The sequence below is a fragment of the Mycolicibacterium agri genome (assembly GCF_002553505.1).
Taxonomy (GTDB): Bacteria; Actinomycetota; Actinomycetes; order Mycobacteriales; family Mycobacteriaceae; genus Mycobacterium; species Mycobacterium agri.
Window position 1 is genome coordinate 1 of record NZ_PDCP01000039.1, and the last position, 54653, is coordinate 54653.

At 67.2% G+C, this 54653-nt stretch carries 59 protein-coding genes and 4 tRNA genes (1 of these 63 running past the window's edge); 32 read left to right on the forward strand and 31 right to left on the reverse strand.

Features of this window, described 5'->3' with window-relative positions:
• Positions 1 to 123: 123 nt before the first annotated feature.
• Entirely contained in the window at positions 124 to 774 is a 651-nt protein-coding gene (locus CQY20_RS20255) for an MBL fold metallo-hydrolase (RefSeq protein ID WP_163701199.1), read from the reverse strand.
• A gap of 31 nt (positions 775 to 805) precedes the next feature.
• Here CQY20_RS20255 and CQY20_RS20260 point away from each other — a divergent pair, with 31 nt between their 5' ends.
• Genes CQY20_RS20260 through purQ form a run of 3 tightly spaced genes read left to right on the forward strand, consistent with a single transcriptional unit; the run spans position 806 to position 2432 of the window.
• On the forward strand, positions 806 to 1483 hold the full coding sequence (locus tag CQY20_RS20260; protein WP_097941932.1) for an ATPase: 678 nt from the start codon (positions 806 to 808) through the stop codon (positions 1481 to 1483).
• Between the two features lie 35 nt (positions 1484 to 1518).
• The gene (purS, locus tag CQY20_RS20265) at positions 1519 to 1758 is read left to right on the forward strand and encodes a phosphoribosylformylglycinamidine synthase subunit PurS (protein WP_097941933.1); all 240 of its coding nucleotides are present in this window, start codon (positions 1519 to 1521) and stop codon (positions 1756 to 1758) included.
• On the forward strand, positions 1755 to 2432 hold the full coding sequence (gene purQ, locus CQY20_RS20270) for a phosphoribosylformylglycinamidine synthase subunit PurQ (protein ID WP_097941879.1): 678 nt from the start codon (positions 1755 to 1757) through the stop codon (positions 2430 to 2432). Before purS ends, purQ begins: the two co-directional genes overlap by 4 nt.
• A gap of 5 nt (positions 2433 to 2437) precedes the next feature.
• On the opposite strand, the gene CQY20_RS20275 is transcribed toward purQ, so the two are convergent.
• The 3 genes from CQY20_RS20275 to CQY20_RS20285 all read right to left on the reverse strand — a co-directional run bounded on the left by CQY20_RS20275 (position 2438) and on the right by CQY20_RS20285 (position 5250).
• Positions 2438 to 3184, reverse strand: a complete 747-nt coding sequence (locus CQY20_RS20275; protein ID WP_097941880.1) for an SDR family NAD(P)-dependent oxidoreductase — start codon at positions 3182 to 3184, stop codon at positions 2438 to 2440.
• Positions 3185 to 3400: 216 nt separating this feature from the next.
• Positions 3401 to 4198, reverse strand: a complete 798-nt coding sequence (locus CQY20_RS20280) for a family 1 encapsulin nanocompartment shell protein (RefSeq protein ID WP_097941881.1) — start codon at positions 4196 to 4198, stop codon at positions 3401 to 3403.
• Positions 4195 to 5250, reverse strand: coding sequence for a Dyp-type peroxidase (locus CQY20_RS20285; protein WP_097941882.1), 1056 nt, complete (start codon positions 5248 to 5250; stop codon positions 4195 to 4197). Before CQY20_RS20285 ends, CQY20_RS20280 begins: the two co-directional genes overlap by 4 nt.
• 43 nt (positions 5251 to 5293) lie before the next feature.
• On the opposite strand from CQY20_RS20285, the gene CQY20_RS20290 reads away from it, so the two are divergent.
• Entirely contained in the window at positions 5294 to 6553 is a 1260-nt protein-coding gene (locus tag CQY20_RS20290; RefSeq protein WP_097941883.1) for a M18 family aminopeptidase, read from the forward strand.
• Positions 6554 to 6557: 4 nt separating this feature from the next.
• Here the strand turns inward: CQY20_RS20290 and CQY20_RS20295 are convergent, their stop codons facing one another.
• A complete protein-coding gene (locus CQY20_RS20295) occupies positions 6558 to 6953 on the reverse strand; it encodes a nuclear transport factor 2 family protein (RefSeq protein WP_234816331.1) in 396 nt (131 codons plus the stop codon).
• 143 nt (positions 6954 to 7096) lie between these two features.
• On the opposite strand from CQY20_RS20295, the gene CQY20_RS20300 reads away from it, so the two are divergent.
• Entirely contained in the window at positions 7097 to 7447 is a 351-nt protein-coding gene (locus CQY20_RS20300) for a VOC family protein (RefSeq protein WP_097941884.1), read from the forward strand.
• A gap of 43 nt (positions 7448 to 7490) precedes the next feature.
• Here CQY20_RS20300 and CQY20_RS20305 read toward each other — a convergent pair whose 3' ends face one another.
• Together CQY20_RS20305 and CQY20_RS20310 are read right to left on the reverse strand one after the other, a co-directional pair.
• A complete protein-coding gene (locus CQY20_RS20305) occupies positions 7491 to 8642 on the reverse strand; it encodes an ABC transporter substrate-binding protein (RefSeq protein WP_165789279.1) in 1152 nt (383 codons plus the stop codon).
• 34 nt (positions 8643 to 8676) lie between these two features.
• Positions 8677 to 9102: a cupin domain-containing protein gene (locus CQY20_RS20310; protein ID WP_097941886.1), complete on the reverse strand. Its 426-nt coding sequence runs from the start codon at positions 9100 to 9102 to the stop codon at positions 8677 to 8679.
• A gap of 155 nt (positions 9103 to 9257) precedes the next feature.
• Here CQY20_RS20310 and CQY20_RS20315 point away from each other — a divergent pair, with 155 nt between their 5' ends.
• The 4 genes from CQY20_RS20315 to CQY20_RS20330 are packed head-to-tail and all read left to right on the forward strand — an operon-like array spanning position 9258 to position 15167.
• Positions 9258 to 10466, forward strand: a complete 1209-nt coding sequence (locus CQY20_RS20315) for a cation:proton antiporter (protein WP_097941887.1) — start codon at positions 9258 to 9260, stop codon at positions 10464 to 10466.
• Positions 10463 to 12781, forward strand: coding sequence for a phosphoribosylformylglycinamidine synthase subunit PurL (gene purL, locus CQY20_RS20320; RefSeq protein WP_097941888.1), 2319 nt, complete (start codon positions 10463 to 10465; stop codon positions 12779 to 12781). Before CQY20_RS20315 ends, purL begins: the two co-directional genes overlap by 4 nt.
• Positions 12782 to 12798: 17 nt before the next feature.
• Positions 12799 to 14544: an alpha/beta hydrolase gene (locus CQY20_RS20325; protein ID WP_443093928.1), complete on the forward strand. Its 1746-nt coding sequence runs from the start codon at positions 12799 to 12801 to the stop codon at positions 14542 to 14544.
• Positions 14544 to 15167, forward strand: coding sequence for an Rv0804 family intramembrane glutamic endopeptidase (locus tag CQY20_RS20330; RefSeq protein ID WP_097941889.1), 624 nt, complete (start codon positions 14544 to 14546; stop codon positions 15165 to 15167). The genes CQY20_RS20325 and CQY20_RS20330 overlap by 1 nt, the downstream gene beginning before the upstream one ends.
• Positions 15168 to 15258: 91 nt before the next feature.
• Here CQY20_RS20330 and CQY20_RS20335 read toward each other — a convergent pair whose 3' ends face one another.
• Entirely contained in the window at positions 15259 to 16464 is a 1206-nt protein-coding gene (locus CQY20_RS20335) for an MCE family protein (protein ID WP_097941890.1), read from the reverse strand.
• Positions 16465 to 16480: 16 nt separating this feature from the next.
• Here CQY20_RS20335 and CQY20_RS20340 point away from each other — a divergent pair, with 16 nt between their 5' ends.
• On the forward strand, positions 16481 to 16873 hold the full coding sequence (locus CQY20_RS20340; RefSeq protein WP_097941891.1) for a sterol carrier family protein: 393 nt from the start codon (positions 16481 to 16483) through the stop codon (positions 16871 to 16873).
• A gap of 137 nt (positions 16874 to 17010) precedes the next feature.
• Positions 17011 to 18534 (forward strand): amidophosphoribosyltransferase, encoded by a 1524-nt coding sequence (gene purF / locus CQY20_RS20345; protein ID WP_097941892.1) that lies wholly within the window; start codon positions 17011 to 17013, stop codon positions 18532 to 18534.
• A 12-nt stretch (positions 18535 to 18546) separates the two neighbouring features.
• Here the strand turns inward: purF and CQY20_RS20350 are convergent, their stop codons facing one another.
• Entirely contained in the window at positions 18547 to 19548 is a 1002-nt protein-coding gene (locus CQY20_RS20350) for an NAD(P)H-binding protein (protein ID WP_234816332.1), read from the reverse strand.
• 155 nt (positions 19549 to 19703) lie between these two features.
• On the opposite strand from CQY20_RS20350, the gene purM reads away from it, so the two are divergent.
• On the forward strand, positions 19704 to 20777 hold the full coding sequence (gene purM, locus CQY20_RS20355) for a phosphoribosylformylglycinamidine cyclo-ligase (protein ID WP_097941894.1): 1074 nt from the start codon (positions 19704 to 19706) through the stop codon (positions 20775 to 20777).
• A 37-nt stretch (positions 20778 to 20814) separates the two neighbouring features.
• Here purM and CQY20_RS20360 read toward each other — a convergent pair whose 3' ends face one another.
• On the reverse strand, positions 20815 to 20991 hold the full coding sequence (locus CQY20_RS20360) for a DUF3073 domain-containing protein (protein WP_097941895.1): 177 nt from the start codon (positions 20989 to 20991) through the stop codon (positions 20815 to 20817).
• A 136-nt stretch (positions 20992 to 21127) separates the two neighbouring features.
• Entirely contained in the window at positions 21128 to 22201 is a 1074-nt protein-coding gene (ygfZ, locus tag CQY20_RS20365) for a CAF17-like 4Fe-4S cluster assembly/insertion protein YgfZ (RefSeq protein WP_097941896.1), read from the reverse strand.
• A 33-nt stretch (positions 22202 to 22234) separates the two neighbouring features.
• Between ygfZ and CQY20_RS20370 the strand changes: the two genes are divergently transcribed.
• Together CQY20_RS20370 and CQY20_RS20375 are read left to right on the forward strand one after the other, a co-directional pair.
• Positions 22235 to 23113: an aminodeoxychorismate lyase gene (locus tag CQY20_RS20370; protein WP_097941897.1), complete on the forward strand. Its 879-nt coding sequence runs from the start codon at positions 22235 to 22237 to the stop codon at positions 23111 to 23113.
• Positions 23114 to 23413: 300 nt separating this feature from the next.
• Positions 23414 to 24259 (forward strand): ABC transporter substrate-binding protein, encoded by an 846-nt coding sequence (locus CQY20_RS20375; RefSeq protein ID WP_234816333.1) that lies wholly within the window; start codon positions 23414 to 23416, stop codon positions 24257 to 24259.
• Positions 24260 to 24286: 27 nt separating this feature from the next.
• On the opposite strand, the gene CQY20_RS20380 is transcribed toward CQY20_RS20375, so the two are convergent.
• From CQY20_RS20380 to lmeA, 8 genes are all read right to left on the reverse strand, one after another.
• The gene (locus tag CQY20_RS20380) at positions 24287 to 24547 is read right to left on the reverse strand and encodes a hypothetical protein (protein WP_097941899.1); all 261 of its coding nucleotides are present in this window, start codon (positions 24545 to 24547) and stop codon (positions 24287 to 24289) included.
• Entirely contained in the window at positions 24547 to 25203 is a 657-nt protein-coding gene (locus tag CQY20_RS20385; RefSeq protein ID WP_097941900.1) for a heme-binding beta-barrel domain-containing protein, read from the reverse strand. The genes CQY20_RS20380 and CQY20_RS20385 overlap by 1 nt, the downstream gene beginning before the upstream one ends.
• 149 nt (positions 25204 to 25352) lie before the next feature.
• Positions 25353 to 25655, reverse strand: coding sequence for a DUF1416 domain-containing protein (locus CQY20_RS20395; protein ID WP_097941901.1), 303 nt, complete (start codon positions 25653 to 25655; stop codon positions 25353 to 25355).
• Position 25656: 1 nt separating this feature from the next.
• A complete protein-coding gene (locus CQY20_RS20400) occupies positions 25657 to 26490 on the reverse strand; it encodes a sulfurtransferase (RefSeq protein ID WP_097941902.1) in 834 nt (277 codons plus the stop codon).
• 35 nt (positions 26491 to 26525) lie between these two features.
• The gene (locus tag CQY20_RS20405; RefSeq protein ID WP_097941903.1) at positions 26526 to 27011 is read right to left on the reverse strand and encodes a DUF4395 domain-containing protein; all 486 of its coding nucleotides are present in this window, start codon (positions 27009 to 27011) and stop codon (positions 26526 to 26528) included.
• Positions 27012 to 27108: 97 nt separating this feature from the next.
• The gene (locus tag CQY20_RS36215) at positions 27109 to 27231 is read right to left on the reverse strand and encodes an Ms5788A family Cys-rich leader peptide (RefSeq protein WP_371871062.1); all 123 of its coding nucleotides are present in this window, start codon (positions 27229 to 27231) and stop codon (positions 27109 to 27111) included.
• On the reverse strand, positions 27231 to 27659 hold the full coding sequence (locus CQY20_RS20410; RefSeq protein WP_097941904.1) for a thioredoxin family protein: 429 nt from the start codon (positions 27657 to 27659) through the stop codon (positions 27231 to 27233). Before CQY20_RS20410 ends, CQY20_RS36215 begins: the two co-directional genes overlap by 1 nt.
• Positions 27656 to 28471, reverse strand: a complete 816-nt coding sequence (lmeA, locus tag CQY20_RS20415; protein ID WP_097941905.1) for a mannan chain length control protein LmeA — start codon at positions 28469 to 28471, stop codon at positions 27656 to 27658. The genes CQY20_RS20410 and lmeA overlap by 4 nt, the downstream gene beginning before the upstream one ends.
• Before the next feature lie 156 nt (positions 28472 to 28627).
• On the opposite strand from lmeA, the gene CQY20_RS20420 reads away from it, so the two are divergent.
• From CQY20_RS20420 to pstB, 6 genes are all read left to right on the forward strand, one after another.
• Positions 28628 to 29410, forward strand: a complete 783-nt coding sequence (locus CQY20_RS20420; protein WP_097941936.1) for a winged helix-turn-helix transcriptional regulator — start codon at positions 28628 to 28630, stop codon at positions 29408 to 29410.
• 35 nt (positions 29411 to 29445) lie between these two features.
• Positions 29446 to 30336, forward strand: coding sequence for a mycothiol synthase (gene mshD, locus CQY20_RS20425; RefSeq protein ID WP_371871120.1), 891 nt, complete (start codon positions 29446 to 29448; stop codon positions 30334 to 30336).
• Positions 30337 to 30446: 110 nt separating this feature from the next.
• Positions 30447 to 31580, forward strand: a complete 1134-nt coding sequence (gene pstS, locus CQY20_RS20430; RefSeq protein WP_097941906.1) for a phosphate ABC transporter substrate-binding protein PstS — start codon at positions 30447 to 30449, stop codon at positions 31578 to 31580.
• A gap of 47 nt (positions 31581 to 31627) precedes the next feature.
• Positions 31628 to 32683, forward strand: a complete 1056-nt coding sequence (gene pstC / locus CQY20_RS20435; protein WP_097941938.1) for a phosphate ABC transporter permease subunit PstC — start codon at positions 31628 to 31630, stop codon at positions 32681 to 32683.
• Positions 32680 to 33594 (forward strand): phosphate ABC transporter permease PstA, encoded by a 915-nt coding sequence (gene pstA, locus CQY20_RS20440; protein WP_097941907.1) that lies wholly within the window; start codon positions 32680 to 32682, stop codon positions 33592 to 33594. Before pstC ends, pstA begins: the two co-directional genes overlap by 4 nt.
• 12 nt (positions 33595 to 33606) lie before the next feature.
• On the forward strand, positions 33607 to 34383 hold the full coding sequence (gene pstB, locus CQY20_RS20445) for a phosphate ABC transporter ATP-binding protein PstB (RefSeq protein WP_097941908.1): 777 nt from the start codon (positions 33607 to 33609) through the stop codon (positions 34381 to 34383).
• A gap of 12 nt (positions 34384 to 34395) precedes the next feature.
• Here pstB and CQY20_RS20450 read toward each other — a convergent pair whose 3' ends face one another.
• A complete protein-coding gene (locus CQY20_RS20450; protein WP_097941909.1) occupies positions 34396 to 35367 on the reverse strand; it encodes a quinone oxidoreductase family protein in 972 nt (323 codons plus the stop codon).
• Between the two features lie 78 nt (positions 35368 to 35445).
• On the opposite strand from CQY20_RS20450, the gene CQY20_RS20455 reads away from it, so the two are divergent.
• Positions 35446 to 35952 carry a MarR family transcriptional regulator gene (locus CQY20_RS20455; protein ID WP_163701193.1) on the forward strand — a complete coding sequence of 169 codons (507 nt, stop codon included), beginning with the start codon at positions 35446 to 35448 and terminating at the stop codon, positions 35950 to 35952.
• On the opposite strand, the gene phoU is transcribed toward CQY20_RS20455, so the two are convergent.
• From phoU to CQY20_RS20475, 4 genes are all read right to left on the reverse strand, one after another.
• The gene (gene phoU / locus CQY20_RS20460) at positions 35949 to 36614 is read right to left on the reverse strand and encodes a phosphate signaling complex protein PhoU (RefSeq protein WP_097941911.1); all 666 of its coding nucleotides are present in this window, start codon (positions 36612 to 36614) and stop codon (positions 35949 to 35951) included. The two genes, CQY20_RS20455 and phoU, sit on opposite strands and share 4 nt — an antisense overlap.
• Before the next feature lie 94 nt (positions 36615 to 36708).
• Positions 36709 to 38925, reverse strand: a complete 2217-nt coding sequence (locus CQY20_RS20465; protein ID WP_097941912.1) for an LCP family glycopolymer transferase — start codon at positions 38923 to 38925, stop codon at positions 36709 to 36711.
• Positions 38926 to 39104: 179 nt separating this feature from the next.
• Positions 39105 to 40238, reverse strand: a complete 1134-nt coding sequence (gene dusB, locus CQY20_RS20470; protein WP_097941913.1) for a tRNA dihydrouridine synthase DusB — start codon at positions 40236 to 40238, stop codon at positions 39105 to 39107.
• Between the two features lie 17 nt (positions 40239 to 40255).
• The gene (locus CQY20_RS20475; RefSeq protein ID WP_163701190.1) at positions 40256 to 41254 is read right to left on the reverse strand and encodes an acyl-ACP desaturase; all 999 of its coding nucleotides are present in this window, start codon (positions 41252 to 41254) and stop codon (positions 40256 to 40258) included.
• 276 nt (positions 41255 to 41530) lie between these two features.
• Here CQY20_RS20475 and CQY20_RS20480 point away from each other — a divergent pair, with 276 nt between their 5' ends.
• Positions 41531 to 41998: a hypothetical protein gene (locus tag CQY20_RS20480; RefSeq protein ID WP_097941939.1), complete on the forward strand. Its 468-nt coding sequence runs from the start codon at positions 41531 to 41533 to the stop codon at positions 41996 to 41998.
• A gap of 24 nt (positions 41999 to 42022) precedes the next feature.
• On the opposite strand, the gene CQY20_RS20485 is transcribed toward CQY20_RS20480, so the two are convergent.
• Complete coding sequence (locus CQY20_RS20485; RefSeq protein ID WP_097941915.1) at positions 42023 to 42616, reverse strand: TetR/AcrR family transcriptional regulator; 594 nt, start codon at positions 42614 to 42616, stop codon at positions 42023 to 42025.
• 67 nt (positions 42617 to 42683) lie between these two features.
• On the opposite strand from CQY20_RS20485, the gene CQY20_RS20490 reads away from it, so the two are divergent.
• Positions 42684 to 43697, forward strand: coding sequence for an oxygenase MpaB family protein (locus CQY20_RS20490; RefSeq protein ID WP_097941916.1), 1014 nt, complete (start codon positions 42684 to 42686; stop codon positions 43695 to 43697).
• On the opposite strand, the gene CQY20_RS20495 is transcribed toward CQY20_RS20490, so the two are convergent.
• Complete coding sequence (locus CQY20_RS20495; protein WP_097941940.1) at positions 43673 to 44035, reverse strand: DUF2510 domain-containing protein; 363 nt, start codon at positions 44033 to 44035, stop codon at positions 43673 to 43675. The genes CQY20_RS20490 and CQY20_RS20495 overlap by 25 nt on opposite strands.
• Positions 44036 to 44160: 125 nt before the next feature.
• On the opposite strand from CQY20_RS20495, the gene CQY20_RS20500 reads away from it, so the two are divergent.
• The 5 genes from CQY20_RS20500 (at position 44161) to CQY20_RS20525 (ending at position 49898) form a co-directional block, all read left to right on the forward strand.
• Positions 44161 to 45213, forward strand: a complete 1053-nt coding sequence (locus CQY20_RS20500) for an NAD-dependent epimerase/dehydratase family protein (protein ID WP_097941917.1) — start codon at positions 44161 to 44163, stop codon at positions 45211 to 45213.
• A gap of 52 nt (positions 45214 to 45265) precedes the next feature.
• Entirely contained in the window at positions 45266 to 46792 is a 1527-nt protein-coding gene (locus CQY20_RS20505; RefSeq protein WP_097941941.1) for a PucR family transcriptional regulator, read from the forward strand.
• Positions 46793 to 46937: 145 nt separating this feature from the next.
• The gene (locus CQY20_RS20510) at positions 46938 to 48200 is read left to right on the forward strand and encodes an NAD(P)/FAD-dependent oxidoreductase (RefSeq protein WP_174814768.1); all 1263 of its coding nucleotides are present in this window, start codon (positions 46938 to 46940) and stop codon (positions 48198 to 48200) included.
• Positions 48201 to 48324: 124 nt separating this feature from the next.
• Positions 48325 to 48810: a GreA/GreB family elongation factor gene (locus tag CQY20_RS20515; RefSeq protein WP_097941919.1), complete on the forward strand. Its 486-nt coding sequence runs from the start codon at positions 48325 to 48327 to the stop codon at positions 48808 to 48810.
• Positions 48811 to 49118: 308 nt separating this feature from the next.
• Positions 49119 to 49898 (forward strand): SPW repeat domain-containing protein, encoded by a 780-nt coding sequence (locus CQY20_RS20525; protein WP_109789737.1) that lies wholly within the window; start codon positions 49119 to 49121, stop codon positions 49896 to 49898.
• A gap of 15 nt (positions 49899 to 49913) precedes the next feature.
• Here the strand turns inward: CQY20_RS20525 and CQY20_RS20530 are convergent, their stop codons facing one another.
• Both CQY20_RS20530 and CQY20_RS20535 read right to left on the reverse strand, forming a co-directional pair.
• Positions 49914 to 50546: a trimeric intracellular cation channel family protein gene (locus tag CQY20_RS20530; RefSeq protein WP_097941922.1), complete on the reverse strand. Its 633-nt coding sequence runs from the start codon at positions 50544 to 50546 to the stop codon at positions 49914 to 49916.
• A gap of 16 nt (positions 50547 to 50562) precedes the next feature.
• Complete coding sequence (locus tag CQY20_RS20535; protein ID WP_097941923.1) at positions 50563 to 51570, reverse strand: NAD-dependent epimerase/dehydratase family protein; 1008 nt, start codon at positions 51568 to 51570, stop codon at positions 50563 to 50565.
• Positions 51571 to 51953: 383 nt separating this feature from the next.
• Between CQY20_RS20535 and CQY20_RS20540 the strand changes: the two genes are divergently transcribed.
• A complete protein-coding gene (locus tag CQY20_RS20540) occupies positions 51954 to 52757 on the forward strand; it encodes a hypothetical protein (RefSeq protein ID WP_097941924.1) in 804 nt (267 codons plus the stop codon).
• 122 nt (positions 52758 to 52879) lie between these two features.
• Here the strand turns inward: CQY20_RS20540 and CQY20_RS20545 are convergent.
• Positions 52880 to 52955 (reverse strand) — tRNA-Lys (locus CQY20_RS20545).
• Positions 52956 to 53078: 123 nt separating this feature from the next.
• Between CQY20_RS20545 and CQY20_RS20550 the strand changes: the two genes are divergently transcribed.
• The 3 genes from CQY20_RS20550 (at position 53079) to CQY20_RS20560 (ending at position 53394) form a co-directional block, all read left to right on the forward strand.
• A tRNA-Glu gene (locus tag CQY20_RS20550) sits at positions 53079 to 53151 on the forward strand.
• A gap of 37 nt (positions 53152 to 53188) precedes the next feature.
• Positions 53189 to 53265 (forward strand) — tRNA-Asp (locus tag CQY20_RS20555).
• 52 nt (positions 53266 to 53317) lie between these two features.
• Positions 53318 to 53394, forward strand: a tRNA-Phe gene (locus CQY20_RS20560).
• 38 nt (positions 53395 to 53432) lie between these two features.
• On the opposite strand, the gene CQY20_RS20565 is transcribed toward CQY20_RS20560, so the two are convergent.
• Both CQY20_RS20565 and CQY20_RS20570 read right to left on the reverse strand, forming a co-directional pair.
• Positions 53433 to 54587, reverse strand: coding sequence for a site-specific integrase (locus CQY20_RS20565; protein WP_097941925.1), 1155 nt, complete (start codon positions 54585 to 54587; stop codon positions 53433 to 53435).
• On the reverse strand, positions 54587 to 54653 hold the final stretch of the coding sequence (locus tag CQY20_RS20570) for a helix-turn-helix transcriptional regulator (protein ID WP_097941926.1). 170 nt of this gene lie beyond the right edge of the window; the window shows 67 of its 237 coding nt (coding positions 171-237); the start codon falls outside the window, past its right edge; the stop codon is at positions 54587 to 54589. The genes CQY20_RS20565 and CQY20_RS20570 overlap by 1 nt, the downstream gene beginning before the upstream one ends.

Below are 54653 nucleotides of genomic sequence, written 5' to 3' on the forward strand. Positions count from 1 at the left end.
CATAATCCAGGGATAAGCCTTCAGATACACAACAACCTCCAACAAGGTGGCTGTTGCAATCACCCCCAGAAATCGCCTGGGCTTTTGCGGGCATTAGTGTCTGCTCGCGAGAGAAAGGTCCCCTTAGAACTCGGTGCCCTTTTCCTCGTCGAGGACCTGGAAGTCGGTGCTCGTCATCTCCGAGAGCCTGCCGTAATAAATGCCGCGGGCCTTGGGCTCGATGATGGCCTGGTGGATGGGGATGGCGCGCGCGGGGGCGACGGCACGCAGGTAGTCGACGGCCTCGGACACCTTGAGCCACGGCGCGGCGGCGGGCGTGGCGAGGACGTCGACCGGCTCGCCCGGGGTGAACAGCGCGTCGCCGGGATGCATAAGGCGGGCGGGATGTTCACCGTCGCCGATGAGGTAGGAGATGTTGTCGATGATCGGGATTTCCGGATGGATGACGGCGTGTCGGCCGCCCGCGCCGCGCACCCGCAGGAAACCGATGCTGATCTCGTCGCCGACGTGCACGGGCTGCCATGGCGCGCCGAGTTGTTCGGCGGTTTGCGGATCGGCGTACAGCGCCGCCTGAGGATTGGCGTCTACCAGCGCGGGAAGGCGTTCGGTGTCGGCGTGATCGGGATGCTGATGGGTGATCAGGATCGCGTCCAGCCCGGTGATCCCTTCAAAGCCATGCGAGAAGGTTCCGGGATCGAACAGCACCGCGGTGGATTCGGAATCCTTCTTGAACTCGGCGAGTAGGCACGAATGTCCGAAATGCGTCAATTGCATGCCTATATTGTGCGCTCGGGGGTGGTGCCGTATGCGACTGTTGCTAGCGGCAGTTCTGGCCGCCTGGGGGCTGGCCGTTGCCCCGCTCGCGGTTGGCCCTGCCCACGCCGATCCGCTCGATTGCCCGCCGAACTGCGATCGCATTCCTGACTCGGCTTGGATCGATCCGACGGCGATCCCGCTGTACCCGACGTACCGCTGGCCGGGACTGGCCGGCATAGCGGTGACGGCCACCAATCCGCGCTTCCGCTTCGAGGAGGCCTGCAGCAGCCCTCCCGTCGCCGACGATCCCCGCAGCTTCGCCGTCGCCGCCAAGGCCGTCGTCTTCCAGCCGGAGGGGCAGTGGCAGCTGCAGGTCCAGGTGCTGCACTGGCGCGGCGAGGTGTGGCGCGGCGGCCAGCTGGCGTCGTCGGTGTTCGACAGGGCCGTGGCCGCGCTGCGTAGCTGTCAGATGACGTCGCCGCTGACGTCGCCGTCGTTCACCACCGACACCCCCAACCAGATCGCCGCGGTGATCAGCGGGGTGCTTCCCGGGCAACAGGTGCTGCATGAATACCTGCTGATCAACCCGTACAACAGCACGATCGTCGAGCTGGCGATGTGGTCTGCGTCACCGCCGCGCGTCGCATGGCCGATCGTGCCCGACGCGCAGATCCTCGACGCGATGAACGCCCCGCTGTGCACCGCGTACATCGATTCGTGCCGGTGAGGCGGTTGCCGCCGCTGCGCCGGTAGAGTGTGTCCGTGGCAAAGGTGGTCGTACACGTAATGCCGAAAGCGGAAATCCTCGACCCTCAAGGGCAGGCGATCGTCGGTGCACTCGGCCGCCTCGGCTACAAGGGAATATCAGATGTGCGGCAGGGCAAGCGATTTGAGCTCGAAGTCGACGACAGTGTCACCGATGAGACGGTCGCCGAAATCGCCGAATCGCTACTGGCGAACACCGTGATCGAAGACTGGTCAGTCAGCAGGGAGCCATCGTGACAGCACGCGTGGGGGTTATCACGTTCCCCGGCACACTCGACGACGTCGACGCCGCGCGGGCGGTCCGGCTGTCCGGCGCCGAGGCGGTCAGCCTGTGGCACGCCGACGCCGACCTCAAGGGAGTCGACGCCGTGATCGTGCCCGGCGGTTTCTCCTACGGCGACTACCTGCGCTGCGGCGCCATCGCCAAGTTCGCGCCGGTGATGAAGTCGGTCGTCGAGGCGGCCGAAGGCGGCATGCCGGTGTTGGGCATCTGCAACGGCTTTCAGGTGCTGTGCGAGGCGGGCCTGCTGCCGGGCGCGCTTACCCGCAACGCAGGTCTGCATTTCGTCTGCCGCGACGTGTGGCTGGAGGTGGCCAACAACACCACGGCGTGGACGACGCGCTTTGAACTCGGCGCCGACATACTGGTGCCGCTGAAGTCCGGCGAGGGCCGCTATGTCGCCTCCGAGGCCGTGCTCGACGAGCTCGAGGGCGACGGCAGGGTGGTGTTCCGCTATCGCGACAACCCGAACGGGTCGATGCGCGACATCGCGGGCATCTCGTCGGCGAACGGCCGCGTGGTAGGGCTGATGCCGCATCCCGAACATGCGACCGAGGCGCTCACCGGACCGTCCGACGACGGGCTCGGCTTGTTCCTGTCCGTGCTCGACGCGGTGCTCGCCGCGGCGTAGCGCGCTTACGCGGCAGGCCGGTCGGCGCGCTTGCCGCCGTCGACGGGGAGCACGACGCCGTTGATGTAACTCGCTGCGGGTGAAGCGAGGAACGCGACCGCCCGCGCGATCTCGTCGGGTTCACCGACGCGTTGCAGTGCCCTGGTGCGGCCGAGTCCGTCGACGATGTCGCCGAGTGCGGCGCTGCCTTCGGTCGGGATCGGCCCCGGCGCGATCCCGTTGACGCGCACGCCCGAGGCGCCGAATTCGTCGGCCCACAGTTTCGTCAGCAGGTCGAGTGCCGCCTTGCTGGCGCCGTAGATGCCCGCGCCCGCCGCCGGCGTGTCGGCCGCGACCGTGCTGATGTTGACCACGTTGCCTGCCCCGCGCTCGATCATGCCGGGCACCAGCTTCTGCACCAGGATGTATGGCGCCCGTACGTTGATGTCGAAATGGGCGTCGAAGTCGGCATCGCCGGTCTCGAACGTCGACGCGAAGCCATAGATGCCCGCGTTGTTGACCAGGATGTCGACGTCACCCGCTTCGACTGCGAGCCTGCGGACGTCGTCGGCGTCGGACAGGTCAGCGACGACGAAATGCGCTCTGCCGCCGAGGTTTTCGATGTCCTGGACGGCTTTGGCGCCGCGCTCGGCGTTGCGCCCGTGCACGATCACCTCCGCGCCGTGCCGGGCGAGTTCGACGGCTATGGCATAGCCGATCCCCGCTGTCGCCCCGGTGACCAGAGCTGTGCTGCCGTCGAATGTGTCGGTCATCTGACCCGCCTCCTGGCTTGGAAAAAGTTATGTCACCAGAAGGCGTGAAGGGTCCCGATTATTCCGCGGGCTGTGCGTGGCGCCGCCGACGGCCTTGCGAGCGTGCGCAAACGCGCGAGTTTCGACGGCGTGTCGCCTGCAGACACGCTCGCTCGCCGAGAAGGTGAGGGGCTCGCCGAGAAGGTGAGGGGCTCACCGAAAGGGGGCTCGGGGAACTCAGGTGGTGAGGGCTACCGAGGCTTCGGCGGTGTAGCAGAGGAACGTCAGCGTCTCCTGCAGGTAGAGCTGCACGGTGTCGGCGTCGTGCGACAAATAGCCGATCGACACGTCGGTGCCGAGTTGCAGATCGAAATCTCCGCCGCGCGTCGACAGGACGAACGCGCCGTCGATCGCGGGCGCCCAGATGATGTCGCCGTCGACAAGCCGATTCAAGTGCTCGCGCAGCGGATAGCCGTGCTCGGTGGTCTCGCTGACCAGTGTGTAGGCATCGGCCGACAGCAGCACGGAATACGGGCCGTCGACGCCGGCCAGTCGCAGCTCCGACAGCGCCTGCGAGATCACCTCGGGATAGTCGCCCGGGTCGCTGGGCAGCTTGAGCGCCGGATTCGAGCTGCAGGCGCGGATCCCGTCGATGGAGGCGCCCGCATAGCCCTCGAAGATCGCGCGATCCTCGACGAACGCCAGCCTCTTGGCGGCATCCTTGACCGGATCCCAGTCGGAGTCCTGCGCCCCGCGTTCGACGTCGTCGATGGCGCTGCGGGTCACCGTGAACGGGACCCGCAACTGCACGAGCGGCCGCGCTTCGCGAAGGCGCGCCACGACGCCGTCGCCTGGCGCGGGAACGTCGATCAGATGCCCGGTGCTGATCGCCGCGGTGGTGGGACCGCTCGGCCCGCTGACGTCGACGACGCGGCGTCCTGCGATGTGCCGCTTGAACGTTCGCGTCGCCTCCTCTTCGATCTGCGCCCACGCCTCTTCGGTGACCGGCGCGAGGTCCCGGTACAAGTTGTTCATTCAGATGTTCCTTTCAGGCTGCCGATGCGAAGTGATCCGTCACCCGAAGGTGTTGCGGGAGGCTCAGATTCGGGTTCATGCTCCGGCTCGGGTTCGGGTGTGGAAACCGAATCCGGAAGCGGCGGTGGGTCATCGAGAAAGTCGACCGTCGGCGTGAAGAACATCGAGCCGGTGATGGCGGTCGAGAAATCCAGGATGCGGTCGGTGTTACCCGGCGGGTCGCCGATGAACATGTTCTCCAGCATTCGCTCGGTGACCGACGCCGTGCGCGAGTAGGCGATGTAGTAGGTGCCGAATTCGCCCCTGCTGATATCGCCGAACGGCATGTTGTGCCGGACGATCTTCAGCTCGTTGCCGTCCTCGTCCTCGATCACGTTGAGCGCCAGGTGCGAATTGGGCGGCTTGTCGGCGTCGTCGAGTTCGATGTCATCGAGTTTCGTGCGGCCGATCACCCGCTCCTGCTCCTCGACCGACAGCGAGTTCCACGCGTCCAGGTCGTGCAGGTACTTCTGCACGTGCACATAGCAGCCGCCGGCGAAGTCGGGGTCCTCGTCGCCGATCTGCGTCGCGCTGCGGGCCAGCGGGCCGTCGGGATTCTCGGTGCCGTCGACGAAACCCATCAGGTCACGGTTGTCGAAGAACCGGAAGCCGTGCACCTCGTCGACGATCGTGATGGCGCCCTTCATCGACTCGGCGAGCTTGCCTGCCAGCTCGAAACACACGTCCATGGATTCGGCGCGGATGTGAAACAGCAGGTCGCCCGGTGTGGACGGCGCGCGGTGGCGTCCGCCGTCGAGCTCGATGAACGGGTGCAGCTCGGCCGGGCGGGGCCCGGCGAACAGTCGGTCCCAGGCGTCCGAGCCGATGGAGGCGACGGCCGACAGACGTTTCGCGGGATCGCGGAAGCCGATCGCACGCACCAGACTCGAGACGTCCGGCAGCGCGTCGTGCACGGTGGCGGCGGCTTCGGGTCCTTCGTTGATCGTGGCGACCAGGAAGATGGCCGAGGGTGTCAGCGGCTCCAACACGGGTTGAGGCAATGGCGCGGGCACGCTCTGACCCTAAAACACGGGTCGTCGGCGAAGATGGTCAACTATGTCGGCAAGTGCCAAGGGGTTGTGCGAATTCATCGACGCGTCGCCGTCGCCGTTCCACGTGTGCGCGACGGTCGCGCAGCGGCTGCGAGCTGCGGGTTTCCGCGAGCTGTCCGAACGCGATCCGTGGCCGGAATTCGGTGATTTCTTCACCGTTCGCGCCGGCTCGATGATCGCGTGGCGCGCGGGCAAGGAGTCGCGCGGCACGCCGTTCCGCGTCGTCGGCGCCCATACCGACAGCCCCAACCTGCGCGTCAAACAGCATCCCGATCGGTTCGTGTCCGGGTGGCGCATCGTCGCGCTGCAGCCCTACGGCGGCGCGTGGCTGAACTCGTGGCTGGACCGCGACCTCGGGGTGAGCGGCCGGCTGTCGGTGCGGGCAGGCGCGACCGTCGAGCATCGGTTGGTGCGCGTGGACGAGCCGGTCCTGCGGGTGCCGCAGCTGGCCATCCACCTGGCCGAGGACCGCAAATCGGTGTCGCTGGACCCGCAGCGCCACGTCAACGCGGTCTGGGGCGTGGGCAGCGAGCCGCGCAGCTTTTTGGCCTACATCGCCGAGCAGGCCGGGGTGCACGTCGACGACCTGTTGGGCTTCGACCTGATGACCCACGACCTGACGCCCTCGATGCTGGCCGGCGCCGACGGCGACCTGGTCAGCGCGCCGCGGCTGGACAACCAGTGCACCTGTTATGCGGGGTTGGAGGCCTTCCTGGCCGCCGAGTCGTCGCGGCAGCTGCCGGTGCTGGCGCTGTTCGACCACGAGGAAGTTGGGTCGCAATCGGACCACGGCGCGCAGTCGGAGCTGCTGGCGACCGTGCTCGAGCGGATCACGCTGGCCGCGGGCGGCGGCCGCGAGGATTTCCTGCGCAGGCTGGCGGACTCGATGGTGGCGTCGGGCGACATGGCGCACGCGACCCACCCGAACTATCCGGAGCGCCACGAGCCGTATCACCTGATCGAGGTCAACGCCGGGCCGGTGCTCAAGGTCCAGCCGAACCTGCGCTACGCCACCGACGGCCGCACCGCAGCGGCGTTCGCGCTGGCCTGCCAGCAGGCCGGGGTGCCGCTGCAGCGCTACGAACACCGCGCCGACCTGCCGTGCGGGTCGACGATCGGGCCGATGACCTCTGCGGGCACCGGCATCCCGACGGTGGACGTCGGTGCCGCGCAGCTGGCCATGCATTCGGCGCGCGAGGTGATGGGCGCTCACGACGTCGCGGCGTATTCCGCTGCGCTGCAAGCGTTCCTGTCGCCCGCCTGAGCGCTCAGATGCTCGCCGGGTCGACCTGGTCGTAGCGGATGACGTTCTCGACGACGACGCCGTCGCGGGTGCGGACACGGTCGAGTCCGCGGATCGCCAACGGACCGTCCGGCCCTGTGCCCCGGCCCACATAGTGCAGATACACCCGTTGTTCGCCGGGCGTGTCGCCGTCGACGGTGGCGCTGTCGAGCAGCTCGAGCTTCAGATCCGGGACGGCTTTCACCAGCGCGGCGATCCTGTCGGCGTAGGCCTCTCGGCCCCTGACCGGCTCCGGTTCACCCTGCCAGTAGCCGACGATGTCGTCGGCCAGGATGTCGCCGATGCGGTCGACGGTCGGCGCCGCCCAGAACGCCGCCCACATCTCGGCGCTGAAAGTCGGCCTGGTTTCGGTGTTCGTCACGCTTCCTCCTTCAGTGGCTGCGTCCGGGAGTGGACGCGCTACGCCAAAGCCTGCGGGTGGGAGCGTGCCTATTCAATTACGCGCCAGGTAATGACACCCGCGACGCGGGTCGGGGTGTCACCGCGCTGATCTAGGGTCGGCGCATGGCACTCAAGACCGAGAACATCACGTTCGACACCACCGACCCCGAGCGGCTCGCCGACTGGTGGGCGCGCGCGCTCGACGGACAGGTAAATCCCATCGCACCACCGTTTTTCGTCGCCGTGACCCGTGCGGAGGGTCCCGGTTTGGCTTTCCAGAAGGTCGAGGATCCAACGCCGGGCAAGAACCGGGTGCACATCGACTTCAGCACCGACGACGTGCAGGCCGAAGTCAAGCGGCTCGTCGAGCTCGGCGCGACGGAGACCGGCAGGCACAGCTTCGGCGACTTCTCTTGGGTGGTGCTCGCCGACCCGGACGGGCACGCGTTCTGCGTGGCGCCTGCCGACGGCTGACGACGCGACAGGAGGCGTACAGCCGCGGCACGTGTCGACGCAGTCAGCCCTTGTTGCCGTTGTGGACGACGCTCTGCCAGAGATCGGACCACTCCGAGTACTGCTCGGAAATGGTCTCGACGTCAGAGTCGATCGGCTCGATTTTCACACCGCCGAAGCTTTCCGCCGCGAGCGCCTCGTTGCTGGGGGTGCGGCTGTCTTCGATGAAGGCTTGCTGCCCCTCAGGGCCCAGGATGAAGTCCTGCAGCAGCAGCGCACCGGCCGGGTTGGCCGCGTCGCATGTCGCAGCGACGGTTGTCACTTCGGCGACCACCGGAACCTGCACGGGCGTGAACTCCAACGGAGCGCCCTTGGCCTGCAACTCACGAATGCGTGCGATGTAGATGTTGGCGGCAATGCCATATTGACCGGCGACGACGAGGTCGGCTGTGGCGGTGTGGCCATCGGTGATTGCCGAGTTGGCGGCAATATCCTTGAACAACTGCACCGCCTGATCTTTTGTCATGCCCTGTGTCTGAAGGTAATTAACCAGTGAGGCGAACCAGAACACGTCGCTGCCCTCGAGGGCGAGCTTGCCCTTGAACCGGGGGTCTTTGAGATCTTCCAACGATTTCGGGGACTGATCGGCGGGTATGGCGTTGGTGTTCCACACCGGCACGATGTAGCTGAGCCGGTCGCCGGTGAAGTTGTCGAAGCGTGCGCTTTCGGTCACGCCGTCGATGAAGGGTGAGTCGGCAGGTGCGAGCAGCTTGTTCTGGTCGAGTATCGCCATCTCGAGCGAGTCGAGCTCGATGAGGTCGGCGCCTGCGAAATTGGCCTGCGACTCCTGTAGCACCCGCTCGCGGATCTGCTCGCTGCCCGCCCGGTACACGCTGACATGTAGCCCGTCGTACTTGTCTTCGAACGGATCGGTGATGATCGTCGGATCGTTCACCTCGCCGTAGAGGTTGATCGTTCCGTCGTTCGAATTCTTGGCCTCATCGAGAAGCGTTTTCTCCCGATCCTGCGGCGGCATCCCTTTGAGCTTGTCCTGCAACGCCACGATGGCGCTGTCAGCACACTTGTCTGATCCGCCGGACGGATCCGATGATCCGGACTCCGACCCGCCGGGTGCAGAACAACCCGCCATCAAGAGTGCAGCCGACAGCAGGAACCCGAATAGCCCTCGCTGCGAGATGGAACCGCGAACCATCATCGTTCTCTCCAACGGTGTGGGATAGGAAGCCTTGTCAGGCAGTCGTATTCGAGAACTGCGAGCCCTTGAACTTGCGCGGACGATGGTCGATGCGCTCATCGGGATCGACGCGTGGATCGCGGGCGGCTACGTGAAGAATTTCGAGCAATTCGTCGCCGGTACCCTCGAACCAGTACGGAAAGTTGTGCTCGATCAGGATGCCCTGCATCGGGCCCAGGTCCCCGATCACCTGATCGTTCTCGTCGTAAAACCTCGCACGGCCCTTGAGCACGAACCAGAATCCGTCATTGCCGGTATGGCTGTGCAGGTTGTTGGCGCCCGTCTCGCCGAGGACCTGTATGTCGGCGTCGAGCAGAGGAGTACGGCATAGCCGGAAGTGCTTCTTTGGCGCGTTGAACGGCGGTGGCGTGCCGACGTATTCGAACGTGACTGGGGTCGCGCGCTTCGTGGAATCGTCCATCGGCACTCCGTTCGATGACGAGATATTGCATTGTGAATTCGAAATATTGAATACACACCCTAGAACCGCCGGTATGCCCGGTCAAGAGTCGGATGACGACGCGCCAGATGTAGGCGTACAGCGCGGCAGGCGTCGGCGCTGGAAAGACCCCGGTCGTGCTGCTGTCGTTGATCGCCTGTTCGCTGGTGCTGGCCGGTTGGGCGCTCGGCGCGGGCCGGCTGGAGCGGATGCGGCTGACCGCGCCGATGGTGCTGGTGTTGGCCGGCATCGCCGTCGGGTTCACCACCCAGGACGTGCTGGCCGAGTCGCTGAACACCGAGGTTGTGCAGCATATCGCCGAAATCGTGCTCGCCGTACTGCTTTTCGTCGATGCCACCGATGTGCGCGGTGGACTGTTCGGCAGCCAGCCGCGCGCCGCGATGCGGGTGCTTTTCATCGCCATGCCGTTGAGCCTGGCGTCGGCGGTCGCGCTGGGGCTGTGGCTGCTGCCGCACCAGTCGTGGGCGGTGTTGCTGATCATCGCGTGCGTGGTGGTGCCCACCGACTTCGCCCCCGCCGCCTCTATTCTGCGCGACCACCGCGTCCCGGAGCGGGTGCGCAACGTGCTCAACGTCGAGGCCGGCTACAACGACGGCATCGTCTCGCCGTTGTTCATTTTCGCGCTCGCGCTGGCGGGTGACCGGACGCACGCCACGACGCCGATGGCGGCGTTGGGTTCGGCGGTGCCGCAGGCGATCAAGGCGATCCTGGTCGGTGTCGCCGTCGGCGCGGCGTTGGCAGTGCTGACCAACCGCGCCGCCGCGCGCGGCGTGATGACCGAGCAGAGCAAGCGGCTGATCCTCGTCACCGCCCCGCTGCTGGCGTTCGGGCTGAGCCTGGCCGTCGACGGCAACGGCTTCGTCTCGGCGTTCGTCTGCGGCATCGCGTTCAACTACCTGAGGCACTCGGCTGCGCTGCGAGCCGAGCTGGAATTGCTCGACGACATCGGCTTTCTTCTGTCGGCGGCGATGTGGTTCGTATTCGGGGCGACCGCGGTGCTGGCGCTGAGCCTTGGCGTGTCGTGGGGGATGGTGCTGTTCTGCCTGCTGGCGTTGACGGTGGTGCGGTTGGCGCCGGTGGTGATCGCGATGCTCGGTTCGTCGTTTCCGTGGCCGGAGCGGCTTCTGCTCGGCTGGCTCGGCCCGCGCGGCACCACCTCGATCGTCTTCGGCCTGCTGGCATTCAATGTGCTGCCCGGCGACCCCGAACGAGTGGCGCTGGTCACCATGGTTCTCGCGGTGCTGGCCAGCGTGGTGCTGCACGGCGCGACCGCGTCCGCGGCTGCACGCGCATATCGAAGGTCGCAAACTAGACTGGCCGCGTGACCTCGGAGCTCAGCCATACCGACCCCGCAGGCGCGAGCCCAGTCGTCGATACCGTCGAGCACGCCGCGGTGACTCCGGACCAGCCGCAGCCGTTCCGGGAGCTGGGCCTCAAGGACGACGAGTATCAGCGCATCCGCGAAATCCTCGGCCGCAGGCCCACCGACGCCGAACTGGCGATGTATTCGGTGATGTGGAGCGAGCACTGCAGCTACAAGTCCTCCAAGGTGCACCTGCGCTACTTCGGCGAGACCACCACGGAGAAGATGCGTTCGGCGATGCTCGCAGGCATCGGCGAGAACGCCGGCGTGGTCGACATCGGCGACGGTTGGGCGGCCACCTTCAAGGTCGAGTCGCACAACCACCCGTCCTACGTCGAGCCGTATCAGGGCGCCGCGACCGGCGTCGGCGGAATCGTCCGCGACATCATGGCCATGGGCGCACGGCCTGTCGCGGTGATGGACCAGCTGAGATTCGGCGCCGCGGACGCGCCCGACACCCGCCGCGTCGTCGACGGCGTCGTGCGCGGCATCGGCGGATACGGAAACTCGTTGGGGCTGCCCAACATCGGTGGCGAAACCGTCTTCGACGCCTCCTACGCCGGCAACCCGTTGGTGAACGCGCTGTGCGTCGGGGTGCTGCGCAAGGAGGACCTGCACCTGGCGTTCGCGTCGGGCACCGGCAACAAGATCATCCTGTTCGGCGCGCGCACCGGCCTCGACGGCATCGGCGGGGTGTCGGTGCTGGCCAGCGACACCTTCGGCGGCGATGAAGCAGGCGCAGGCCGCAAGAAGCTGCCCAGCGTTCAGGTCGGCGACCCGTTCATGGAGAAGGTGCTCATCGAGTGCTGCCTTGAGCTGTACGCCGCCGGCCTCGTGGTGGGCATCCAGGACCTCGGCGGAGCCGGATTATCTTGTGCGACATCTGAACTCGCCTCCGCGGGTGACGGCGGCATGGCGATCGAACTGGACAAGGTGCCGCTGCGCGCGGCCAACATGACCCCGGCGGAGATCCTGTCCAGCGAATCGCAGGAACGGATGTGCGCCGTCGTCACACCCGAGAACGTCGACGCGTTCATGGCCGTGTGCCGCAAGTGGGAGGTGCTGGCCACCGTCATCGGCGAGGTCACCGACGGCGACCGGCTCAAGGTCACCTGGCACGGCCAGACCGTCGTCGACGTGCCGCCGCGCACCGTCGCGCACGAGGGCCCGGTGTACGAGCGGCCCGTGGCGCGCCCACACACCCAGGACGCGCTCAACGCCGACACATCGGACACGCTGCCGCGACCGGAAACCGGCGCGCAGCTGCGCGACACCCTGCTGGCAATGATCGGCAGCCCGCATCTGTGCAGCCGCTCCTTCATCACCGAGCAGTACGACCGCTACGTGCGCGGCAACACCGTGCTCGCCGAGCACGCCGACGCCGGAATGCTGCGGGTCGACGAGGTCACCGGCCGCGGCATCGCGATCTCAACCGACGCCTCCGGCCGCTACACCCAACTCGATCCCTACACCGGCGCGCAGCTCGCGCTGGCCGAGGCCTACCGTAACGTCGCGGTGACCGGCGCGACCCCGATCGCCGTCACCAACTGCCTGAACTTCGGATCCCCTGAAGACCCCGGCGTGATGTGGCAGTTCTCCGAAGCGGTCCGCGGTTTGGCCGATGGCTGTGTCGCTCTTGGCGTTCCGGTCACCGGCGGCAACGTCAGCTTCTACAACCAGACCGGTTCGACGGCCATTCTGCCCACCCCCGTCGTCGGTGTGCTCGGCGTGATCGACGACGTCCATCGCCGCATCCCCTCCGGGCTGGGCACGGAGCCGGGGGAGACCCTGCTGCTGCTCGGCGAAACCCGTGACGAGTTCGACGGTTCCATCTGGGCGCAGGTCACCGCCGACCACCTTGGCGGATTCCCGCCGCAGGTCGACTTCGCACGGGAACAGCTGCTCGCCGAGGTGCTGGCCGCCGCGTCCCGCGACGGGCTGGTGTCCGCCGCACACGACCTGTCCGAAGGTGGACTGATCCAGGCCGTCGTCGAGGCGGCGCTGGCGGGCGAAACCGGTTGCCGCATCATCATTCCCGAAGACCAGAATCCGTTCGTCGCGTTGTTCTCCGAATCCGCGGGCCGGGTGCTGGTCGCCGTCCCACGCACCGAGGAGAGCCGGTTCCGGTCCATGTGCGAGGCGCGCGGCCTGCCCGTGACGCGTATCGGCGTGGTGGATCAGGGAAGCGACGCCGTCGAAGTGCAGGACCAGTTCACGGTGTCGCTGGAGGAGTTGCGCAGCACGTCGGAAGGTGTGCTGCCCGGGTTATTCGGGTGAGTGTCCCCACCGAGGCCATCACCGGCGAGCACGTCGCCGCCACCCACGAACGCAAACACCGGCATCCGCTGCTGTCCTGGGCGTGGAGCCTGGTGCGACTCGACTTCGTCGGGGTGGCGTTCGGTGCGCTGTTCTTCTGCCTGTCGCTGACGCCGTCACTGCTGCCGCGCGACTGGCTATTTCAGGGCCTGATCGGCGGGCTGAACGCGGCCATCGGGTACGGCATCGGCGTGTTCATCGGGAAGATGGTGCGCCGCTTCGTGCTACGTCGTCGCGCCTGGTGGCCGCCGTCGAAGCGGATCCTCTACGCACTGAAGGCCGTCATTGTGTCGCTGTCGACGGCCGCCTGCCTGCTGATGCTGGTGCCCGCGGCGGCGTGGCAGCGGCGGGTCTCCGAAGAGATGGGCTTGGAGGGTCCGGAGACGCCGGGCTATCTGCGCACGCTGATCATCGCCGCGCTGGTCATGGCGGTCTGCGTGTCCGTGACGCGCCTGCTGATCGACATCATCAGGACGATGGCGCGGTACTTCATCCGGCGATGGCGCCTGCACGACGAGGTGGCGCTGTTCATCGGCACCGCGATCGTCGTCGTGTTGGTGATCACGCTGATCAACGGCGTTCTGGTGCGCGGCTTCCTGGCCGGCGCCAACCGGGTGTTCCAGCCGCAGAACACCACCACCAGGCCGGGCGTAACACAGCCGTTGGCGCCCGAAAGATCCGGCAGCCCAGCGTCATTCGCCCAGTGGGACACGCTTGGATATCAGGGCAGGAACTTCGTCGCGACCGGGCCGGACGCCGAGGAGCTCACCCGCATCAACGGCGTGCCCGCCAAGGAGCCGATCCGGGTGTACGCCGGGCTGCAGACCGCGGACACGCCCGAAGAACGCATGGCCGTGGTGCTGAGCGAACTCGAACGCACCGGCGCCTTCAACAGGAAGGTGTTGGTGATCATCCCGACGACGGGCACCGGATGGGTGAACCCGATCGCGGCGCGGGCGATCGAGTTGATGTACAACGGCGACACCGCGCTGGTGGCGTCGCAGTACTCCTATCTGCCCAGCTGGATTTCGTTCCTCGGCGACCGCGAAAAGTCGATGCACGCCGGTCGGCTGCTGATCAACTCGATCCACGAGCGGTGGGCGCGGCTGCCCGCCGACCGGCGGCCCAAGCTGATGCTGTACGGCGAGAGCCTGGGCTCGATGGCCGGGCAGGCCGCGTTTAACTGGCTGCCCGACATCTCGCGGATGGGCTTCGAGTCGGTGCTGTGGGTGGGGCCGCCGAACGCCAGCCCGCTGTGGAAAGCCATCACCGAGCGCCGCGATCCGGGGACGCCCGAGGTGGCGCCGCGCTACGACAACGGCCGCACCGTGCGGTTCACCCAGGCCAACAACAGCGAACAGATCGTTCGCGACACCGAAGCGCCGTGGCAGGGCACGCGGGTGCTGTTCATGCAACACGCATCCGACCCGATCGTCTGGTGGTCGGAGGATCTGCTGTTCACCCGCCCGGACTGGCTGCGCGAGCCGCCAGGCCTGGACCGAACGCCGACCATGCGGTGGTATCCCATCGTCACGTTCTGGCAGGTGGCCGCCGACATGACCAACGCCAGCTCGGTGCCCGGCGGGCACGGCCACAACTACGGCGAGTTCATCCTCGACGGCTGGGCCGCCGTCGCACCGCCCGACGGCTGGACGTCGGAGGACACCGAGCGCATCCGGCTCGCGCTGGAGAAGACGGCGGCCGAGGACGGACCCGAATACTAGTGCGCGCCAAACGATTTCGTGCCATAGCGCTGGCGGCGGCGTTGGTGCTGTGGAACGGGGTGATCGGGCCGCGGATCCCGCCGCGCGCCCACCCGCTGGTGCACGCGACGCTGGGCGCGGCGTTGGCGGCGGCCACCCGCGCTCCGCTGGGTCTTCGGCCGCCGCGGCTGTTGTCGGGGCTGCGGACGGGAGCGGCTGTCGCGGCACCGGTGCTCACCGGGGTGGCGGCGTCGACGCCGCTGACGCGGGTGCGTGCGGCGATGGCCGCCCGCGAATTGCCGCCGCACCAGGCCCGCTGGCTGCTGCTGGGCATCCCCGTCGGCACGGTGTGGTCGGAGGAGGCGGCGTTCCGCGGGGCGCTGGCCACCGTCGCCGCCGAGGCGTTCGGGCCGACGGGCGGGCGATTGTTGCAGTCGCTGGCGTTCGGCTTGTCGCACATCGCCGACGCCCGCGCCACCGGCGCGCCGGTGGTCGGCACCGTGCTCGGCACGGGCCTCGCGGGCTGGTTCTTCGCGGTATTGGCCGAGCGCAGCGGCAGCCTGGCCGCACCGATGCTGGCGCATTTAGCGATCAACGAGGCCGGCGCGCTGGCCGCGATCGGCGTGCAACGCAGGCCGCGCTAGTGGCGCGCGAGCCCCGCGCGTAGTTCTCCGCGAGACGGAAACCTCGCAGGCCTCCACTCGCACTTTTCCTGCCGGAATGCCGTTTCGCGGGCTAGGGGTTGATGGTGGCCTCGCCGATCTGGCGGCCCCACACGTAGTCGCTGACCAGCGGTGTGGCGATCTCGAAGTGGTTGTACGGCGCGATGCTGTAGCCGGTGTCCATCACCAGATACGGGAACGGCCACAGATCCTTGGTGACCTTCTGCCAGCAGCCTGGACGGCCCTCCGGCCCACCGCGCGCGTTCACCCGCGGCAGATTGTCGGGATAGATGAACGGATTGCCCGGCAGCAGCACGGTCCCGTACGACTTGAGCGCATAGCCGTTGTCACCGCCCAACACCTTCGCCAGCCGCGGGCCGACCTCGGCGTAGTTGCGGGTGGTGCAGAAGATCATGCCGCGGTACTCGTCGAGCAGCTTCGTCGTCGGCAGCAGATCCTCGGCCGCGCGCACAAAATAGGGGCCGCCGCGCTCGAAGCTCTCGGCGGCCGTGTCGCTGAACCCGATCGAGGCCATCAGCGCGCGGTCGATGTTGCCGCGCTGGTCGTTGAGGGCGGTCGCGGTGGTGACGGCGTTCTGCAGGCCGCCCCACAGGTCGGGCGAGGCGCCGGCGTAGACGTCGGCGAGGTCCGCCAGCGCCCGCAGATCCGTGCGGATCTGCGGCATCCGAGGCATCAGGTCGTCGATGATCGTGTTCGCGTTCATCAGCGAGTCGCCGAACCGCGCGCCCAGCCCGGTGAACGCCTCAGCGGTGGCGGTCAGCGTGGCGTTGAGCTTCACGGGGTCGACCTGCTCGGCGATCGACATCACCGTCTCGAACACCGTGTTGAACTCCGTGGTCACCGACGCCGCCTCGATCACATCGCCATTCGAAATACGTTGCGCACTAGGATTTTTCGGCGAGTTGAACGATACGTACTTGTTGCCGAACACGGTCGTCGCGTTGATGTCGGCTACGACGTTGGCCGGGATGAACCGAAGGTAGCGATCTTCGACGTTGAGCGTCAGCGCGGCTTTCGACGTGCCGTCGATGTCGACGTGGTGCACGCCGTCGACCTTGCCGATCTCCACGCCGTTGAACGTGACCTTCGAGCCGGGATCGACCACCAGCCCGGCCCGCGAAGACAGCACGGTCAGCTGTGTTTTCGAGGTGAGCTCGCCGCGGAACTGCAGATAGAGCAGGCTTGCCGCGACGGCCATCAGCACCACCGAGATCGCGCCGGCCACCTTGTAAGGGGGTTTATCGCGATCGACAAACACCTTGAGACACTAAAGTATGCCCGCTCGCCGCACCGCCGATCCGGTGAAGACTCGCGCCGCAGTCGTCGCGCTCGGCGAGTGGTTGCGCGACGAGAACCGGCCTGCGCCTGAGCGATCCGCGCTCGCAGAAGCGGTCCGACTGACCGCGCGCACTCTCGCCGCTGCCGCGCCTGGCGCCAGCGTCGAGGTGCGGGTGCCGCCGTTTGTTGCGGTGCAGTGCATTTCGGGGCCGCGGCACACCCGCGGCACGCCGCCCAACGTCGTCGAGACCGATCCGCGCACCTGGCTGCTGCTGGCGACGGGCCTGCTCGGCGTCGACGACGCCGCCGCCAGCGGCGCGCTGGCGCTCTCCGGCGCCCGCGCCCCCGAGATCGCCGGGGTGCTGCCCGTCGTGCCGCTGGGCGCGTGACGGACGCCACTTGCGGGAATCGCGGTCCAGGCAGCAAGCGTTTATCGATTCGCGACATCTGCCCTGCAATTCCGTGATCAAGCGCCGGTGACCGTAGACTGGCGTCGTCACCCATCGCCCCCTGGAGCAGCCATATCGTGACCGGCGACGAGACCGATACCGAACCAAGAGAAGAGTGCGGCGTATTCGGCGTCTGGGCGCCGGGTGAAGAGGTCGCCAAGCTGACGTATTACGGGCTCTACGCCCTGCAGCACCGCGGCCAGGAAGCCGCAGGTATCGCCGTCGCCGACGGCTCGCAGGTGCTGGTGTTCAAGGACTTGGGCCTGGTCAGCCAGGTTTTCGACGAGCAGACGCTGGCCGCCATGGAGGGCCACGTAGCGATCGGACACTGCCGCTACTCCACGACCGGTTCCACCACATGGGAGAACGCGCAGCCCGTGTTCCGCAACACGGCGGCGGGCACCGGCGTCGCGCTGGGACACAACGGCAACCTGGTCAACGCGACGGAATTGGCGACGCGGGCCCGCGAGGCCGGCCTGCTCAACACCCGCGGCACCAGCGCCGCCACCACCGACTCCGACATCCTGGGCGCGTTGCTGGCCCACGGCGCCGCCGACTCGTCGCTCGAGCAGGCGGCACTGGAGCTGCTGCCGACGGTGCGCGGCGCGTTCTGCCTGACCTTCATGGACGAGAACACGCTGTACGCCGCGCGTGACCCCTACAGTGTGCGGCCGCTGTCGCTGGGGCGTCTCGACCGCGGCTGGGTCGTCGCCTCCGAGACCGCCGCGCTGGACATCGTCGGCGCATCCTTCGTCCGCGACATCGAGCCGGGCGAGTTGCTGGCCATCGACGCCGACGGGGTGCGGTCCAGCCGGTTCGCCCCGCCCTCGCCGAAGGGCTGCGTCTTCGAATACGTCTACCTGGCCCGGCCGGACAGCACGATCGGCGGCCGATCGGTGCACAAGACCCGCGTCGACATCGGGCGCAGGCTCGCCCAGGAGCGGCCGGTCGACGCCGACCTGGTGATCGGCGTACCCGAGTCAGGCACCCCCGCCGCGGTGGGCTATGCGCAGGAGTCCGGCATCCCGTTCGGGCAGGGCCTGACCAAGAACGCCTACGTCGGGCGCACGTTCATCCAGCCGTCGCAGACCATTCGTCAGCTCGGCATCCGGCTCAAGCTCAACCCGCTGCGCGAGGTGATCCGCGGCAAGCGGCTCATCGTCGTCGACGACTCCATCGTGCGCGGCAACACCCAGCGGGCCCTGGTGCGGATGCTGCGTGAGGCCGGGGCCGTCGAGGTGCATGTGCGGATCGCGTCGCCGCCGGTGAAGTGGCCGTGCTTCTACGGCATCGACTTCGCCACCCCGGCCGAGTTGATCGCCAACGCCGTCGAAGACGAGGACGAGATGGTCGAGGCCGTCCGCCATGGCATCGGCGCCGACACCCTGGGCTACATCTCGCAGCAGGGAATGATCGCGGCCACCGAGCAGCCCGCGTCGCGGTTGTGCTCGGCATGCTTCGACGGCAAGTACCCGATCGAGTTGCCCGGCGAGACCGCGCTGGGCAAGAACGTCATCGAGCACATGCTGGCGACCGCGGCGCGCACCGGCATGCCCGTGCAGGCCGAGAACGACAACGCGTCGGCGCTGCGCCGACCCTAGACCGCGCGCACCCTAGGCCGCGCCGCGCGAATCCGATTCGGCCGAAACATTATTGACTTTTCTGCCTACTTTGGCCCAGTGCGGGTCGAACGGCAGCGGGCCGTTGCGTAAGGCCTCGTCGACTGCTTGCCGGTAACCAGTCAGCCCGCCGTCGGGCGGCGCGATGATCGTGTCGACGTCGTGGTCGCGAATCACCGCGTCGCATTCCAGCGACTCGACGAGCGGGCGGGCCAAGCCTTTCGGCATCGGCGTCACCAACCCCACCCACCAGCTGGCGATCGTCGGCGTCAGCCACGGCAGCACCACCATCCAGCGCCGTCGCAGCCCGGCCTGCTGCGCATAGACCTGCATCATGTCGCCGTAGGACAGCACGTCGGGACCGCCGATGTCCCACGCCCGCGACGACGGCACCTCGACGGTGGCCGCCGCCGTCAGGTAGTGCAGGGCGTCGCGGATCGCGATGGGTTGGATGCGGTTGTGCACCCACTTCGGTGTCGTCATCGCCGGCAGCCGGTTGGTGAGGTGGCGGATCATCTCGAACGAGGCCGACCCGGAGCCGACGACGACACCGGCCTGCAGCACGACGGTCTCGATGCCCGAGGCGAGCAGAATGTCGCCGACCTCCTTGCGAGAGCGCAGGTGCGGCGACAACTCGGCGCCCGGCGGATGCAGACCGCCCAGATACACGAACCGCCGCACGCCGGTGCGTTTGGCGGCCTCGACGACGTTTTGCGCCGAGCGGCGTTCCTCGGCGGCGAAGTCCGTCGCGCTGCCCATCGAATGCACGAGGTAGTAGACGACGTCGACGCCGTCGAACGCCGCGGTCAACGATTCGACGTCGCCCAGGTCGCCGCGGGCGACTTCGATGTCGGCGCGCCACGGTCGATCGTCGAGTTTGTCCGGGTTGCGCGCCAGCGCGCGCACCGACAGACCCGCGTCGAGCAGGCGTGGTGTCAGTCGACCCCCGATATAGCCGGTCGCGCCCGTCACCAGGCAGCGAGCAGTGCCGCCCACAGGATCCTCCTCGAGTTTTTGCCCCGCGGATGCGAAAGGCTCCACCGAGACATGACCGTTTCGGTGCCCGAGCAAACCCGGGACAGGATCGGTCAGAAAACGCACAGTCACCGGCGCATACCGCGTCATCGCCCCGACCGGTAGATTTGGTCGCGATGACCGATCGCGCCGCACAACACGGCATCTCATACGCATCGGCCGGGGTGGACATTGAAGCTGGTGACCGCGCCGTCGAACTGATCAAACCGCTGGCGGACAAGGCAACCAGGCCTGAGGTACGCGGCGGAATCGGCGGTTTCGCGGGGCTGTTCGAACTGCGCGGCGGCTACCGCGAGCCGGTGCTGGCGTCCTCCACCGACGGCGTCGGCACCAAGCTGGCGGTGGCCCAGGCGATGGACAAGCACGACACCGTCGGCATCGACCTGGTCGCGATGGTCGTCGACGATCTCGTGGTGTGCGGTGCGGAGCCGCTGTTCCTGCAGGACTACATCGCCGTCGGGCGCACCGTGCCGGAGCGGATCAGCCAGCTCGTCGAGGGCATCGCCAACGGCTGTGTGATGGCAGGCTGCGCGCTGCTCGGCGGCGAGACGGCCGAGCATCCCGGGCTGATGGCGCCCGACCACTACGACCTGTCCGCGACGGGGGTCGGCGTGGTGGAGGCCGACGACGTGCTCGGCCCGGACCGGGTCAAGCCCGGCGATGTGATCATCGGCATGGGCTCGACCGGGTTGCACTCCAACGGGTACTCGCTGGCGCGCAAGGTCCTGCTGGAGATCGACCGGATGAATCTGGCCGGCCATGTCGAGGAGTTCGGCAGGACGCTCGGCGAAGAGTTGCTCGAGCCCACCCGGATCTACGCCAAGGACTGCCTAGCGCTTGCCGCCGAGACGCAGGTGCGCACGTTCTGCCACGTCACTGGGGGCGGGCTGGCCGGAAACCTGGAGCGGGTTATCCCGCACGGGCTGGTCGCCGAGGTCGATCGCGGCACGTGGACGCCCGCTCCGGTGTTCGGCATGATCGCCCAGCGCGGCCGCATCGACCGGGCCGAAATGGAGAAGACGTTCAACATGGGCGTCGGCATGATCGCCGTCGTCGCCCCCGAGGACACCGATCGCGCGCTGGCCATCCTCACCGCGCGGCACCTGGACTGCTGGATTTTGGGCACCGTGAAAAAGGGGAGCAAGGATGGCGCTCGCGCCCACCTGGTGGGGCAGCACCCGCGCTTCTGACGGTACGCGCCGCCTAAAGACCGAGAGAAGACCCGAGCTAGCGCCGCCAGTCGTCCTCGTCGACCCAGTCGGCGCCGTTCAGATCGTCGTCGGTGTCACTGTTGCTCGACCCGGACAGCTCACGCTGAAGCCGCTCGAAATCAGTCTGCGGTGAGCTGTATTTGAGCTCACGAGCAACCTTGGTCTGCTTTGCCTTTGCCCGGCCGCGGCCCATGGGGGGACCCCCTCGCGCAATAACGGAGCGGCCTTCATAACAGGCGGCTCCGATCTGAGTGTCTTTATTGTCCTGCCAACACTTTACCGTGCCCGGCTCGGCTCCGCTGGCAGCCCCTAGGCTCCCACGCATCGTCTCAGCGTGCGCCGCCGCGCAGCCGCTCGACCGCCAGCCGGCCCGCGCCGACCGTGTCGAGGGCGGGCACCGTGTCGGCGTCGATCACGGCGGTGCTCTCGACGTCGCCGCCCGTTGTCAACGCGGTGTCGGCGGGCAGCCCGCGCTTGAGCAGAGCGAGGGCGACGGGCCCGAGGTCGACGTGGTCGACGACGGTGCCGAGACGGCCGACGACGCGGCCTCCGGCCAGCACGGGATCGCCTGCCGCGGGCCGATCGGTCGAGCCGTCGAGGTGCAGCATCACCAGCATTCGGGGCGGTTTTCCCAGGTTATGGACCCGCGCGACGGTCTCCTGGCCGCGGTAGCAGCCCTTGTCGAGGTGCACCGCGGTGCCGATCCACCCGACCTCGTGCGGAATGGTCCGCTCGTCGGTGTCGACGCCCAGCCGCGGCCGCAGCGCGGCCACCCGCAGTGCTTCATAGGTCCATACCCCTGCCCTCCGCACACCTGCCGCCGTCAGCTTCTCGAGCCAGTCGGCGGCCTTGGCGCGCGGCACGACGAGGTCCAGTTCCAAGCCGGGCCCGCCGAGCCGGCGGACGAAACCGCCGTCCGGCAGGGCCACCGCGGTGTTTTCAGCCGGTAGCGAATCGACGCTGAGCGCGGCCCGCACGGGCGCGCTGTCGAGCGCCGGGCCCAGCAGCGACACGACGGCCATGTCCGCCGGTTCGATCGTGACGTCGGCCCAGAACACCATCTTGCGCAGGTAGGCCAGCAACGGCTCGCCGCGCCACGGCTCGGTGTCGAGGTAGGTGCGTTCGCCGAGTTCGGTCTGGATCCAGTGATCCTCGACGCGGCCCTGCCCGTCCAGGCTGAGGTTCTGCGTCACGGCTCCGTCGGGCAGCTCGCTGACGTGCTGGCTGGAGATGTTGTGCAGCCAACTCTTGCGCTCGCTGCCGGTCAGCACGAGCACCGCCCGATGCGATCGGTCGATGACGACGGCCTCGGTCAGCGCGGCCCGCTGCTCGCCGAGCGGATCGCCGTAGTGCCATGCGACGCCGGCGTCGGGCCCCGATTCGGGCGCGGGAACTGCTGACATGGCTCCAATCGTACGGCGCTACACTGTTGGCCCATGGCGGGCGGACCGGGCGTAGTGGTCACGCTCGACGGGCAGTTGCACGACCCGCAGACCCCTCTGCTGCATGTCGACGACCTGGCCGTCGTGCGCGGTGACGGGATCTTCGAGTCGCTGCTGGTGCGGGACGGGCGGCCATGCCTGCTGGAGGCGCACCTCGCCAGGTTGACGCACTCGGCGCGGCTGATGGACCTGCCCGAGCCGGACCTGGCGCGCTGGCGTGCGGCAGCCGCTACGGCGGCGGCACGCTGGACCGAGGCCGGCGGCGGGGAAGGCGTGATGCGGCTGATCTACAGCCGCGGCCGGGAGAGCGGGTCGGAGCCGACAGCGTTCGTGATGGTCGGTGCCGTGCCCAGCCGGGTCGCCGCCGCCCGCACTCGCGGGGTCGCGGCGCTGACGCTCGCGCGTCACCTGCCTGCCGACGGCGCGACGGATATGCCGTGGCTGTTGGCCGGCGCGAAGACGCTGTCGTACGCGGTGAACATGGCCGCGCTGCGGCACGCCGAACGGCACGGCGCAGGCGATGTGATCTTCATCAGCTCCGAGGGCCACGTGTTGGAAGGGCCACGCTCGACGGTGGTGATCGCCACCGAGATCGACGGCAGGCTCGGGCTGCTCACGCCTCCGCCGTGGTATCCGATCCTGCGCGGCACCACACAGCAGGCGCTGTTCGAGGTGGCGCGCAACAAGGGCTACGACTGCGACTACCGCGCGCTCAAGCCCGCTGATCTGTTTGCCGCACAAGGAGTTTGGCTGGTGTCGAGCATCACACTCGCCGCCCGCGTGCACACCCTCGACGGAAGGCTTCTGCCGCCGTCTCCGATCGCCGCAGAACTGGCCGAACTCGTCGACGCCGCTATCGTCAGCGATCGCTGAGCGCGCAACGCCCGAAAATCGCTTGTCGCACTAAGCATGCGCGAGTACGGTCAGCCGTACACAGGGAAGGAGGTGGTCCGACAAATTGATTGACTTATGGACATGTGAGGTGGCTGCGAGCTAGCAGCGCCGGGGAGTCACCTGCGCGCGCTGGCGAATTCCCCGCAGTCACCCGGCCCCCGAGCCCCTCGGTTTTGTCCGACCAGGATCAGCGGCTCGGGGGCCGCTCCATATCTACGCCCGATTTCTGCACCCCAGATTTGCGCCCGTGGTGGCGTTCCTGGCCCCTGGTGCGCGATGATGCGGCTCGTGCCCTCACTGCGGCGGATCGTCCCGGTGCTGGCTGCCTTCCTGGTCGGCTGCGCACCGGCGGCCGAGTCCGCGCAGACGGATCTGTCGCAATGCAATCCGGACAAGCTCGACACCCTGTACAAGGGCGTCTTCACCTTCGGCACCGACCAACCCGTCTATCCCCCGTGGTACATGGGCGACAATCCGGAGAACGGTGAGGGATTCGAATCCGCCGTCGCCTACGCCGTCGCACGCAAACTGGGCTACCAGCGTGAGGACGTGCGTTGGGTGCGGGTGCCGTTCAACGCGGCGCTCGAGCCCGGCCGGAAGGAGTTCGACGCCGGCATTGCGGAGTTCTCCATCACCGACCAGCGCAAGGCCGCCGTTGACTTCTCGTCGCCGTATCTGGACGTCACGCAGGCCGTCGTCACGGTCAAGTCCTCCCGCGCGGCCAACGCCAGGACCATCGACGCGCTCAAGCCGCTGCGGATCGGCGTTCAGGTCGGCAGCACCAGCTACACCGCGGCGACGTCGATCGACGGCCTCGACCCGGTGGCGGTCTACAACACCAACGGCGACGCGAAACTGGCGCTCAACACCGGCGAGATCGATGCGCTGGTCGCCGATCTGCCGACCGCGTTCTCCGTCGCCAACGAACTGTCCGACGGCCTCATGTTGGGCCAATTGCCAAATGTGGCAGAGGATGTCGAGCAGTTCGGACTGGTGCTTGCCAAGGGCAGCACGCTGACGCCGTGCGTCACGGCCGCCGTGGACTCGCTACGCGACGACGGCACTCTAGCGGCGCTGCAGAAGACCTGGCTTGCGGAAGCGGGTAAGGCGCCCGCCCTGGGTTAGCCCGCTGCCGGGCTGCCCGGCTGTTGATCAGCCCGCCGAGGGGCCGGGCGCCAGCGATGCGCAGGCCTTGGTGGCCTTGTGCCACGCCTCCTGGTCGGTGCCGGGAGGCGGGCCCGCGACGGGTCCTGGCGGAGCCGAAACACCGTGCTCTTGAAGGCAATTCGCGTAGGTGCCGTGCCCGTTGGGCGCCTGCGGCGTCGACGACTCCTCCGGCGTGGTGTCGTTCGACGAACAGCCCGCAGCGATCGTCGCCGCGGCCACGACCGCGGCCAGTCGAAGCATGCGCATCAGCCGACGAACCTCGCCAGCCGCGCCGAAAGATGTGGAACCAGCCCGCCGTCGGCGTCGACCCGCTCCTCCACGTAGGCCAAGTCGCCCCCTTCGACGATGCCGTACAACCGTTTCGCGCCGCCGACGAGCATCCCGGACCTGCTGCGCGCCAGCGCATCGGTGACGAGTTCCCACGAGGTCTGGTTGCGCGGCCTGCCGTAGAACAGTTCGACGTAGCCCGCGGAGTGGGCGAGCATCAGTTCGATCGCCTGCGATTCGGTCGGATCGTTCGGGTCGTTGACGAAGCGCCAGTACCCCGACTCCCGCAGCCCCGGCCTCTCGTATTCGCCGGTCTCGGTGAGCCGCCACGAGCGGGACTCCCAGATCAGGTAGTCGCCGCCGTCGTGGGACACCACGATCTGCTGGCCGAACCGGTAATCGCCGTCGGCTCCGCGACCTTCGCCTTCGCCGCGCCACACGCCGACCAACGGCAGCAGCGCGAGCAGCGACTCGTTCAACTCGGCGCCCTCGCGCAGGTTCGCTGTGTCGGCGGGCGCAGGCAGATCGTCGAAGACGGGGATGTTGCGGACGGCCGTCACCTTGGCGCGCTCGGCCGCCGCGGCTACCGCCCGGTCGCCTGAAGTACCGGCGACGGGTCCTTGCTCATCGGTCACGATTCGTCGGTGATGAGTCGATACAGCGCGTACAGCGCGAACCAGGTGATGAGCACGACGGTCGCGACAAGCAGGATTTCGTAGAACAACACCACGGTCGCGAGTCTAGTCCGCGACCGGGTGTTGCTCCCTATCCGCCTGAACCGCTATCACGCGACCTTGACGTCGACCTCGTGAATGCCCGCGCCCGACGGTGCCACGCTGACGTCGCCGTTGCCGACCGGCGACAGCGCACGCACGGTCCACGTGCCGGGGGCGGCGAAGAAGCGGAAGTCGCCGGTGGCCGAAGCGACCACCTCGGCGGTGAACTCGTCAGAGGCGTCGAGCAGGCGCACGAACGCCCCGCCGACACTCTGACCGGAACCGTCGACGACGCGTCCGGTGATCACCGTCTCCTTCTCGAGATCGACGCCGGCGGGCAGCGTCTGTCCTTGCTTGGGTGCAGAGCACATATCAATTTCCCAACTCGATCGGGGCCCCCACCAGGGAGCCGTATTCCGTCCAACTGCCGTCGTAGTTCTTGACGTTCTGATGTCCGAGGATCTCCTTCAGCACGAACCAGGTGTGCGACGAGCGCTCCCCGATGCGGCAGTACGCGATGGTCTCCTTCTCGCCGTCCAGGCCGGCCTCGGCGTACAACTTGGCCAGTTCCTCGTCGGACTTGAAGGTCCCGTCCTCGTTGGCCGCCTTGCTCCACGGAACGTTGATCGCGCCGGGGATATGCCCGGGCCGCTGGCTCTGCTCCTGCGGCAGGTGCGCGGGGGCGAGGATCTTGCCGGAGAACTCGTCGGGCGAGCGCACGTCGACGAGGTTCTTGGTGCCGATCGCGGCGATGACCTCGTCGCGGAACGCCCGGATGCTGTTGTCGGGCTGCTTGGCGGTGTAGCTGGTCGCGGGCCGGTTCACCGGGTCCTTCGACAGCGGACGGCCGTCGAGCTCCCACTTCTTGCGGCCGCCGTCGAGCAGCTTGACGTTCTCGTGGCCGTAGAGCTTGAAGTACCAGTACGCGTAGGCGGCGAACCAGTTGTTGTTGCCGCCGTAGAGGATCACGGTGTCGTCATTGCTGATGCCGCGATCGGAGAGCAGCTTCGAAAACTGCTGCGCGTCAACGAAATCGCGCTTCACCGGATCCTGCAGGTCGGTCTTCCAGTCCAGCTTGACGGCGCCGGGGATGTGGCCGAGATCGTAGGCCGAGGTGTCCTCGTCGACCTCGACGAAGACGGTGTTCGGCGCATCGAGATTGCTCTCGGCCCAGTCAGCCGTGACCAGGACATCGGAGCGAGCCATGAACGAATTCCTTTCAGTTGCTTGCTGTTTCAGACTTACGCGGGGGTGGGGGAGCGGCGCAGGCGCGCCACCAGCGGGTAGAGCTGACAGCCAAGGCAGACGGCGAACGCGGCGTTGAGGAACGTCGCCACCAACGCCAACGCCGTGGCGGTCAGGCCCAGTGCGGTAAGGCCGATTGCGAATCCAACCGCAGCGGCGACGGCGAAGACCAGCCCGACCAGCTGCGCGAATTTCAGCGGCGGCACCGGCTCCTTTTCGCGCACCGGGCCCAGCCGCGGTGCGACGAGCTTGGCGAAGAGCAGCCCGTACGGGTGCCTGCGCGGCCCGCCGTAGGCGCCGATCGCGAACACCACGGCCTGCAGCCCGAGGATCACCGCGGCCGCGGCGGGGCTGACGCTGGACGCCAACAAGGCGACGATGAGCACCGCCGTGGTCACCCATGCGGCGAAGCGCGGTCCGCGAACGTCGACCTGATCGACCCGCACGGCGGCCTCGCCTGGCCGTCCCAGTTGCGATGTCATGTCTGGAAGTCACACTCCTGTTGCATTGGATAGGGCTGGTTGCGAGCAGGCCACACGGGGGCTGCTCCGAGCGAGCGCGCGGACTGCGCAGCTGCGCTCAGCAGCTACAACAACAACAGCAAGAGCCCGCGACGCGGCACAGATCGACTGCGCGACGCTTGGTGAGCATCACCTCGAGGCGGGCGGACACGCCGGACAGCTTACCCAATGACACGGGCATCAAGCCAACAGCGGTGTCAGCGCCGACCGCAGGTCAGCGGCGGTTGGGACGCCGTTGACGCGATAGCGCTGCCGGCCATCGGCGTCGAAGATGAACGTCGTCGGCAACGACAACACCGAAAGACGCCGGGCCGCGTCAGGATTGGCGTCCATGTCGATCTCCACGTGCGCCACCGCGGGCAGTTCGGCGCACACCTGCTCGACCACCCGGCGCAGCCCTTCGCACGGCCCGCACCACTGTGCGCCGAAATGCACAACCGTCGGCCCGGTGCGCGACAGCCCCAGGTCGGAAGTGTCGATCGGCTTCTGGTCGGACTGTGGAGTCGGGCTGACCAGGCCCGCGCGCAGGGCGAGCAGCCGGTTGATCACATACGCGATTCCCAGCGCAGCGATCAGCACGACGACGACGATGGCCAGCTCGGGGCTCATGACTGATTGAACTCGTCCAGCGTGATGGTTACTCCCTCGGCGATGCCCTCGATGATGACATCCGAACCGCGAACCCCTTCGCTGGTCGGAGCGATGCCGAACGGCAACTTCTGGCCGGGCAGCGCCGTTCTGAAGGCATCGAGCACGGCGTCGTTCTTGTCCTCGGGCACCGGCTCGTCGGCGGTGCCTGCGCCGGTCAGCACACCCGTCGGGGTGAACACCAGCGTGGTCTTGTCCGGGCCGACGACCGACAGATCCACCGAGACACTCACCCTCTTGTCGAATCCGGCCGCCTTGGGGGTGCCGGTGAACACCAAGCCCGTGTTTCCCGAGATGCCCGATTCGGTGGTGCCGCCGGTGGGGTCGTTGGTCTCCTTCGGCGGCGCCTCCACCAGCAGGTCAGCTATGCCCATGTAGCGCCCGACATGGGTGGAGTCGATGATGATGCGGCTTTCCACCTTGCCCACCGACAGCTCGGTGTCGCCGTTGATCAGCCACGACTGCGCCGGCACGCCGACCTGATACAGCGTGGCCTCATACGACACCTTCCCGGCAATCGGGTGGTCGACGCCGTTGGCGCGGATCTCGATCTGCTTGAAGCGCCGGTCGCGGGCCTGGTTACCGAAGGGGAATCCGATGATGCCGACATACGGGTCGAAGGTCAGCCGCGCCTCGCTGCGGATGGCCCTGGCCAGGCGATATTCGGCGTAGATGGCGGCGCCGAAGTCGACGCCGACCGCCGCGACCACCAGCACGGCGACGGCCGAAACCACCCCGATCAGCAGCTTGCGCACCCGCACATTCTTCCCCACCAGACCCAGCCACCCCGCTCGGCGCGGCTAAAGCCCTGATGACGGGTTATCGTTGATGCACCGGTAACGCCCAGATGTCGGTGACGAATCTGGAAGGTATCCGAAACAGACAGCGCTGTCCGTTCGAAATCTGTGCCCGGCACGCTGGAGGGCCCCTTGGATCTACTGCTACTGACCGCAGACCCGCACCCGGAGTCGGTGCTGCCCTCACTGTCGCTACTGGCCCACACCGTTCGCACGGCGCCGACCGAGGTGTCGTCGCTGCTGGAGGCGGGCAGCGCGGACGTCGCGATCGTCGATGCGCGCACGGATCTGGCCGCCGCGCGCGGACTGTGCCGGCTGCTCGGCTCGACCGGCACGTCGGTGCCCGTGGTCGCCGTGGTCAACGAGGGTGGACTGGTCGCCGTGAACGTTGAGTGGGGGCTCGACGAGATCCTGCTGCCAAGCACCGGCCCAGCCGAGATCGACGCCCGGCTGCGGCTGCTGGTGGGCCGCCGCGGTGGCTCGGCGAACCAGGAGAACGCGGGCAAGGTCACCCTCGGTGAACTCGTCATCGACGAGGGCACCTACACCGCCCGGCTGCGTGGCAGGCCGCTCGACCTCACCTACAAGGAGTTCGAGCTGCTGAAGTACCTCGCAGAGCACGCGGGCCGGGTGTTCACCAGGGCACAGCTACTGCAGGAGGTGTGGGGCTACGACTTCTTCGGCGGCACCCGCACGGTCGACGTCCACGTCCGGCGGTTGCGGGCCAAGCTCGGCACCGAATACGAGTCGCTGATCGGCACGGTGCGCAACGTCGGGTACAAGGCGGTGCGGCCCGCGCGCGGACGCACCCCGTCCGAGCCGTCCGAGACGCCAGACGACGTCGACGACGGTGACATCTACGACGCGTCCATCGGCTTGTCCGAAGAGCTGGTGGACCCGCTGCGCAGTCAGTGACCGAACCGTCCGGCGCCGACCACGCCCGCCCCGAAATCCATTGGCGTGCTGAGCTTTCCGACGAGGAACAACGCGTAATCCGCACCATGATCGCCGAGGCGAAGAAGGCCGACGGCGTCGCACCCGTCGGTGACCAGGGACTGCGCGAACTGGGCCACGACCGCACCAGGCATCTGCTGGCCACCGACGGCCAGACGATCGTGGGCTACCTCAACCTCGCGCCCGCCGCCGACGACAACCCGCCGATGGCCGAACTCGTCGTCCATCCGCAGTGGCGCCGACGCGGGGTCGGCTCGGCGATGGCACGCACGGCGCTGGCCGAGGGCGGGCCTGACACCCGCATCTGGGCGCACGGCAATCTGGAACCCGCCCAGCAGATGGCTCAGGCCATCGGCCTGCGGCCGGCGCGCGAACTGCTGCAGATGCGCCGCCCCCTGACCGACCTGCCCCCGCTGACACCGCCGCACGGGGTGCGGATCGACACCTACCGCGGCGAGGACGACGACGCCGAACTGCTGCGGGTGAACAACGCCGCGTTCGCCTGGCACCCGGAGCAGGGCGGCTGGACCGCCGCCGACCTCGCGGAGCGGCGCGCCGAGCCGTGGTTCGACCCCGACGGGCTGTTTCTTGCCTTCGACGAGGACAGCGGCGCGTTACTGGGTTTTCACTGGACCAAGGTGCACAACGACGACCTCGGCGAGGTGTACGTCGTCGGCGTCGACCCGGGCGCGCAGGGCCGCGGCATCGGCGCCACCCTGACGCTGGTCGGCCTGCACCATCTCGCCGAGCGGTTGGCGGCCAGTTCCGAGCCGACGGTGATGCTCTACGTCGAGGCCGACAACGTGGCGGCGGTGAACACATACCGGCGCCTGGGCTTCGAGGTGTACAGCGTCGATGTGGCCTACGAGGCGTCAGCTGCAAATTAGCTGTACGTGTTCACCCCTCGTTCACGTCCCATCCGCCGTTCGTCCATCGTGGCCGCATACGTTGCCGGGAGTCGCAAGCGTGCAGGAGTCCTGAAGGGAAATTCGACCAAGTGAAGCTCAACGGCATCGGCAAGGCGTTGTCTACGACGCTGTCCGCATCGGCGCTCATCGCCCTGACGCTCTCGGCGTGCGGCAGCGACAACAACGCGCCGACCACCGGCGCGTCGGGCACCGGCACCGCGTCGTCGTCCGCCGACTGCGGCGGCAAGAATTCGGTGACCGCCGAGGGTTCGACGGCCCAGCAGAACGCGATCGCGGAGTTCAACAGGGCCTGGGGGCAGGTGTGCCCCGGCAAGAACCTGTCCTACAACCCGACGGGCTCCGGCGCCGGCCGCGAGCAGTTCATCGCCAGGCAGGTCGACTTCGCCGGCTCCGACTCCCCGCTCAAGGACGACCAGGTCAAGCAGGCCGCCGACCGCTGCGGCGGCAACCCCGCATGGAACCTGCCGCTGGTGTTCGGGCCGGTGGCGATGGCCTACAACCTCGACGGTGTCGACAAGCTCGTGGTCACCGGTGACGTGCTGGCCAAGATCTTCACCGGGCAGATCAAGAAGTGGAACGACCCGGCGATCGCGGCGCTGAACACCGGCGCGACCCTGCCGGACATCGACATCAAGCCGATCTACCGCTCCGACTCGTCGGGCACCACCGACAACTTCCAGAAGTATCTGACCGCCGCAGCGCCCCAGACGTGGACGAAGGGTTCGGGCAGCGAGTTCCAGGGCGGCGCCGGTGAGGGCGCGCAGAAGTCGGCAGGCGTGGTGCAGGCCGTGCAGTCCACGCCGGGCGCGATCGGCTACGTGGAGAAGGGCTTCGCCGAGCAGGGCGGTGTGCCGTTCGCCCAAATCGACAGCGGCGCAGGCCCCGTGGAGCTGACCGACGAGTCGGCGAAGAAGGCGATCGACGCGGCGAAGTTCTCCGCCGAGGGCAACGACCTGACGCTGGACCTGGATTCGCTGTATGGCACCAAGGAGCCCGGCGCCTATCCGTTGGTGTTGGCCACCTACGAGATCGTCTGCTCGAAGGGCTACGACCCCGACACCGCCGCCGCGGTCAAGTCGTTTCTGACCGTCGCGGCCAACGAGGGCCAGGCCAATCTGTCGGCGGCGGGCTATGTGCCGCTGCCCGACGCGTTCAAACAGCGTCTCGAGAGATCGATCGAAGCCATCGACGCGATCGCGTAGTCACTGGCGGATGAGCGGGAATGCGGTGAGGATGGGTGCCGAAACCGATGACCGATAGGCTCGATGTGACGGAAGCTAGCGGGCTACCTGATCCGACGGAAGCGGGATCGGGCGAGGCGATCGCTTCGCCGCATCCCGCGCCGACGCCCATCTCCACCAATCCCTCGAAAGGCGCCAAGGTTCGCCTGGCCGACCGCATCTTCCGCGGTCTGGCCGAGGGGTCCGGTGTTCTCATCGTCGTCATCATCGCGGCGATCGGGGCGTTCCTGCTGTGGCGGGCCATCCCGGCGCTGGCGCGCAACGAGGAGAACTTCTTTCTCTACAGCGGCAATTGGGTCACCACCGACACCTCGGCGATGCACTTCGGCATCCTCGACATGCTGCAGGTCACGGTATACGTGTCGGTGTTCGCGCTCGTGCTGGCGATGCCGGTGGCGCTGGGCATCGCGATCTTTTTGACCCAGTACGCGCCGCGGCGGTTGGCAGGCCCGCTGGCGTACACGGTCGACCTGCTGGCCGCCGTGCCGTCGATCATCTACGGCGTGTGGGGGCTCTATGTCCTTGCGCCGGTGCTCAAACCGGTCGCCGAGTGGTTGAACCAGAACCTGGGCTGGATCTTTCTTTTCAAGACCGGTAATGCATCGGTGGCCGGCGGTGGAACCATCTTCACCGCCGGAATTGTGTTGGCGGTGATGATCTTGCCGATCATCACGGCGGTCACCCGTGAGGTGTTCGTGCAGACGCCGCGCGGCCAGATCGAGGCGGCGCTGGCGCTCGGCGCGACGCGGTGGGAGGTCGTCAAGACGACGGTGCTGCCGTTCGGAATGTCCGGTTACATCAGCGGTGCCATGCTCGGCCTCGGCCGCGCACTCGGCGAAACCGTTGCGCTGCTGATCATCCTGCGCGGCACGCAGCAGGCGTTCGGTTGGTCGCTGTTCGACGCCGGCTACACCTTCGCCAGCAAGATCGCCGCTGCCGCTTCGGAATTCAATGACCAATACAAGGCGGGGGCTTACATCGCCGCCGGCCTGGTGTTGTTCATCCTGACGTTCATCGTGAACTCGCTGGCGCGTGCCGCTGTCGCGGGAAGGAGCAAGTCATGACGGCCACATTGGACCGTCCTGTCAAGGCGCCGACCTTTCAGAAGCTCAGCCTGCGGCGCAGGGTCCTCGACAACGTCGCAACGGTTTTGGTGACGCTGTCGGTGCTGATCGCGTTGATTCCCTTGCTGTGGGTGCTCTACACCGTGGTGACCAAGGGCATCGGCGTCGTCACATCGGTCACCTGGTGGTGGAATTCGCAGGCCGGTATGACGGCGTTTCAGCCCGGCGGCGGCGCTTATCACGCCATTGTCGGAACCCTGCTGCAGGGCTTGGTGTGCGCGCTCATCTCGATTCCGATCGGCGTGTTCGTCGGCATCTTCCTGGTGGAGTACGGCGGTGGAACGAAGCTCGGCAAGCTGACCACCTTCATGGTCGACATCCTCACCGGGGTGCCATCGATCGTCGCGGCGCTGTTCATCTACGCGCTGTGGGTCGCGACCCTTGGCTTCCAGCGCTCGGGCTTCGCGGTGTCACTTGCGTTGGTGCTGTTGATGATTCCGGTGATCGTACGCTCCACCGAGGAGATGCTGCGGATCGTGCCGATGGATCTGCGCGAGGCCAGCTACGCGCTGGGCGTGACGAAGTGGCGGACGATCGTGTCGATTGTCATTCCCACGGCGCTGTCGGGCATCGTCACCGGCATTCTGCTGGCGCTGGCCCGCGTGATGGGGGAGACGGCGCCGCTGCTGATCCTGGTCGGATACGCCCAGGCGATCAACTTCGACATGTTCCACGGATTCATGGGGTCGTTGCCGGGCATGATGTACGACCAGACCTCGGCGGGTGCCGGCGCCAATCCCGTTCCGACAGACCGGCTCTGGGGTGCCGCATTCACCCTCATCGTGCTGATCGCGCTGCTCAATGTGGGCGCGCGGTTCCTCGCCAAGTTCTTTGCCCCCAAAAAGGCCTAGGAGACCACCGCAATGGCCAAGCGCCTCGACCTCAAAGACGTCAACATCTACTACGGGTCGTTCCACGCCGTGGCGGACGTCTCGATGGCGATCCCACCGCGAAGCGTTACGGCGTTCATCGGTCCGTCTGGTTGTGGCAAGTCGACCGTGCTGCGCACGCTGAACCGCATGCATGAAGTCATCCCCGGCGCGCGCGTCGAGGGCTCGGTCCTGCTCGACGGCGAGGACGTCTACGGCCCCGGAGTGGACCCGGTCGGCGTGCGCAAGACCATCGGCATGGTCTTCCAACGGCCGAACCCGTTTCCCACCATGTCGATTCGCGACAATGTGGTGGCCGGACTCAAGCTGCAGGGCGTGCGCAACAAGAAGGTCCTCGACGAGGTGGCGGAGCGCTCGCTGCGGGGCGCCAACCTGTGGAACGAGGTCAAGGACCGGCTGGACAAACCCGGCGGCGGGCTGTCGGGTGGCCAGCAGCAGCGTCTCTGCATCGCCCGCGCCATCGCGGTTCAGCCCGATGTGCTGCTGATGGACGAACCGTGTTCGGCGCTGGACCCGATCTCGACCCTGGCGATCGAAGACCTGATCGCCGAGCTGAAGCAGGACTACACGATCGTCATCGTCACGCACAACATGCAGCAGGCCGCGCGTGTGAGCGACCAGACCGCGTTCTTCAACCTCGAGGCGACGGGCAAGCCGGGCAGGCTCATCGAGATGGACGACACCGAGAAGATCTTCTCCAACCCGACGAAAAAGGCGACAGAGGACTACATTTCCGGCCGCTTCGGCTGAACCCGCGTCGGCTCAGGGGACGAGCACCAGCCGCGTGCCGGACTTCTCGCCGGCCGTCCACGCCTGCTCCACCTCGGCAAGGGGCCGCGTCGCCGTGCGCAGCTGCAGCTTGCCTGCCGCCGCCATGTCGAACAGCCGCGGCAGCGCTTCGGCACGCACGCGTGCCATCACATCGGGCGGCATGTTGCCCAGACCCACGCCCGACAGCTGAATCGCGGTGGCGCGCAGCAAGCTTGACGGCAGGGTGATGTTCGTACCTGCCATCGACCCGATCTCGATGTATCGCGTCAGGTGGTAAGCCTCCGCCTGGCTCGAGCCCAGTGTCTCCAGCACGGTTTCGGCGGGTTTGCCCCACAGGTAGTCGAGGACCGCATCGAATGGCTTCTCGGCGTGCATCGCGCCGAGCGTGGCAGTGAAGTCGTCGTCGCCGAGGGTAATCGTGGCGTCGGCGCCGACAGTGCGCAGCCACTGAAGCCGCGCGACGTCGCGGCCCACCGCGACCACCCGTCCCGCCCCGAACTCCGACTTGGCCAGCTGCACCGCGACCGATCCGGTCACCCCGGTCGCGCCGAGCACCAGGACGTGGTCACCCGGTTTCACCGCGGCCGCGTATTCGAGCGACGTCCATGCCGAGATGCCGGGGTTGGGCACGGCCGCAGCGGTGACCGAGTCGACACCCTCGGGGACCTCCACCACAGCGTTCGGGTTGACGAGGGTGCGATCGGCCATCGTGCCGTACCGGGCCACTGCGCTGGTGTAGACCCGGCGGCCGTCGTCGAGGCGCGCGACGCCGTCGAACCCCGGGACGGCGGGCAGCTGTAAGTCCTTGCTGGCGTAGTGTGTTCCCGACACGATCCCGCGCGTCAGGTTGGTCAGAGCCGCTGCTTCAACGGTGGCGACGACGTCTCCGTTGCGTGGATCCGGGTCGGGGAAGTCGGTGTAGCGGGGGACGGCGCCCCATTCGTCGACGACGGCTGCCTTCATGCGGCTCCTTCGAGCTCAGACTATTGTTTCCATGGAAACAATCTAGACAGGCTTGCAGCGGATGACAAGATGGTTTCCGTGAAAACTAAATCGGCGTTGATATCGGACATCACCGAGCTGATCGGCGCCGTGGGCGACAAGTTCAGCGCCGACGAGAGCGACGCCGAGCGGGACTACATCGCGCAGCGCTGCCCGCGACGGCTGGAACCCGTTGTGCGCACGCTGCCGAAATTGTCCGTGCATCTTCTAGCCGGCATCGCCGAGGGGCCCATCAGCCTCGTCGGCCTCGCGTCGAGGTCGGGACAGCTGAAGGGCACGGTGTCCAAACACGTGCGGCGACTAGTCGATGCGGGCCTGGTGGTGCGCTCGCCGGTTCCGGGGAATCGCAAGGAGATCGAGTTGCGCCTGACGTCCGACGGTGAACTGGTCGCCGAGGTGCACCGTCAAATGCACGAGGAGATTGCCGCAGGCCTTCGTGACTTCCTGTCGCGTTACACCAACGCCGAGTTGGCGGTGCTGACCGAGGTGCTGGCCGATCTGATGACGGCGCGCAAGGTCGGCGTCCGGCTCACCCCGGGTGATTAGCGTGCCGGTAGCTGTTCGTCGTCGGGGAACTTGCCGGTGGCCTGGAAGATGACGCGGCGGGCCACCTCGACGGCGTGGTCGGCGAAGCGTTCGTAGAAGCGGCTCAGCAGCGTCACATCGACAGCCGCGGTGACACCGTGCTTCCACTCCTTGTCCATCAACACGCTGAACAGGTGCCGGTGCAGGTCGTCCATCGCGTCGTCTTCCTCATGGATACGCGCCGCCTTCTCGGGATCGCGGGTCAGCAGCACCTCCTGGGCGCTGTTGCCCAATTCGACTGCGACCCGGCCCATTTCGGCGAAATAGCCGTTGACCTCCTCGGGCAGCGCATGCTGGGGATGGCGGCGCCGGGCGATCTTGGCGACATGCAGGGCCAACGCGCCCATCCGGTCGACATCGGCGACGATCTGAATCGCGCTGACGATGGCGCGCAGGTCGCCCGCCACCGGCGCCTGCAGGGCGAGCAGGACGAATGCCTGCTCCTCGGCTTTCGCGCTCATCGCCGCGATCTGCTCATGGTCGGTGATCACCTGCTCGGCCAGCACTAGATCGGCCTGCAGCAGGGCCTGGGTCGCGCGCTCCATCGCGGCGCCTGCCAGCCCGCACATCTCGCCGAGCTGGTTGGTCAGCGCCTCAAGCTGCTCGTGGTACGCGGTACGCATGCGGCCAGCCTACGGCTGATCAGGTGAATGGTCACGACGCGCACGTGAACGAAAGGTGAATGCCACCTGCCAAAATGGCGTCGGTCCACCGACGCTATCCGCAGCTGGTGTCGGCGGCGTTGGTGACCGTCAGATCCTCCGGCAGCTGGGTCGGGCTGCTGTGGCTGCCGTGCATCACCTCCACCTGGACCGGCGAGCCGCTCGGCTTGGGCGCGCCGACGGAGGAGAAGTCGGAGCCGAGCACCACCTGGACGGTGTCACCCTTGCCGTTGACCCGCTCGATCGTCGGCTCGGGGAACGCCGAGGCCACCGTGGCGGCAGCCTGCTCGTTGCCCGGCGAGAAGAACACGGTCGTCTGCTCCAGCGGCCCCGGGTAGTCGTCGGGTGTCTCCACGTTGAAGCCGTGCTGCTGCAATTCGCTTGCCGCAGCGGAGGCGAGCCCGTCCTGCCCGGTGGAATTCGACACCTGGACGGTCACCAACGCCGGGTCGGTCGTGACCGCGTCGACGATCTCGCTGCTCTCCTCGGGCTGCGCAGATTCCGGTGCGGCCGGCGCCTCGCTCGTCGGCGACTCCGGCGTCTGGCTGGCCATCGACTCCGGCGTACCCGGCACCGGGGTGTCGTCGGGGTTCTTCTCCTCCGGCAAAGGGTCGTCGTTGATGATCGCGTCGAAGATGGCGCGGGTGTCTTCCTCCCGCAGGTGCTCGTTGCCCCACTCGTCCATGTAGCCCGTCGTCGGGACGGTCAAGAACGTGATGCGGCCCGCGTTGACGTTCTGCAACGACTGGCCGAGTTGCACCAGGTCCTTGGTGCCGATGTTGTCGACGTAGCTGTCGTTGATGAACTGGTTGACGACGTTGTTGAGCTTGTTGAGCGAGAAGAAGACCTCTTTGGAGATCAGCGAGCGCAACAGCGACGACAGGAACAGCTGCTGGCGCTTGATGCGGCCGTAGTCGCCGTTGGTCTCGGTGGTCACCTGCCGGGCGCGCACATAGTTCAGCGCGGTGTGCCCGTCGACGATCTGGCGCCCCGCGTTGGGCAGCACCGTGCCCAGCTCGTAGTCCTCCAGCGGGGTGGTGCTGCACACCTCGACGCCGCCGAGCGCGTCGACCATCTTGGAGAACCCCGCGAAATCGACGGCCATGAAGCGGTTGATGGACAGGCCGGACAGCTTCTGGATGACCTTCACCAGGCACTTGGGGCCGCCGAAGGCGAACGCCGAATTCAGCTTGGTCTCGGTGTACACCTCGTCGGGGCCGTAGGTTCCGGACTGCTCGTCATAGAGCGGGCCGTACTCGCCGGTCTCGGGATTCCAGGCCTCGCACTTCATCGGTTCGATGGCCAGGTCACGCGGAAACGACACGGCCACAACACGTTCCCGGTTCGCGGGGATGTTCACCAGCATGACGGTGTCGGAGCGGGCGCCGCCCGCGTCCTCGGTGTCGCCGGCGCCCATCTCGGCGTTCTCGCCGAAGCGGCTGTCGATCCCGACGATCAGGAAGTTCTCGTCGCCGTACTGCGCATTGGGGTCGACGATGTCTCGCGAGTCGGGATCCAGTGCGGAGACCCGGTTGAGCATGTTGTTCTTGGCCGACTGCCACTGCCAGGCCCCGCCGGTCATCACGAGCGCCAGCACCGCGAGCGCCGCGGCCAGCGACCGGCCGGCCATCACGGCCCGCCGGGTCGACTTGCGCTTCTTCGGCGCCTCGACCGGCTCGTCGGATGGCTCGCCCACCCGCTGCGGGCCGACGCGTTCATCCCGGGCTTGCCGCAGCTCCTCCAGATCGGGGAGCTCGTCGGCGTAGGAGACCGCGGGGATGACCTCGGTGTCGGGATCCGCCATGTAGGGCACGCGGGGCGCGTCGTCGTCGGACTGCGGCTTGGGGGGTCGCAGTAGCCGCGGCTGGCGTGGTGGCTTCTGTTGCCTGGGCGACGGCGCAGGGCGGGGTTGCTCGGGCGCCGGCGCGGGCCTGCGAGGCTCTGATGGCTCCGGAGCTTCCGGTGGTTCCGGCTGTTCCGATGATTCCGGTTCGGCGGTGGCGTGCCTGCCGGGCAGGTCGGTGGGCGTCGAACCGGTGATCTTTGCGATCAGGTCGGCCACCGTCACACCCGCGGTGTGGTTGCCGGTGGGCGGTGGGGTGTCCTGTTCCTCGGGCTTGTCGGGATCGTTGGCAGGGGGCTCGGCGGCCGCCCCACGCTCCCACGGCGCGGCGGCTCGCGGGGGCCGCGGGGATCGGGTAAGCCACTGATTGGCGTCGTTTACGTCAGACGCGCGCGGGCGACGAGGAGTGGCGTTATCGCCGTCACTCATGTCCCTCTCTGCCTCCGACCCTACGAGCAGCGGGCACGCAAATGCGCATCAATCGCTGCGCTGCCAAAACCCTGGTTTACAGCGGCAATATCCATCGGCCCCACGGCTGAGGCCGAATGCGACAAGATCCATATCGTACTGAGAGAACCTGAGAGACGTAATCTCGAGACGGTCTCGGTTTATCCACCGGAATGCATCACGTCGGCCCCGACGGGCACGGTGCAATCGTCCGGGTCGGCCAGCCATCCCTCCGGCAGCGCCACCGAGGCGGGCGAGCCCTGGCGGCCGCGTGGTCCGGCCGCTTCGGGCGGGAACGGCACGTCCGGATCCAGCTTGTCGAGCAGCACGTCGAGCTCATCGCGGGTTTTGACGAGCGCAAGCGCGCGGCGAAGCTCGGCACCCGCCGGAAAACCGTGCAGATACCAGGCGATGTGCTTGCGGATGTCGCGCATGCCCTTGTCCTCGCCGAAGTGGGCCGACAGCAGCTCGCCATGTCTGCGGATGATCGCGGCCACCTCGCCGAGTGTGGGCGGTGTCACACTGTGGCGGCCCGCGAACGCGTCGGACAGCTCGGCGAACAGCCACGGCCTGCCGAGGCAGCCACGGCCGATCACGACGCCGTCGCAGCCCGTCGCCGCCATCATCGCCAGTGCGTCGTCGGCCTCGAAGATGTCGCCGTTGCCGAGCACCGGAATGCTGGTGACATGCGCCTTGAGCGCGGCGATCTGGTCCCAGTCGGCGGCACCGGAATAGCGTTGCGCCGCGGTGCGGGCGTGCAGCGCGACGGCGGCCGCACCCTCTTCCGCAGCGATGCGGCCCGCGTCCAGATGGGTGTGGTGCTCGTCGTCGATGCCGATGCGGAACTTGACCGTGACGGGGATGTTCGAGCCCTCCGTCGCGCGCACAGCAGCGGCCACGATCTGGCCGAAGAGCTTGCGCTTGAACGGCAACGCGGCGCCTCCGCCTCGGCGCGTCACCTTCGGCACGGGGCAGCCGAAGTTCATGTCGATGTGGTCGGCCAGGCCCTCGTCGGCGATCATCTTGGCCGCGGCGTAGGTGTTGTCAGGATCGACGGCGTACAGCTGCAGCGAGCGCGGTGACTCGTCGGGCCCGAACGTCGTCATGTGCATGGTGGCGGGGTGGCGCTCGACGAGCGCGCGGGCCGTCACCATCTCACAGACGTACAACCCGCTGACCGTTCCGGCCCGGGCTTGTTCGAGTTCGCGGCACAGCGTGCGGAACGCGACGTTGGTGACCCCGGCCATGGGGGCCAGCACGACCGGACTGGCCAGGGTGATGGGTCCGATCCGCAACTGCGCGCGGGATCCGGTCAGGACGGCGATGTCGCCAGAACCCTCTTCGCAGTCAGCTTTTCGGCCTTCTTCGCCTCACGCTCGAGGCGCTTCTGCTTGGCGACCTCGAACTTGTCGCAGGCCTGCTCGAGCTCCTCGACCAGCTTGCCGAGGTCGTCGCGCATCCGCGCGGCCTCGCCCGTGAAGTCCTCGCGCTCGAAGATGCGCCACTTCTTCAGCACCGGCATCACCACGTCGTCGAGGTGGATGCGCGGGTCGTACACGCCGCCGACGGCGATGATCACGGCCTTGCGCCGGAACTCCGGCACCGTGAAGCCGGGCATTTTGAAGTTGCGCAGCACGCGGTGCAGCGAGTGCATCGCCTGGTCCGGCGCGATCTCGAAGCCGGCCTCCGAGACGTCGCGGTAGAAGATCATGTGCAGGTTCTCGTCGGCCGAGACCCGCGCCAGCAGCTGGTCGGCAATGGTCTCGTTGCATGCCTTACCGGTGTTGCGGTGCGACACGCGAGTCGCGAGCTCCTGGAACGTCACGTAGATGACGGAGTCGAACAGGCTCTCGGCGAACAGATCGCCCTGGTGATTCTGGCCCGGGCTGAAGCCGCGGGTCACCTGCTCGAGGCGGAGTTCCTCCAGCTGGACGGGGTCCACCGCACGGGTTACGACGAGATAGTCGCGCAGCGCGATGCCGTGCCGGTTCTCTTCGGCGGTCCACCGATTCACCCATTGGCCCCAGGCGCCGTCCATGCCGAAGTTCATCGCGATCTCGCGGTGATACGCCGGCAGGTTGTCCTCGGTCAGCAGGTTCTGCACCATCGCGACCTGGGCCACCTCGGACAGCTGCGACTGCTCGGGATCCCAGTCCTGGCCGCCCAGCGCGTAGAAGTTCTTGCCGTCCGACCAGGGGATGTAGTCGTGCGGATTCCAATCCTTCCGCATCGACAGGTGACGGTTCAGGTACTTCTCAACGACTGGCTCGAGCTCATGCAGCAGGTGCAGGTCGGTCAGGTTCTCGTGCATCAGCTTCCGTTCTTATGTCGGTGCGGGGGACCCATCATCCATTTATCTGTACCTCTGGGTTGCACTCAATATATCTGTGTATCCCGGTGACATCAAGTTCGCCTCGCCGGGTCCGCAGCGACGGAATGGTCACGATTTCGCCGCCTCTTCGCTGGTCGGACATCGTCGTACTGCTCGCGGGCCGCGCCTCTCGGCGGTACAGTTTCCGCAGGCAACGAACCGTGCCTAAACTCCTCGCAACCGTAAACCTCAGACATAGGTGGGCATGTGAAGAAGATGATCGTTTCGGCCAGCACCGTCGGCGCCGCCGGGGTTGCCATCGGGGCGCTCGGACTGTTTGGCGCGGGCATCGCGTCCGCGGCACCCGATGTGGTGGGAATGACGTACGGAGACGCAGTCTCGGAGATTGAGGACGGAGGCGGCACGGCCAAGATCGCAGTGACCGTCGGCGACCGCCAGGACGCGATGGGTGATTGTCTGGTCACCAACGCCACCGACGCTCCGTTCGTGCGCGACAGCGAAGGCGAGTTCGGCCACGCCGACAGCGAAGTGCTGCTCACACTGAACTGCAACCGCGGCGCCGCGACGGCCACCACGCCGGGCGCATCCTTGGGCAGCCCCGCAGGCCGGGATTTCCAGGCCAAGGCTGAGGCGGCAGCCGAGGCTGCACAGAACGAGCAGGACGAACTGACTCAGGCGGGCGAACTGCCCGGTGACACTGAGCCCGAAATTCCGACCGGCTAGTCGACTTATCCTTCGCGGCGGCGCCTATAGGCTCGAGACCCGATTGAGCAGCATGTCGACGCAGTGGTCGATGAACTCCTCGCGGGTGGCCGTGAGGCGGCCGTCCAAATAGGCGATGAACAGCGCGGTCAGGGCGCCGAGCAGGCCCGTGGCCGCCATCGCCTGTGCGGCGGGGTCGGCGATCTCGGTGATCCGGGTGACCTTGCGCTGCAGCAGTTCGATGAATATCGGCATCCAGCTGGCGCCCGAGCGGGTCAGCACCGGCTCGACCGTGGGCGTGAGTAGAAGCACGCGCCCGCGGGTCGGGTCGTCGACCATCAGGGCGACGAAGCGCTCCACGGCCTCGCGTGCGGTGGTGGCCGTCGACAGCGTCGACATGGCCGTGGCGCACACGTCGTCGTAGACCGCCCGGACGAATTCGTCGCGATCGGAGAAGCTTTCGTAGAAGTAGCGTTCGGTGAGGCCGGCCGCCCGGCAGACGGCGCGCACGGTCAGCGCGGGCCCGCCCTCGCCGCCGAGTAACTGCACACCCGCGGCGATCAGTTCGTCGCGGCGCAGCGCCTGGCGGTCCTGCAGGGGAACGCCCGACCAGCGCCCCCGTCGTTGACCGGAAGCCACATCACTCCTAGACTCAGTTGACAACGTACGTAGTCAGAATGCCATCTGAGCCGATCGGAAACACCCAGTGACTCAAGATACGTCCGAGGCATGCCCCGTGACCAGCACGAGCGCGTCCATGGCGGCGGGCTGCCCGGTGTCTGGCGGCGGATACGACGCCCCACCGGAACCGCTCGGGCCGGACTCGCTGACGTGGCGGCTCTTCGGCGACTGGCGCGGCGTGCTGCAGGGGGTGTGGGCCGGTTCGATGCAGAACATGCACCCGCAGTTGGGCGCCGCGGTCAAGGACCACTCGATCTTCTTCATGGAGCGCATGCCACGGCTGTTCCGGTCGTTGTATCCGATCAGCGGCGTGGTCTTCGACGGCGACCGAGCGCTCGCGACCGGCGCCGAGGTTCGCGACTACCACATCGGCATCAAGGGCGTCGACGAGCAGGGCCGCCGCTACAGCGCACTGAACCCGGACGTCTTCTACTGGGCGCACTCCACCTTCTTCATGGGCACGATCCTGACCGCCGAGCATTTCGGCGACGGGCTCACCGAAGACGAGAAGCGCCAGCTGTTCGATGAGCACATCACCTGGTACCGGATGTACGGGATGAGCATGCGGCCCGTGCCGAAGACGTGGGAGGAATTCCAGGAGTACTGGGATCACATGTGCTGCAACGTGTTAGAGAACAACTGGGCGGCGCGCGCGGTGCTCGACCTGTCCACCATGCCCAAGCATCCGTCGCTTCAGTGGATTCCCGACTGGCTATGGCGCATCCAGCTCAAGCTCGCGCAGCGGTTTTTCGTCTTCGTCACCGTCGGCCTCTACGATCCGCCGGTGCGCGAACTGATGGGCTATACGTGGTCGGCGCGCCAGGAGCGGCTGCACCACCTGTTCGGTCGGCTCGTCAACCTGACGTTCAAACTGCTGCCCAAGCGCAGGCGCATGCATCCGCGCGCCCGCAGCGGGTGGGACCGCGCGACGGGCCGCATTCCCGCGGACGCCCCGCTGGTGCACACCCCGGCGCGTAACCTGCCGCCGGTCGAGTACCGCGGCGACGGACACCACTACTGCCCGGCGGAGGCGGTGTAGCCCGTCCACATTGCGCCGTCGAAATACCTTAGCCGGCAACGGTTCCGCGGATCCGGATACCAGCCCTGCTGCACGGGCGGATAACGCCCGTAGATGCCGCGCGGATCGCCGCGCAGGCTCAACAGATGCTCGTATTCGGCGCGGGCACGCAGCCCCGCATCGCGCAGGGCGATCGCGCGCCGGCGTCGGCGGATGGCCAGTGCCAGCCAGGCGATGCCGATGACCGCGACGAGGACGTGCGCCCCGTTCAGTAGCAACCAGGCGGTGGCGGCGACGGCGCAGGCGGCCACCACGGGGTGACGCTGCCAGAACGGCCGCCGAGCTTGCTGGTAGAGCACCTTGCCGATGCTACCCACTGGTGGACGCAGCTTTGGCAGATCCGGCCCGGTGCGCTCACGGCTGCACTACATTCCGGAAACCTTCGCTGTTTAACGCTCTTCAACGCTCTCAAAAGGAGCGCACCATGGCCGCTGGGGATCGCGTCCTGGTGACCGGCGCCTACGGCTTGGTCGGCAGGCCCGTGGTGGCTCGGCTCGTCGCCGACGGCTTCCAGGTAGTCGCGACCGCACACCGAGCCATCAAACCGGCGTTGCCCGCCGAGGCCGACGTGCGCCCAGTCGATCTCACCGATCCGGATCAGATCGCCGCGTTGATCGCCGACGTGTCGCCGTCGGCGATCGTCCATCTGGCGGCGTGCATCCCGCCGATGTGTTACGCCAACCGGACGCTGGCCAGAGCCGTGAACGTCGAAGCCACCGCGGCCCTGGTTCGTGAAGCGTCGGCGATGCCGTCGCCGCCGCGGTTCGTGCACGCCTCGAGCATGGCCGTTTACGGCAGGCGCAACCCGCACCGCTTCACCGACTTGTTGACCCCAGATACCCCTCCAACGGCGTCGGATCTGTATGGCTGCCACAAGCTCGAGGTCGAAAACGCCGTTCGCAATTCGCCTTTGGAATGGTCGATTCTGCGGCTCGGTGGGGTCATCACACTTCAGCCGTTGGTCGACTACGGCGACTTCGACTCGTTGTACTTCGGCGCGTCACTGCCCGAGGACAACCGCTGCCACACTGTGGACGCGCGCGACGTCGCCGCCGCGTTTTCGGCGGCGATCACCACGCACTGCGTGCGTGAGATCTTCATGATCGCCGGCGACGACTCGCACAAGCGGTTGCAGGGGGAGATTGCGGCCGCCACCAACGAGGCCATGGGGCTGTCCGCGCTGACCGTACCCGGCCGCCCGGGTGATCCCGACGACGACAAGGCCTGGTACCCGCTGGCTTGGCTGGATACCGCGCGCTCTGAGCAGGTGTTGGCGTTTCAGCGGTACTCCTGGGAGGAGTCCTTCGACGAGATCCGAGCCGGCGCCGACCGGAAGCTGCGTCGGCTGCAGATGATCGCGCCGCTGTTGGCCCCGGTGATGCGGCGGCGCGGCCCGTATCACCGGCAACCCGGCCGCTATGCCGACCCCTGGGGCAGGATTCGACACAGATGGGGTAATCCCGAGCCAGACGAGTAGCTGTCGCCGCCTCAGCGGGATGATGGGGGTCTGGTGGGGTAAGGAGACACGTGTGATCACGCTGGACCGGCTGGTGAACGTTCTGGGCAGTTACGGCGTCCGGCTGCGCCACTGTCCCGTGCCGCGGTCGACCGAACTGAGCAGCGTGGTGATCTACGAGGTCGCCGGGGAGCGCACCGTCGTCGGCGACGTCCTGCTGGCCATGGGCGCGCGGTCCGTGCACGAAGCGGTGCAGTGGGCGGTGTCGGCGCACGCCGTCGTTGTGCTGTTGCGGGACAACAGCGACGACACCACGTTCGCGGGAATGGCAGAGGGCGTGGCGGTGATGGTGGTCGACTCGGAGGTGCTCTGGAGCGAGGTCGCCGCCGTCGTCTACGGGTTGGTGCTCGAAGGGCGAGAAACCGAATCAGGCCGCGGGCCAACGGATTTGTTTGCATTGGCCGATAGTCTTGCTGAAATGGCCGGTGGCGCAGTCACTATCGAGGACAGCCTGTCGCGGGTACTGGCATATTCCACGAACCAGGACAACGCCGATCCGGCGCGAATGGCCACGATCATGAACCGGCAGGCGCCGGAGCACCTGCGCGAATTCTTCGCATCCCGAGGCGTTTTCGCGCACTTGGCCGCCTCCGACGAGCCGCTCTTTGTCGCTCCCGACGACGTCGTCGGAATGACCGGGCGGATGGTGGTCGCCGTACGATCGGGACGAGAACTCATGGGGTCGGTGTGGGTGGCCTGCTCGAAACCGTTGGAGGGCGAGGAGCGCAGCGCGCTCTCCGACGGTGCCCGCACGGTGGCCCTGCACCTGCTGCGGTCGCGGGCCAGCGCCGATTTGGAGCGCCAAGTCGAATCCGAACTGGTGATCGGGCTGCTGGAGGGCAGGGCCGACGCCGTCGCCTCGGCGAGCAGGCTGGGGCTTCCGCAGGGCGCACCGATGCGGGTGATCGCGGTCCGCGCTGCGGGTGGCGCCGACCGGGACGCCGCGCTGCTGTTGGCCTTCGAGCGCGCCACCACGGGGTTCGGCTGGTCGCGGCCGGGTCGCAGTGCGCTGGCAGGCAACACGCTCTACACCCTGCTTCCCGCCGAGAAGGCCGTCACGGCGCGCCGCTGGGTGACGTCGCTGCAGGCCGCGTTGCCGGAGTCGATGACCCTGGCGGCGGGGATCAGCAAAGCCGCGTCGGTCGACGACCTGGTCGCCGCGCGGCACGAAGCCGACGAATGTCTGGCGTTGCACGAGACCCGCTCGTCGGCGCCGCCACCGGTCTACGACGAGTCGTGGGACGAGATTCTGCTGCAGCGGTTGCGCACGGCGGCGACATCGGGCCGCTCGCCGGACCGGGGGCCGGTGGCGGAGTTGCGCCGCCACGACCGCGCGCACGCCACCGAGTACGTGGCGACGCTGCGGGCCTGGCTGGAAGCGATGGGCGATCTCGCCGACGCCGCCGAACAACTGGGCGTGCACGAGAACACCGTGCGGTACCGGATGCGCAAGATGAGCGAGGTCACCGACCTGCATCTCGACGATCCCCGCAAGCGGCTGGCCATGATGATCGAGCTGGCCGCCACCGACGCGGGCTGACGCATCGCAGCGCATCGAACTCTATTTCTCGTTGTCGCGGCACCACAACGGCCGTAGGGCAGGTTGTCGAATTCGGGCAACCGCGTTCGCTGACCCGGCCTCCAGCATGGAGATGTCAAACGTATCCAGTCTTTGTTGGAGGTAGCTGATGGGTGGCGAGCGCATGGATGGCGGACCGCGGTCGGCGATCGTCATCGGCGCAGGCATCGTCGGACTGTCGACGGCGTGGTTCCTGCAGGAGCGCGGCGTCGACGTCACCGTCGTCGACCGTGACGGTGTCGCGGCCGGCGCCTCCTGGGGCAACGCCGGATGGGTGGCGCCTGCGCTGACGATCCCGCTGAACTCGCCCGCCGCGCTGCGTTACGGGTTGCGCTCGCTGCTGGACTCCTCCGCGCCGCTGCACATTCCGCTGACCGCCGATGCCGGGCTGGCGTCGTTCCTGATTCAGTTCGCCGCCAACTGCAGGCCGTCGCGGTGGCGGCGGGCCGTGCGCGCCAACGTCCCGCTCAACGAGGAGTGCATCGAGGCCTTCGACGTGCTCGTCGCGAACGGGGTGGACGCGCCGGTGACCGACGGCCCGATCACCGCTCTGTTCCGCACCACCAACGATGCCGAGCATCTGCTGGCCGAGTTGCGTGAACTCGGCAACGCCGGCCAGCACGTCGACGTCACCGGCCTGTCGGGTGAGGCGCTGCGCGAACAGGTGCCGTTGGCATCGTCGGCGATCAAGGCCGGCGTCAGCGTCAACGGCCAGCGCTACATCGACCCGGGCCGTTTCGTGCACGCGCTGGGCGACGCGGTTGTCGAACGCGGCGCCACCATCGGTAAGCAGGAGGTCCGGCAAGTCGACAACTCCGATAGCGGGGTGACGGTCTATCCGTTCCACGGCGACCCGTTGACCGCCGATGCCGTCGTGATCGCGACGGGCGCCTGGTTGCCGCGGCTCGCGCCGAAGCTGCGCGTCCCGATCAAGGCGGGGCGTGGCTATTCCTTCACCGTTCCGGTGGATCGGCCGATACCGGGACCGATCTATCTTCCCGACGTGCGGGTGGCGTGTACGCCGTACAACGGCGGGCTGCGCGTTGCGGGCACCATGGAGTTCCGCGATCCGCATTACCCCGTCGTGTCGGAGCGCATCGGCGCGATCATCACCTCGACCGCGCCGCTGCTGGACGGTGTCCGTTGGGACGAGCGCACCGACGTCTGGGTCGGCCCGCGCCCGGTCACACCGGACGGCAGGCCGTTGATCGGCGAATTGTCGCGCAACATGTATGTCGCTGGGGGACACGGCATGTGGGGGTTGACGCACGGACCTGTGACGGGTCGGCTCCTGGCCGAGCAGATCACCACCGGCAAGCAGCCCGACCTGTTGCGGGAGTTCAACCCGCTGCGTCGAACCGGACGCTGACAGGACCCCGCTGCAGACCTCGCCCGACACGGGCCTACGGGTCGTCAGGGGCGGCGCATCAAGTGAGCCCGCCCCTGACGACGATTCCCTGCTATCTGGAAGACGTTCGGAAGGAACTTTGAACATGACTAGTGCACAACGCATCTGGATCTCACCGCAGGCACATGAGCGGCTCCAGCAAGAGCTGGCGACGCTGCGTGAGCTGACCGCTGCGGGCCGTTCCGAGGACGACACCGACGAGAACGCGGTGGCCGTCGAACACGCGCGGCAGAAGCGGATCCAACAGATCCACGATCTGCTGCTGAACGCTGTCGTGGGTGAGGATCCACCCGACGACGGTGTCGCCGAGCCGGGCATGGTGGTGACGGTCCGCTACGACGACTCCGACGAGACGGAGACATTCCTGTTGGGCATGCGCGGCGCCGAATATGGTGACATCGAGGTGTATTCGGTCAATTCACCGCTGGGTGCCGCAATAGTGGGGGCGCGTGTCGGCGAGCAGCGCACCTACACGTCACCCACGGGCGCGAACGTTACCGTCACCCTGCTCAAGGCCGTGCCCTACGGCGTCCACACCGCCACCTTCGAGTTGTCCGGCGCCGGCGAATAGGGGTTTTTGTAGCGCAGCGACAATGCGCCCGAGTGCTGTTGTCGCTGCGGTGGAAGCCTCACGCCCAAATGTGTTCCAGCATGGAGGTAATCGGCCATTTGGTCGGTGAGAGGAGGTTTAGCGCATGCTGGTCACACCTGAAAACGTCCTGGCCGCAGGCGGCCTCGATGATCCGCGTACCGCTTGGCCGCATGGAAACCAAACCCGCCCTGATGACGACTACCTGACTCGAATCGCGCTGCAGAGGTGGGAGTCGGAGGGCGGCGCGGTGTTTGACGACGATCTGGGGGACTTCAGGAGCGTGAGACATGAGGAGTTCGCTTAGCAACTGGGTGAGCTATCTGGCGGTGGCCGTGGGCATCGGCACGGTCGCCGCCTCACTGACGGTGACAACTACTCCGGCCGGACGCGGGCTCACGCTCGCCGCCGGCGCCTTCATCACGTTCTTCGCCTTGCTGTCGTTGCCGGTGCCTGACCGGACACCCCTGCACTGGGGGCTGGTGGTCGTGGGGCTCGCGGCGACCATCCTGCCGTGGCTCAGCACCGGCTTCACTGCTGATCTCGGGGCGGCGTGGACGGCGGGCGTGGCCGGCGCCCTGGCACTGGCGCTGGGCTGCATCGGCTGGCTCAACGGAAGGCCGCCGACGCTGTACGGCTTCAACAGGTACGCCAGCCGCGACGACAAGCCCCCTGCGGTCGAACGCTGGATCAGCAGGGCGGCGTTGGTCGTTGGCCTGCTGACCGTCGTGATCGGCACGACCGTGACGAACTCGTCGCCGGCTGGGGCGGCTGTCGCCGCCGGCCTGGGCCTGTTCATCACCGTCATCGCGCTGTGGTCGATGGAGGCGGCCGACCCGACCCTCGACTATCTGTTGATGGCCACCTTCGGTTTCGCGCTGTTCCTCGCGCCTTGGGTGGTCGGATACGCCGGTCAGCCGGACGCCGTGACGGCATGGGTCGGCGGTTTCATCACGACGGTGCTCGGCGTGACGGGCTTCCTGCGGGGCGCCAGACGCGACCGGTCCAGCACCGTGCGTGAGCATGCTCGCATGGTCTACTTGCAGCGCTACCGTCACCGTATGGCGTGACCCTGCGGTAGCCGCTCAGTCGTCGTGCTGGCCGGGCGGCTGCGGCGCGTGAAGGTCGAAGCGGACGCCGACCATGCGGATCGCGAAGCAGACCGCCGCCGCGGCCAGAGCGGCCAGCGTGCCCTGATAGCCGGCTTCGTAGGCCACTGCCGCGCACAGCGCGCCGATCAGCGCCGGGATGGCATACAGCTCGCTTGTCAGGACGGTGGGCACGCGCTGGATCATCACGTCGCGGATCGTTCCGCCGCCGACGGCGGTGACGGTGCCGACGATGACGGCCTGAAGCACACCGAAACCCATCTCCAGCGCCTTGTATGCGCCCAGCACGGCGAACACGCTCAGCCCGACGGCGTCGAGGACGGTGATCGCCATGGCGATCCGGTCCAGCCGGCGGGTGAGCACGAACGCGATCAGCCCGCCGGTGGCGGCAAGCGCGAGATAGCGCCAGTCGATGAAGGTGGCCGGCGGCAGCGCGTCGAGCAGCACGTCGCGGATCGCGCCGCCGCCCAATCCGGTGAACATGCCGAGCGTGATGACACCGAAGATGTCGAGCCGTTCGGCTCGCACCGCTGTCAGCGCGCCGTTGAGGGCGAATGCGAACGTGCCGACGAGATCGAGCACAAGCAACAGCGGCGCGTTGATTCCCATGAGGTGAGGTATATCGCTACAGGCGCGGATCGCCGACATTCTCGGCGACGCCGTCGCTGGAGAACGACGCGACGATGGCGTCGGTCGGTGAACGCCAAGCGATCCCGAGATCGGCGGTGGTGGCCGAGTCATCGGTCGGGGTGGCCGCGGTGAGCAGCATCGCCGCCTCGTAGCTGAGGCCGTCGCCGAGTGTCACGATGCCCGACAGCGCGTCGGCGAGCCGTCCAACGCCGCGGAAAATCGTCTGCGGCACCGGGATTCGGGTTATGCGCCGGCCCCTGCCGCGCTCAAGGGCGTCGATCATGTCGTCGAATGCGACGAGGACGCCGCCGCACACATAGCGTCGCGGCCCACGCCCGGGCGACATCACCGCAGCATGGACGTCGGCGACGTCACGCACATCGATCATCTGCATCCCGCCGCGCAGCCGCGGCGCGACGCCCGCCCGCACGATCGGCGCCCACCCGCGTTCGGTGACGCCCGGCTCGGTGTGGAAGGCGGGGCCGACGACGCTCGACGGGTACGTGATGACCACGGGTGCGCCCAGCCGCTGCAGTCCACGCGCGATGCGGTCGGCGTAGCCCTTGGTCTGCGCGTAGGCGCTGCGGCCCGGTGCCGTGGGCGTGTCGGGGCCGATGACGCCGTCTGGCGGCGGGAACAACGCGCTGTAACTGCTGACGAGGACGACGGGATCGAGTGCGGCTTGCACGGCGCGGGTCAGCAGCGTCTCGGTGGCGTAGGCGTTGATCTCCCACATCAGCTGGGTGCGACGGCTGTCGGTGCCCACCACGCCCGCGCCGTGCAGTACGGCGTCGCAGCCCTTGAACAGCGCGTCGATGGTGGTGGCCTCGCGGACGTCGCCGACCAAGACCTCGACGTCGCCGAGTTCGGTCAGCCGTTCCAGCACCGGCGCACCATTCGCATCTGGGGCGACGAGCAGGCGTATGCGGTGGCCTTGGGCGAGCAGAGCCCTTACACAGTGCGCGCCGACGTAGCCGGTCCCGCCGGTGACGGCGATCAGCATGGGCCCTCCCTCCCCGGATTTCGGGACCGATGGTATCGAAAGTGCGGCCGCAGGATTTGCCCGGCCCGCGCCGGAGCTACTTGGTGTTCGACGTGCTAATGAATTCATGCGTCACTCGTAAACGGCGGATGCTCCATCACCGCTTGAAATGTGAGTGATCTTGTCGGATTCGCCGTTACTATCCATTACATGAGCAAACGAATTACGGTTGCTGCAGCGGCCCAACGGGTCATGATCGCAGGCTGTTCGAGCCCTGCGTCTCCGCCGGCTGAAACCGTGACGACGGAGCGTCCGGTAGCTGTTGCGCCGTCAGCGCCGATTGCGCCCCCTTCTGCTGCTCCTGGTATCTCGCCGTCCACAGGTGCCTCCGATAGTCCCGAAAGATGAGTCGTCAAAGTTCCGACGACGGGATCGCCAAGGCTATTGGCGGTCTCATTTTCTTCGTTATCGTCCTGATTTCGGTCATTCCGAAGGAGATATGGATCGCCATCGGTGTTGCTGTCGGCGGCGCACTGCTGATCTGGTTCACGGCATGGGCGATCAACGCGTACAGCAAGCACCGCGCTGAAGTGGAGGCACGGCTGGCCGCCGAGGAGAAAGCCCGAGCCGCTGCGGCAAAACGGGAGCGAGAAGAGAAAGCTCGTCGAGAGAAGCAACAACGGATTGCCACTCTTGGCCGCGAGAACGCCGACCTTGTCGAATCGGCGCTAGCTGCAGTCCAACAAGTGAGGGCATCGGAAGCCGCCCGCACGGGATGGCTCGGCGATGTTGATTTCACCGCCGACATCCAAGAGATCACCGCGAAGTTCCAGAAAGCGCACGCTCTGCGCAAGCTCATACGGGAGCTATCCGCTCTGGATAAGCCGAGCCCCGATGACCGGAAGATTCTCGCGGAGGCTAGAACCACGGCTTCGAGCCTCGAACTTGCCGCGATCGAGCGGGTGGAACTGATTGGGAAATGCGCAACGGAGGCTCGACTCATCGACCAGTCGCTGCGCGAAGAACGCAGGGATGCACAAACTGCTGAGCAACGCGCGGAGCTGCATGCGAAGTTGAGCGCGATGCTCTATGGGATCGAGGCAACGCCGGACACGACGCCAAGGGACCTGGCCGCTGACGTAGTGATGGCGCGGGTACAGGCCTATCGGGATATCAAGGATCGGATTCAACAGGCCCGAGACATCTAGCGCGACAGTGGCCGTGGTGGGTTTCGCAGTGGTTGTGACGAGGTCTTCCGAGGAACCCCGGTTGCGCCGACAGGGCGGTCGGCGGAGCCTGCGATAGGGAAATGCGCTGATCGAAGCGGTTGTGGTGCCCCCACCAGGACTCGAACCTGGGACCTGCGGATTAAAAGTCCGTAGCTCTACCAACTGAGCTATAGGGGCGCGATGAATCAGGATACTGCCCGCGGAAGCGTAGCCCGTTTGAGGATTCGGGGCGCGGTACCCTAAGCTATCGAGGCTCCCAGCGTTAAGGCGTTGCGAGTACCCCGGAGAGATTCGGTTCTGGCCCCCTTCGTCTAGCGGCCTAGGACGCCGCCCTTTCAAGGCGGTAGCGCGGGTTCGAATCCCGTAGGGGGTACCCGCTTCGTGGTAACGCGGAGGAGGATGTGCAGCGAGGCCCTGTGGCGCAGTTGGTTAGCGCGCCGCCCTGTCACGGCGGAGGTCGCGGGTTCGAGTCCCGTCAGGGTCGCCACGGCGGCGAGGCACGTCGCGCACGCGAGCAGCATGCGACATCGGTGCCGTCGGGCCAGGTAGCTCAGTTGGTACGAGCGTCCGCCTGAAAAGCGGAAGGTCGCCGGTTCGATCCCGGCCCTGGCCACCATTCTTTACCTGCATCGACACGGGTCTTGCACTCGGTTGTCAGTTTGATTCGTCCGGTTCTTGTCCGGTCTTCGGTGTGTGAATCTCGGTCGCGTGAAGCTGATCGAGGTTCGTCGCGACTTGGTCCAACTCGTCGGAGTAGAGGTCGCTGTAGATGTTCGCGGTCACGGTCGGCGTTGAGTGGCCCATGGTCTTCTGGACATATCTGAGGTCGGCGCCGGATTTGCGGGCCAGGCTGGCGTAAGTGTGGCGGAGATCATGGATGGTCAATGGCGCCAGGTCGGTCTTTTTGAGGGCTTTGTTCCAGTGGGTGTGTCGACGCCAGTTGTTGGAGCGCAGCATCGCGCCATTGGGTGACGTGACGGCGGGCTCGTCAGGTCCCCGCCCGGTGATACGCCCCTTGAAGATGTCGACGACGACTTGGGGGAGCGGGACGGTTCGAATGCCGGCTCGGGTCTTGGGCGGCCCGATGACGATGCGGCCTTCGACCTCCGGTGCTGCCCGCCGGACATAGAGGCGACGAGCCCCGAGGTCGACGTCTTTGACGCGCAGGCCGACGAGTTCGGACCAGCGCAGGCCGGTGTAGGCGAGGACCGTCACCACGTCGCCTTGATCTCCGCACGCGATGGCGAGTGTCTGGACCTCCTGAGCGGTCAGGTATCGGTGACGCTCCCGCTCGGGAATTCGGCCAGCCGAGACGCCGGTAGCAGGGTTCTGGCGGATTCGGCCGTCCTGGTGAGCGACATCGAGAATCGACCGGAGTAGTCGCAGCGTCGATACCTTCGCCCACGGGCCGACTTTGAGGCCGTCAACGAACGCCTGAACGTCGGCGCGGGTGATTTCGTCGACTGGCAGGTGGCCGAACCGCGGTTTGATACGCAGTTCCCAGTGCTGGGTGTAGCCGCTCCAAGTCTTCGGCGACACCGCTGGCTTCTTGGAGTCGGAAAACTGCGCCCAAATCCGCTGCAGCGGTGTGCGACCGAGGCGGGGATCGAACCGACGCGCACCGAGGGCGGCTTCGTTGTCGCGTTCGGATTTGAACGCCTTGGCCTCGCGCAGAGTCGGGAACGTGGCGGACGTTTCGACCCAGCCGGATGGGACTTCGGGGTCGCGAATCAGGTAGCGGACTTGGTAGCGGGACTCCCCAGCGGTGTTGAGGCGCTTCCGGATTCCGCGCGGGGTGTTGCCAGCCATTACCGACGCACCTGCTTAAGCCAGGACCGAACTTCTGCGCAATCCCAGCGGCGCACCCGCTCCGAC

Bases quoted from the DNA above. Each gene is read 5' to 3' on its own strand.
- CQY20_RS20255 (WP_163701199.1), bottom strand. From the start codon at position 774: ATGCAATTGACGCATTTCGGACATTCGTGCCTACTCGCCGAGTTCAAG.
- CQY20_RS20260 (WP_097941932.1), top strand. From the start codon at position 806: ATGCGACTGTTGCTAGCGGCAGTTCTGGCCGCCTGGGGGCTGGCCGTT.
- CQY20_RS20275 (WP_097941880.1), bottom strand. From the start codon at position 3,184: ATGACCGACACATTCGACGGCAGCACAGCTCTGGTCACCGGGGCGACA.
- CQY20_RS20280 (WP_097941881.1), bottom strand. From the start codon at position 4,198: ATGAACAACTTGTACCGGGACCTCGCGCCGGTCACCGAAGAGGCGTGG.
- CQY20_RS20290 (WP_097941883.1), top strand. From the start codon at position 5,294: ATGTCGGCAAGTGCCAAGGGGTTGTGCGAATTCATCGACGCGTCGCCG.
- CQY20_RS20300 (WP_097941884.1), top strand. From the start codon at position 7,097: ATGGCACTCAAGACCGAGAACATCACGTTCGACACCACCGACCCCGAG.
- CQY20_RS20305 (WP_165789279.1), bottom strand. From the start codon at position 8,642: ATGATGGTTCGCGGTTCCATCTCGCAGCGAGGGCTATTCGGGTTCCTG.
- CQY20_RS20310 (WP_097941886.1), bottom strand. From the start codon at position 9,102: ATGGACGATTCCACGAAGCGCGCGACCCCAGTCACGTTCGAATACGTC.
- CQY20_RS20340 (WP_097941891.1), top strand. From the start codon at position 16,481: ATGCCCGCTCGCCGCACCGCCGATCCGGTGAAGACTCGCGCCGCAGTC.
- purM (WP_097941894.1), top strand. From the start codon at position 19,704: ATGACCGATCGCGCCGCACAACACGGCATCTCATACGCATCGGCCGGG.
- CQY20_RS20360 (WP_097941895.1), bottom strand. From the start codon at position 20,991: ATGGGCCGCGGCCGGGCAAAGGCAAAGCAGACCAAGGTTGCTCGTGAG.
- ygfZ (WP_097941896.1), bottom strand. From the start codon at position 22,201: ATGTCAGCAGTTCCCGCGCCCGAATCGGGGCCCGACGCCGGCGTCGCA.
- CQY20_RS20370 (WP_097941897.1), top strand. From the start codon at position 22,235: ATGGCGGGCGGACCGGGCGTAGTGGTCACGCTCGACGGGCAGTTGCAC.
- CQY20_RS20375 (WP_234816333.1), top strand. From the start codon at position 23,414: ATGCGGCTCGTGCCCTCACTGCGGCGGATCGTCCCGGTGCTGGCTGCC.
- CQY20_RS20380 (WP_097941899.1), bottom strand. From the start codon at position 24,547: ATGCGCATGCTTCGACTGGCCGCGGTCGTGGCCGCGGCGACGATCGCT.
- CQY20_RS20395 (WP_097941901.1), bottom strand. From the start codon at position 25,655: ATGTGCTCTGCACCCAAGCAAGGACAGACGCTGCCCGCCGGCGTCGAT.
- CQY20_RS20400 (WP_097941902.1), bottom strand. From the start codon at position 26,490: ATGGCTCGCTCCGATGTCCTGGTCACGGCTGACTGGGCCGAGAGCAAT.
- CQY20_RS20405 (WP_097941903.1), bottom strand. From the start codon at position 27,011: ATGACATCGCAACTGGGACGGCCAGGCGAGGCCGCCGTGCGGGTCGAT.
- CQY20_RS36215 (WP_371871062.1), bottom strand. From the start codon at position 27,231: ATGCCCGTGTCATTGGGTAAGCTGTCCGGCGTGTCCGCCCGCCTCGAG.
- CQY20_RS20410 (WP_097941904.1), bottom strand. From the start codon at position 27,659: ATGAGCCCCGAGCTGGCCATCGTCGTCGTCGTGCTGATCGCTGCGCTG.
- pstC (WP_097941938.1), top strand. From the start codon at position 31,628: ATGACCGATAGGCTCGATGTGACGGAAGCTAGCGGGCTACCTGATCCG.
- pstA (WP_097941907.1), top strand. From the start codon at position 32,680: ATGACGGCCACATTGGACCGTCCTGTCAAGGCGCCGACCTTTCAGAAG.
- pstB (WP_097941908.1), top strand. From the start codon at position 33,607: ATGGCCAAGCGCCTCGACCTCAAAGACGTCAACATCTACTACGGGTCG.
- CQY20_RS20450 (WP_097941909.1), bottom strand. From the start codon at position 35,367: ATGAAGGCAGCCGTCGTCGACGAATGGGGCGCCGTCCCCCGCTACACC.
- phoU (WP_097941911.1), bottom strand. From the start codon at position 36,614: ATGCGTACCGCGTACCACGAGCAGCTTGAGGCGCTGACCAACCAGCTC.
- CQY20_RS20465 (WP_097941912.1), bottom strand. From the start codon at position 38,925: ATGAGTGACGGCGATAACGCCACTCCTCGTCGCCCGCGCGCGTCTGAC.
- CQY20_RS20475 (WP_163701190.1), bottom strand. From the start codon at position 41,254: ATGCACGAGAACCTGACCGACCTGCACCTGCTGCATGAGCTCGAGCCA.
- CQY20_RS20480 (WP_097941939.1), top strand. From the start codon at position 41,531: ATGATCGTTTCGGCCAGCACCGTCGGCGCCGCCGGGGTTGCCATCGGG.
- CQY20_RS20500 (WP_097941917.1), top strand. From the start codon at position 44,161: ATGGCCGCTGGGGATCGCGTCCTGGTGACCGGCGCCTACGGCTTGGTC.
- CQY20_RS20515 (WP_097941919.1), top strand. From the start codon at position 48,325: ATGACTAGTGCACAACGCATCTGGATCTCACCGCAGGCACATGAGCGG.
- CQY20_RS20525 (WP_109789737.1), top strand. From the start codon at position 49,119: ATGAGGAGTTCGCTTAGCAACTGGGTGAGCTATCTGGCGGTGGCCGTG.
- CQY20_RS20530 (WP_097941922.1), bottom strand. From the start codon at position 50,546: ATGGGAATCAACGCGCCGCTGTTGCTTGTGCTCGATCTCGTCGGCACG.
- CQY20_RS20535 (WP_097941923.1), bottom strand. From the start codon at position 51,570: ATGCTGATCGCCGTCACCGGCGGGACCGGCTACGTCGGCGCGCACTGT.
- CQY20_RS20540 (WP_097941924.1), top strand. From the start codon at position 51,954: ATGAGTCGTCAAAGTTCCGACGACGGGATCGCCAAGGCTATTGGCGGT.
- CQY20_RS20565 (WP_097941925.1), bottom strand. From the start codon at position 54,587: ATGGCTGGCAACACCCCGCGCGGAATCCGGAAGCGCCTCAACACCGCT.